We start from the raw sequence: 56,562 nt of genomic DNA on the forward strand, positions 1-56,562 counted from the left end.
GCACCATTCACGGCGTATCGCTTCCTCAACAAGCGGACCAATCCGCCGCATGCACGGGGGGCAGCCTCAAACGCGCTCGCCCTTCGCGTCCCGTGACCCTCCCCGTACATCGCGCGTACGTGCTCAAGCTTCCTGCGCTTCGCCGGATGCAACGCACAGACGTCCTCAGCAAAACGGACAACGGACGGCTGACCTGCGATGACCACGTCGTAGACGCGGCGGATTCCGAAGCCGCCGCCGCTCTCCCGCCCTTGCAGCCGGCTCACGATTCCCAGCCGCCTCAGCAGCTGTTGCAGCCGTACGGCCCGCTTTCGCTCGACCGTCGTCATCCGAAGACGCGCTGTGCGGGCGCCGGGCCTAAACACGCAGCAGCCGTCTCCATCGAAGTACCCTCGCAAGAAGGCGGCGATGAACGGCTCGGGGAGCCGGAAGATAGGCTTGAGATCGTCCTGCAACCCGAACCTCCTCGCCACCTGGACGAGGGCTCGGCTGTTGGCGCGTGCCATCCACACATTGTCCTGGTTTCTGTGCAGCTGCACTTGAAGGCCGGGGAACAACCCGTTGAGGGTATCGCGGAAGCGCTCGATGAGTTGCCGGTCGCAGTTTGTGAACGAGATGTAGTACGCCCCCTGCTTTTGGTTCTCGTACACGGTGCCGTCGGACGCAACCAGACCCAGGACGTAGAGCAGATCTTCGCTTACGGGATCGCCCCCGAGCGTCAGGCCCGAGTGCTTGCCGGAGGTGATCCGTTCGGCCTCTTCAGTGAAAACAGCCAGCCCTGTACCGACCGCGTCCGCGATCGTCCGCAAATCCCCGACGGTATACCGCCGCTTCCTGTACGAATCCGTGAGGCGCCCGTACGGGAGCCCCAGCTCTTGGGCCGCCCTGCGGACACTTCCGTACTTCTCGCGCAGCAGACCGTTGACCAGACCGTTCTTCATGTGAACGAAGAAGGATTCGTTCACCTCACGTTCGGCAAGCAATTCCAAGAAGGACGGGTGCCAGGGGTGAGGCACCGGAATCTTCCGCGCGGCGTAGATCTCGTCACCGGTCTTGAGGGCTTCTGCTGGAACCATCTCGGGGCCGCTAGCGGTATCAATGAGAATCTTGTGGTCAGGGGTGACCCGAACCTCGGCTCCAGACCGTGTCTTGATGCGGAGCAGCTTCTGTGGCCCGCGTAGCTTCCAGACCCGACTGATCCGTCCCGGCCGAATGCCTGCACCGTCCCAACTGGCGGCCGCGGTCGTCCGCGGGCTCTCCACGAAATCCTTGATGGTGACGATCTGCCCGTCACCCAGGATGATCTCCGTGTCGCCGTCCAGGCAGTAGTTGGTCATGTCCGTGAGGATGACCAGTACCTGCATGTCCAGATCGAAGGCCAGGAACTCGGCGGTGGTCAGCGCCATGCGCGGGGTCATCAGCCGCTCGATCGCCGGGTCGTCGGCCAGGTTGAGGAAGACCACGCTGCGGGCCAGCGCGCCCGTTGCCTCAAACTGCTCGATGAAGTAGGCCGCCTCACGCTGGGTGATACCCATTGCGGCGAAGACAACCGAGAACTCCTCGCCTCCCCCCAGCACCTTGGCCTGACGCGCGATCTGAGCGGCGATCTCGTTGTGGGGCAGCCCGGCGCCCGAGAAGATCGGGAGCTTCTGCCCGCGCACAAGCGTGTTGAGCCCGTCAATGGAGGAGATGCCGGTCTGTATGAACTCCTGGGGTCGCTCCCGGGCCACGGGGTTTATGGGCGTGCCGATGATCGGCAGCCGTTTCTCGGGGATGATCGGCGGGAGGCCGTCAATCGGCTCGCCCAGTCCGCTGAACCGCCGTCCTATCATGTCGCGCGAGCAGGCGATTCGCGCCACGTCCTCGCGCAGACTCACGGACGTGCGGGCCAAGTCCAGCCCGGCGGTCTCCTCGAAGACCTGTATCACCGCGTTCTTCTCTGAAACCTCGATCACCTGGCCTCCGCGCATGCCGCCTTCAGCCATGTGAATGTTCACGATGGCGCCGTAGGCAAGGTCGCGCGCGCCCTCGACGAAAAGCAGCGGGCCCGAGATGTAGGAGATGGACCGGTACTGCTTGGTAGCCAGTGACATGGCGCTACGCACCTCCTGCTGGAGCCTTCGCCCTGAAGACCTCGGGCAGCTTCGCAATCCAGGACTCGATGTAGGACCCGAACTCGTCCTTGGGCATTTCCTTCAGGCGGGCGATCTCCTCTACTTGCTTGAGGTTGAGAATCTCGTCCATCGGAACGTCGCTCCGAAGGGCCGCGCCCGCCATGTCGTAGAACATCAGGATCGCCCTCAACATCCCGCAGGCTTTGTCCATCGGACAGTGGGCGTCGGTCTCAGAGAACGAGGACTGCTGCAGGAAATCCTCGCGCAGCATCTTGCCGACCTCGATCACCAGCCGCTGGTCGTCCTGCAGCGCATCGGGACCAACAAGCTGCACGATCTCCTGCAACTCCGCCTCCCGCTGGAGCAGCGCCGAGGCCCTGTCGCGCAGCGTTTCGAAATCCTCAGGCATGTGCTCCCGGTACCATTCCTTGAACAACGGGGTGTAGAGGCTGTACGACCGCAGCCAGTGGATCGCCGGGAAGTGCCTCCGGTTGGCGAGCCCGGCGTCCAGCGACCAGAACGTCCCGGTGATGCGCAGCGTCGCCTGCGTCACCGGCTCGGAAAGGTCGCCGCCAGGCGGAGAGACCGCGCCCACAACCGTCACCGAGCCATCCCGCTCGGGTTGCCCCAGGCAGACCGCGCGGCCGGCCCGCTCGTAGAAGGCGGCCAGCCGGCTGGACAGGTATGGCGGGTAGCCCTCCTCGGCGGGCATCTCCTCCAGCCGCGAGGAGATCTCGCGCATCGCCTCGGCCCAGCGGCTGGTCGAGTCCGCCATCACCGCCACCTTGTACCCTTGGTCGCGCCAGTACTCGGCCATGGTGATGCCGGTGTAGACCGAGGCCTCACGCGCCGCCACCGGCATGTTGGAGGTGTTGGCGATGATCACGGTGCGCTCCATCAGGGGCCGTCCGGTGCGCGGATCCTCCAGCTCGGGGAATTCGTCCAGCACGTGGGTCATCTCGTTGCCACGCTCGCCGCAACCCACGTAGATGATGACGTCGGCGTTCGACCACTTGGCCAGCGTCTGCTGCATGACGGTCTTGCCGGAACCGAACGGGCCTGGGATCGAGGCCGCCCCGCCCATTGCCACAGGAAACAGCACGTCAATGATGCGCTGCCCCGAGATGAACGGCTCGCGTGGATCGCGCTTCCGTGCCACGGGCCGCGGCACCCGCACCGGCCAGCGGTGCATCAGGCGCAGCTCGGCGCCATCCGAGAGCCGTCCGATCACTTCGTCCACCGTGAACTCACCCGCCCGGATCTCGGTGACCTCGCCGCCAGGGAAAGACGGCGGCACCATGACGCGGTGCTCAAACCCGAACTCCGTCACGGTGCCGATCACGTCGCCTGGGCCCACCCGCTTCCCGGACGCGGCGTCCGGCGAGAAAGCCCACCGCCGCGAGCGATCGAGCGCTTCGGTGACGGCGCCGCGCGCGAGGAAGTCGCCCTTCTGGGCACGGAGGCTGGCGAGCGGCCGCTGGATCCCGTCGAAGATGCCGGTCAGCAACCCGGGGCCGAGCTCGACGGCCAGCGGTGTGCCGGTGCTCGTGACGGGCTCACCGACGGTCAGGCCCGAGGTGTCCTCGTATACCTGGATGAACGCGGTGTCCCCGTCGAGGCGGATGATCTCTCCCAGCAGGCCCTCCTGACCCACATGTACCAGATCGTACATGCGCGCTCCGGGAATCCCCCTGGCGATGACCGCCGGCCCGGCGATCTTTATGATGGTGCCCTGGGTGGTCATGGCAGTCCCTCCATACACTCCGGCCGTCCGCTAGCGCAGCTTCACGTAGAAACCGATGTGCTCTCTCACCAGGCGCGCCACGTACGCCTCGCCGCCCTCGATCTGGGCGTGGGGCGCCGGAAACGGGACGATGATGGGGAGATCGCGGTCACGCAGCAGACGCGCGCGCTCTTCCTTGGCGCCCTCCAGCAGCGTCTCGTTCACGGCGACCACCCCGTAGTCCAGCGTCACGAAGTGGCGCAGGTGCTCCAACGCTTCCGCGGGTGTGCCGGCCTCACGCACCTCGGCGCCCGCCAAACGGAAGCCGGTCGCCGTTTCGGGATCGGTGATCACCGCCAGCCTAAACACGGACCATCTCCCGCCGCACCGCCTCGCGCGGCAGCCCCAGGAACGCGCCCCGCGCCACCAGGCGGAGGTTGGCCACCTCGTAGGTCTTCAGCGCCAGGTACCCGATTACAATGTCCAGCCCGAGCGGGTCGCCACGATAGCGCCCGGCCAGCGCCTGCGCCGTCGCCAGATCCAGGGCGCGCTCAAACTCCATCGGGGTCTCCGGGAGGTCGCTGACCGGGAAGCCGCTGATCCGCAGCTTGCGCCAGGCGGACGCCTGCGTGCTCGAAGCGGACAGGGCCAGGAACAGGTCCGCGGGAAGTAGCACGCCGCCGGAGATGAAGAAGCGCAGCCGCTGCTCCTCGTCCATCCCGCCTGCCGACGCTAGCTTGAGCGCGGTCTTGGCGTTCGCAGCGTCAATCTCGGCTCGGATCACCTCGCGCAGCGCCGCCGCGTCGCCGCTGCGCCCACGGGTCTGCCGCAGGCCGCGCTCGACATAGGCGCGGTCCAGCAGCAGTTCGAACGCGAGGAGGTCCTCATCCGCGGCGTAACCGGCCGCGGCAGCGGCCATGACCGGCGCGAAGGGATGCCCTACCGCCTCCAACGTGCCGGCCACACCGGCGAGGTCAGGCGCGGTGATCATCTCTTTGAGGACGGCTTCGCCCAGCGTGCCCGCGGGCAGCAGCGCCGCCGTCACCTCGTCGGCCGGTCGGCCGGCGTACTTGCCGCGCACTATCACCCTGAGGTTTGCCATGTCCCACCGCAGCAGGACCACCTCAATCAGCGCCAAGGACCGGCCGTCGGCAAATCCCAGGATCTTCCGCGTGGTGCGCTGGAGGTTCCTGGCCAGGGCTTCGTCCACGGCCCGGACGCCCTCGAATCGCACGAGGGCCTCCTGGAGGTCGCCGGCGTAGGGCGTGGAGGCCAGGGCCTGCAGGAACGCCGGCAGCGCCGGGGACCCCAGCAGATCATCCAGCTGTGAGGTGGTCAGCAGCCGGCTGCGCATGGCGCGCACCCGCGCGTTGATGTACGGAAAGTCAGGCATCGCGCCGGACCGTCATCCCCACAACGTCCTGGCCACCTCGGCCGCCAGCGCCGGTCGCGCGCGCTCGAGCCGTGAGGCCAGGGTGTTTGTCACGACGAGGCGCCCGTCGGGCGAAGCGAGGCGTGCCCCGCCGTTGATTGCCGGATCGGCGCACACCGTCGCCTCCCACCCGTGCTCGCGGATCAGCGCCTCGGCAGTCGCCTGGTCCGCCTGGGCCACCATCACGACCCCCTGACCACCCAGGGTCGCCAGCCCCTCCTCGATGAACCGGCGCAGGACCTCCGGGTAGCGCCGGGCGTCGGCGGCCAGCGACTCCAGGGCTGAGTAGGCCTGCGCGAACACGCGGGAGATCTCGTCCTCCTTGGCCTGCAGTACCAGCGACGAGGCCCGCAGCATCGCTGTGCTCTTCGCCTTGACCAGCGCCGCGCGCGCATCGGCCTGAAGCCGCTCCCGCGTCGCGGCCAGCATCTCGTCGGCAGCGCGTTGTGCCTCGACCCGGATGGCCTCGGCCTGAGCCCTGGCCTCGGCCAGGAGCCGCTCGCGCTCAAAGGCGGCCTCGCGTTCGAGAAGTGCAATCAACTCAGAATCCGTTCCCGCCATTGCCCGGTCCTAGATCTTCTGAACGATGAAGAAAGCGATAACGAAGCCAAGGATGATCATGGTCTCTGGAAGGACCAGGAAGATCAGCATCTGGCCGCCGATCTCCGGGCGCTCGGCCATGGCGCCGGCAGCGGCCGCGCCGATGCGCGACTGTGCCCACGCGGTTCCAATCGCGCCGAACGCCACCGCCAGCGCCGCGGCCAGGCCCAGCAGCCCGTGAGCCAGCGTGAGCTGCTTGACCCCCGCAGCCGGGGCGGCCTCCGCGGCCAGCGCGACCGACGCGGCCGCGAGCAGTATCACACCTAGTGTAACAACGACGAACACCGCCTTCTTCAAGCTAGTCACCTCCTGTTTTGTGCAACGGCTGATATGAGTTGCCCGTCTCATCATGGTACTTCACCTTGGTCAGGAACTCGACCCAGTTCAACCGGGCGGGCTGGATGATGTGGCCGGCGAACGTAAACACGAAGAAGAACATCTGGATAAGTATACCGGCGACCACGCCGACCCACACCGGCCCCATTCCGCCGCCCAGCTCGTTGGACACGTTCGCAAGCACCGCCGCCGCCAGGCCCACGCCGAACAACCGGGCGTATGAGAGCACGTTGCCCATGCCCGAGATCACCTCGAGCAACCACATGAGCGAGAACGGCTTGAGCACGACCCCGATCAGAAGGAACGCAAGGAACCCTCCGGCCAGCACGACGCCGGGGCCCATCAGGCTCGGCGGGACGATGTCGCCCATGCCCCCAAGCAGCAGGAGCAGGGCAGCGACACCGCTCAGCATCGCCAGGGATTCGAACACCCCAACCAGGTGGCGGTGGCGCACCGCCAGCACCATGTGGAGGAAGTATCCCAGCGCCACCTGCACAGCGCCAACGGCCACGGTCATGTAGAAGAAGGGGGTCGCCAGGACCACGCGGTTGAAGGCCGGATGCCACCCGAAGTGGTGCTCGATGAGATTGCCGAAGATCTCCAGGTAGAGAACCCCGAAGAGGATCACCCACGTGGCCATAACCCGGATCACCCACGACATGTCGGCAAGCACTGTGGGAGCGATGCGCATCCCCATCTTGATGCTGCCCAGCGCAACTTCCCAGGCCTCTCGCCTGCGGGCCTTGCCGCGCATCCACCAGCCAAAGGCGAACAGCAGGGCACCGTATGCCACGTCGCCGATGACCATCCCGACGAACACCGGAAAGAAGATTGCTAGATAGATCGTGGGGTCCAGCGTGCCGTAGCGCGGGGGCTTGAACAGCCCCAGCATTCGCTGGAACGGCCTGATCACTGAGGGGTTGTCCAGCAGCACCGGCACCGCCGCGGCGTCGTGTGGATCGGCCGGCAGGTCGTGAACGAGAACGTCGCGGCCGAACCTGGCCTGCAGCGCGCCGCGGATCTCGACAATGCGATCGGCAGGCGCCCAGCCGTGCAGGATGAAGGCGTAGCGCGACTGTGCAAGGTGAACCATGGCGCGGAACTGCGCGAGCCGGTCGGAGATGAGCGCCAAGAGCGCGGTCACCCGGGGGCGGTGCCTGCGAGAGAGGTCGGCCAGCGACGTGGTGATACCGGCGATCTCGCCCGGCAGCTCGGCGCGCCGACGCTCCATCTGGCGCACCGCCTCGGCAGGCCCCTTACCGGAGAAGCGGGCGGGCAGGCGTAGCTCGCTGATCCCTGCCCTGGTGAGCCATCCACGGATCGTCTCGGCGTCGCGGTGTAGGAAGGCCACGACCACGCCGATCTTGCCCTCCTCGATCGTGCGGCTGACTACCTCGATGCGGCCGCCGGTCATCTCGCTGAGCTGGTTGCGCAGTGAGGTGACAACCGAGAGATCCTTGCCGCGCAGGATGAAGCCAACGGACTCCAGGGCCCGGCTGCCCGACAGCGCACCGAGCAGCGGGGAGAGCACACGGACCGCGCCCTCGTACGTCCGGATCATCTCGAACTCTTCCTCGGCTTCGAGCCGCCGCCGGGTGAGGACCGCCACCTCGGCCTCGATGCCGGCCAGCGCCGCGTCGAGCGGTTCGGGGTCCGCGAGCTCCTCCGGGCTGCCCGGTGCCGGGGGCACGGCCGGGAGCAGGCTGAGCAGACCGGAGGCGCGGAGGCGGGCGCGCTCAAGTGCCGCCTGAGCCGCCGAGGCCTCCTCGCCCATCTGCACGGCGCTGACAGATCCGTCCGGGGACTCGACCCGCTCGATGTGCAGAGATCCGATGCGCTGGACCTCTTCCACGACCCCGCCCAGCAGCCGCTTGGGGCCGAAGACCAGCACCCGGCGCATCTCGACGATCATGCGCCGCCCTTGACCACGTGCTCCACCACGCGTGCCACGGCCACCTCAAGCCGGTTCGCCGCCTGCCCGCGCAGGCTCTCGATCTCGCGCTCGGCACGGTCCTGGGCCTCGTGCTGAATCCGCTGGGCCTCGTCGGCGACTCGGGCCTCGGACTCGCGTGCCAGTCGGGCGGCCTCGGCGCGGGCGTCGCGGGCGATCTGCTCGGCCTCGGCGCGCGAGCGGGCGACGATGGCCGCGGCCTCGTCGCGGGCGGCCGCGGTCAGGGCCTCGAGCTCGCGCTCCCGGTCGGCGATGACCTTCAGGAAGTGCTCGCCTGTGCCGTGATCGCCTCTGCTCCCCGCTGGTTTGTGTCCGCCCATACTCCACCGGCCCTCGCCATTATGTCAGCAGAAACCCCCAGGACGCGGGGCCCCGGGGGGCTCAATCCACACTTCAGACTAGCGGCCCCTCCCTGACCCGTCAAGGCGGGGCAGGATCCGGCCACCGCGCGGGTTTCCGACGTTCGGTCGAGCCCTTCCTTCTGATCTACAGCCGCAGCAGCATCGCGGCCGCCCCAGCAAGGACGACAAACGGCTGTGGGAAGACCCCAATCACAAGGGTCCCCAGCGCCGCTATCCCCAGGGCCAGGCGCAGGGGCGCCGGTTCGGCCGCCAATCCACCCGAAGGCAAAGGGAGCAGGTACATGACACGGATCACGTTCACGTAGTAGTACAACGCCACCACGCTGTTGACCACCCCCACCACGGCCAGCCACAGCAGCCCGTTGTTGACCGCCGCGCCGAAGATGTAGAACTTGCCGAGGAACCCGCCCGTGGGCGGTATGCCGGTCAGCGACAGCATGAACAGCGCCATGACGGCGGCCAGGCCGGCCGAGCGCTGCGCAAGGCCGGCGTAGCTTGGTATCTCGTCCGAACCCAACCTTGCTCCGACCGCTATCGCGACAAAGAACGCGCCCAGGTTTGTGAACGTGTACGCCAGCAGGTATATCAGCAGGCCGGGGGCGCCGAAGTCGCCACGGTGGGCCGCGACCCCCATCAGCAGGAAGCCGGCGTGCGATATGCTGGAGTACGCCAGCATCCGCTTGATGTTGCGCTGCGGCAGGGCCAGCAGGTTGCCCAGTGTCATGCTCACCGCGGACAGGCCCGCGATCGGCGCGACCCAGTCCACCGGGCCCGGATTGATGGCGACCATCAGGAACCTAACCAGCGCCGCGAACCCAGCTGCCTTGGACGCCACGGCCAAAAATGCCGCCACCGGCGTCGGCGCGCCCTCGTAGACGTCCGGCGTCCACTGGTGGAACGGGACCATCGAGACCTTGAACCCCAGACCGGCTAGCGCCATGCCCACCGCGAGCACCAGGGCGGGTTGGGGCGCGGTCCGAACCCGATCGGCGATGGCGTAGAGGTTGGTCTCTCCGGTCAGGCCATAGAGGATCGAGAAGCCGTAGATCATCACGGCCGAGGAGGCGGCGCCGAACAGGAAGTACTTGATCCCGGCCTCGTTGCTCCGGACGTCGGACTTGAAGTACCCGGCCATGACGTACGAGGAGAGACTCACGAACTCGATCGAGAGCGCCAGCAGGATCAGGTCGGCGCTGGCCGCCATTAGGCACACGCCCAACGCCGCGAAGGTCAACAGCACGTACATCTCGCCCTCGAAGCCCGTGCGCCCCCGGAGCGCATCCATGGCGGACAGGATGACCAGGATTGTGGCAACCACGGCGATGAGCTTGAAGAAGATCGCGAAGCCGTCCACCGCGTAGGCGTTGAAGAAGACGGTGCGGGCGGGCGTGCCCAGCATCCCGAGAATGGGCATCAGGACGAGAAGCAGCCCCACGACGGCCGTCCAGCCCACCAGGCGCTTGCGGTCGCCCGGCAGCAACAAATCGAGCGCCACCAGCAACAGGCCCAATCCCGTGAGCCAGAACTCGGGGACGAGCGACCAGAGATCTTCAATCGGTATCGGCATCGGGAATCCCTACCGCAGCACAGCCACCAGGCTCGTCATGGCTACGTTGATCATGTCCAGCAGCGGCCGTGGGTAGACCCCGAATGCCAGCATGATCGCGGCCAGAGGCGCCAGGGAGATCACCTCGCGCCGGTCCAGATCGGGCAGATCGGCCCACCTCGGGTTGAGCGGGCCCAGGAAGATGCGCTGGATGGTCCACAGGAACATCGCGGCCGAGAAGATCACGCCGGTGACCGCCAGGGCGGTCAGTTCGGGAAACACGCCGAACGATCCCACGAAGATGAGGAACTCGGCCACGAACCCCATCAACCCAGGCAGGCCCAGCGAGGCCAGCATCGCCATCATGGTGACGCCGGTGTAGACAGGAAGTCTGGCGCCCAGGCCGCCGAACTCGGCCACGCCGCGGGTGTGCGCCCGGTAGTCGTAGATGACACCAACGATGAGGAACAGCGCGCCGGTGATGATGCCGTGGGCGACCATTTCGAACACCGCCCCGTTGAGCGCTATCGTGGCGGCGTGCGCCTTCTCGGGGATGCCCACCGCGGCCGCGGCGGCAGAGACGCCCAGCATCACGTACCCCATGTGGTTGACGCTGGAGTAGGCGACCAGTTTCTTGAGGTCGGGCTGCGCCATGGCCACGAGGGCTCCGTAGACGATCCCCAGCAGCGCCAGGATCGCGATCGGGTAGGCGAACAGCTTGAAGGTCTCCGGCAGCATCGGCAGGCTGATCCGGACGAAGCCGTACGTTCCCATCTTCAGCAGGACCGCCGCCAGGATGACGCTTCCGGCGGTGGGCGCCTCCACGTGCGCATCCGGAAGCCAGGTGTGGAACGGCCACATCGGCACCTTTATCGCAAACGACAGGAAGAAGCCCCAGAACGCCAGCGCCGCGAGCGCGGGCGCCCGGGCCAGCGGCTGCTGCTGGATCAGCTCGAGGATCCCAAACGTACGGGGTTCGGCGTTGAAGTAGAGAAGCATGATCGCCAGCAGCATCGCCAGCGAGCCCACAAGGGTGTACAGGAAGAACTTTATCGCCGCGTACTCCCGACGCGGGCCACCCCAGATGCCAATCAGCAGATACATCGGCACCAGCGTGATCTCCCAGAACACGAAGAACAGGAAGAAGTCCAGCGCCACGAAGACGCCCAGCGTCCCGGTCTCAAGCAGCAGGAACAGGAACAGGTACTCCTTGAGCCGCATCTCGATGCGCCAGGAGTAGGCGACCGACAGCAGGGACAGCAGCGCGGTCATGATCAGCAGCGGAAGGCTCAGCCCGTCCACGCCGAGGTGGTAGTTGATGCCGATCCCGGGGATCCACAGATAGCGCTCCTGGAGCTGCATGCCGGCGGTGCCGATCTCGAACGGCCCCAGGAGCCACAGCGATGCCAGGAAGGCGAGCCCGGCGGCGGCGGCGGCCACCCACTTCATCAGCTCGTCCCGGCCCTTCGGGATCAGCAGGATTATCAACCCGCCGAGCAGCGGCAGGAACACCGTGATTGTCAGCAGGTAGCGTTCCATTCGAGTCCCTTCCCCCTCTTCCCCAGGCGGCGCCGGACTTGCGCTACCGGAACAGCCCCGCTGCCACGATCACGACTACGCCCAGCGCGATCGCAAGCAGGTAGTTCTGTGCGCGGCCGGTCTGGACGTAGCGCAGCGTTCCACCGAGCGCCTTGGCCGTCCAGCCCACCAGGTTCACCACGCCGTCCACCACGTACAGATCGAACAACCGGTACAGCCGCGCCATGGCGACGACACCGAATCCGATCAGGTTCACCAGCAGGTCAATCACGTACACATCGAAGACCCGCAGCGAGCGGGCGATCCACAGAGTGGGGCGCACGAACGCCAGGGCATAGAACTCGTCGAAGTAGTACTTGCGGACCACCAGCGTGTGCAGCGGGCCGGCGGCGCGGCGCAGCGCCGGTGATGGTACCAGCCCCCAGCGGTACACGACCGCCGCCGCCAGGATTCCCGCGCCAGCGATGGCGGTCGAGACGAGGGCAAGCCCGGCGCTAAACGGCACTGCCGCAACGCCCTCGAAGTGCAGGAACTTGTGGACCGGGCTTCCCAGGAACGGCGCGCCGACCAGTCCGACCACCGCGGAGAAACCGGCCAGAACCCAGAGCGGCCGGGTCATGACAGGCGGGCTTTCGTGTGGGTGCGCGTCGTGGCTCCGTATCGTGCCAAAGAACGTGTAGAAGATGACCCGGAACATGTAGAACGCGGTCAGGAACGAGGTCAGGGCGGCCATCGCGAACAGGCCGGTGTTGTGGTGGAACGCCTCCAGCAGGATCTCGTCCTTGCTCCAGAAGCCCGCGAACGGCGGCACGCCGGCCAGCGCCAGGGCGCCGATCAGGAACGTCCAGTATGTGGACGGCATCGCGCGGGCGAGCCCGCCCATTGCTTTGATGTCGTTGGTGTGCATGGCGTGGATGACGCTGCCGGCGCCCAGGAACAGCAGGGCCTTGAAGAAAGCGTGCGTCATCAGGTGGAACATGCCGGCGGTGTAGCCCAGCACTCCCAGGCCGAGCATCATCAGGCCGAGCTGGCTTATCGTCGAGTACGCCAGCACGCGCTTGATGTCGTCCTGGACCACTGCGATCGTCGCGGCCATCAAGGCGGTGACCCCGCCCACGTATGCAACGGTCTGCAGCGCGGCGCTACCGTGGAGCGCGGCGGAGACCGGCCAGTCGAAGAACAGCGTGTATGCGCGCGCCACCAGGTAGACGCCTGCGGCAACCATGGTTGCGGCGTGTATCAGCGCGGAAACCGGGGTGGGGCCCTCCATCGCGTCGGGCAGCCAGGTGTGCAGCGGCACCTGCGCCGACTTGCCCACCGCCCCGCCAAAGATCAGCACCGCCGCCAGGGTCAGCAGGGGAATCCCGCCAATCGCGCCGCCTGCGAGTGCTCCCTCGCGCACGAGCCCGAATATCTCCTCGAACCGGAATGTCCCGAGCGTGAAGAAGACGATCATGATGCCCAGGAACATGAAGAAGTCGCCCACGCGCGTGGTCAGGAGTGCCTTGATCGAGGCGCGCGCGGCAGAGGGCTTCTCGAAGTAGAAGCCGATCAACAGGTACGAGCACAACCCCACCAGTTCCCACCCGGCGTAGAGGAAGAGCAGGTTGTCCGCCAGCACCAGAAGGAGCATGGAGGCCGCGAACAGCGACATGTAGGCGAAGAACCGCGGGAAGCGCGGGTCACCGTGCATGTAGCCGATCGAGTAGGTGAAGATCATCGAACCGACCACCGTGACCACCAGCAGCATGATGGTGGTGAGGTGGTCCACGCGGAAGCCGAGCTCCAGGGGGCTGCCGCCCAGGAGCATCCAGCGGACGGTCATCTCCACCGGCGGGGCGCCCAACAGCATCTCAACGAAGATCCCGATCGAAAGCAGGCCGGAGAGCCCGATGCCGCCAACCGCCACGTAGCTTCCCGCTCCGGGCAGGCGCCGGCCAAAGGCCGCGATCAACCCGCACGCTGCCAGGGGGAAGAGCGGAATCAGCCAGGCCAGGTCGCGCATCGCTACCACTTCAGCATGTTGATCCGGTCCACCTGGACCGTCTCAAGGTTCCTGTAGGCCGCCATGACCAGCGCCAGGCCAACGCCCACCTCACAGGCCGCCAGGGTAATCACCACGAGCGTGAACACCTGCCCGTTGAGCGCCGCGGGCGCCACGTACTTGTTGAAGGCAACCAGGTTGATGTTGGCGGCGTTGAGCATCAACTCGATGCCCATCAGGATCGCCACCGCATTCCGCCGTGTCAGCACCCCGTAGAGCCCCAGGCAGAAGAGCAGGGAGCTGACCACCAGGAAGTGAGTCAATCCGAGCGTCACGATGCTCCGGCCTCCCCGCGCTACCGCTCGCGCCGCGCGATGATGATGGCGCCGATCAGCGAGACCAACAGCACCAGGCTGGTGACCTCAAAGACCAGCACCATGGATGAGAGCAGGGTCGTGCCGATCTGGGTCGCGGTATACTCGGGAATAGTTCCGGGTCCTTTGGGCCAGGGCGTGCGCAGGAACACCCAGATCAACAACGCCGCGAGGGCGGCGCTTGCCAGCGCGCCCACGGGCACCTGCTCGTTGACCTGGCGGATCCTGATTCCGGTCCCGCCCTCCGTGAGCATGATGACGAATAGGATCAATACCGTGATCGCACCGGCGTATATCAGCACCTGGATGCCGGCAACGAACTCTGCCCGCAGCAGGACGTACAGGCCCGTGATCCCCAGGAAGGTCGGGATGAGCGCCAGAGCGCTGCGCACGATGTTCTTGGAGGTCACCACCACAACGGCGGGTATCAGCGTGACCGCGGACAGGATGAGAAATGCCGCCAGCGTACCCATGGGCTAGAAGGTGATCCTGTAGCCGGAGACCAGGATCCAGATGAGACCGGCCGGCAGCAGGATCTTCCAGCAGAGGTTGAGGAGCTGGTCCAGCCGGAAGCGTGGAAAAGTCCAGCGGACCCACATCATGAAGAACACCACCAGGTACATCTTGAGGAAGAACCACACGAGGGGAGGCAGCAACGGCCCCTTCCACCCGCCCAGGAACAGCGTCGTGGTCATGGCGGCCATCGCGAACATCTCGGCGTATTCGCCCAACATGAAAAGGGAGAAGCGCATGCCCGAGTATTCGGAGAAGTAGCCCGCGACCAGCTCGGACTCCGCCTCGGGCAGATCGAACGGGACCCGATTGACCTCCGCGGTGGCCGCGACCAGGAAGATGACGAACGCGGGAAACTGCCGGAAGATGAAGGACCCCATCCAGCCGTCCTGCGCGCGGACGATGCCCACCGTGGAGAGCGTCCCGGCCTCCATGGCCACGGCCACGAGCGCCATCCCCAGGGGAAGTTCGTAGCTGATCATCTGCGAGGCGCTCCGCAGCGCCCCGAGCAGCGAGTACTTGTTGTTGGACGCCCATCCTCCTGCCAGGATGCCGATCACGGTCATCGAGGCCATCGCCGCGAAGAACAAGATGCCGATGTTGAGGTCGCGGACGACCAGCACGGCCCCTCCGAGCGTGCCGAACGGAATAACCAGCCAGCCCATCAGTCCGGCGGTCGCGACCACCAGGGGGGCGGTGTTGAAGACCAGGGCATCCGCGGCCCGGGGGGTCACGTGCTCCTTCTGTAGGAGCTTGAGCGTGTCGGCAAGGGTCTGCAGCAGACCCTGCGGGCCGACGTGCTTGGGGCCCAGCCGGGACTGTATCCACCCGCCGATCTTGCGCTCGAGCAGCACGCCGAACATCGCGGCCACGATGGCCAGAAAGGTGAACATCCCCACCGCGGCCAGAACGGCCTTGGCGATCTCAGATCCCCAGTTCACCGCGAAACTCCTTGGGGGCGCTGCGCGGCGGGCTTCCTAGGTCCATTCGAGCGCGCCCTTCCGCCAGGCGTAGGCGAGGCCCAGCAGCAGCACAACCAGGAAGATCAGCATCTCGACGAATGCGAACTTGCCGAGCTGCCGGAACACGATCGCCCAGGGGTACAGGTAGATGACCTCTACCGCGAAGATCACGAAGACCAGTCCAAACAGGTAGTAGCGAATGTTGAACTGCGCCCAGGCCTGGCCGAAGGGCACCACGCCCGATTCGTAGGTCATGCGCTTCTGAGGGTACGCCGACCGGGGGGACAGCACCCAGACGATGGCCAGCGACAGGGCGGCCAACAGCAGGCCTATGACGGCAAACGCCGCGACGTACAGCCAGTCTAGAAGCAGCATACCCCTCTCCTGTACGCGGGTGGCCGCTGCGTGAGCCCAACACGAACGGGACGGACGTGCAGACCGGAGCAGTTCAGCATCGAACCTTCAGACCCACGCCAGCGTATCCGCTCAGCCACGGAGTGTCAAGAACCCCGCGCCGCGCGCGCTTCCCGGTCCCGGGGCAGATCCGAGACAGGCACCGGAGCGAAGTGCGCGGAGAAGTGTCGGAGCACAGGGGGTTCGTGCACAATACGCAGGCCGCCAATCTCCGCGCTGCGGGCCAGCGTGAGGCGGGCGGCTTGGACGACAACCGCCATGTGGGCATCGGTGTAGGCCCGGCGCGGCACCGTCAGCCGGACCATCTCGAGGCGGGGGAGGCGCTCCTGTCCGGTCTGCGGATCGCGCCCGGCCATGACGCTTCCCACCTCCACCCCGCGGACACCGCCGTCGGCGTAGAGCTCGCAGGCCAGCGACTGCGCGGGGTAGGCCGTCTGGGGAACGTGCGGCAGGAACCGCCGCGCGTCCAGGAACACAGCGTGTCCGCCTGGCGGCTCAATCAATGGAACGCCCGCCGCGCGCATGCCCTCGGCCAGCCGCGCCACCTGCCCGATGCGCCATTCCAGGTACGGCTGCTCCATCACTTCCCTCAGGCCCACCGCGATGGCCTCCAGGTCGCGGCCTGCCATTCCGCCGTAGGTTATGAACCCTTCGAAGAGGATCGCCCACGGAACCGCCTTCTGGTAGAGCGCTGCGTCCCGGAAAGCCAGGAAGCCGCCGATGTTGGCAAGCCCGTCCTTCTTGGCGCTGAACGTGCACCCGTCGGCCAGATCGCACATCTCACGCGCGATCGAGGCAGCCGTCCTCCCGGCGTATCCCGGCTCCCGCTGCTGGATGAAGTAGGCGTTCTCGGCGAACCGGCATGCGTCCAGGAAGAACGGTATTCCCCAACGGTCTGCCAGCGCCCGCACCTCGGTCAGGTTGGCCATGGAAACGGGCTGCCCGCCGCCGGAGTTGCAGGTGACCGTCACCAGGATAAGCGGCACCGCGTCCCGACCGGCCCGGCGGATGTACTCGTCGGCGCGCTCGACGTCCAGGTTGCCCTTGAACGGCGAGCGGTCCTGCGCGTCGTAGATCTCCTCCACTGCCAGGTCGAGGGCCACGGCCTGCCTGTGCTCGATGTGGGCACGCGTGGTGTCGAAGTGGACGTTGCCGATCACCTGCTGGCCCGGGGACACGAGCGCGGTGAAGAGGACGTGCTCGGCTCCCCGTCCCTGGTGAGCGGGTATCAGGTAGGGGAATCCCATTACCTCGGATGCGGACTCCGCCAGTCGGTCGAAGCTCCGGCTGCCAGCGTAGGCCTCGTCGCCGGCCATCATCGCCGCCCACTGCCGGTCGCTCATCGCCCCGGTCCCGCTGTCCGTCAGCAGGTCTATGTAGACGTCCTCGGACTTGAGCAGGAACAGATTGTGGTGGGCTGCCTCCAGCGCGCGCAGGCGCTGGTCGCGGGTCAACCGGCGGATTCCCTCCACGGCCTTGATCCGGTATGGCTCGGCAGGCGGTAGGGCGTCATCCATGGCGGCGCGCGAACCTCCCCGGCAGATCGCCAGCCATCTCCATCACGCGCAGGACGGCGGTCGCAAGGCGGAGCGGGTCGTGGCGGAGCAGCTCCTCCTCGCTCATCAGGGAAAACCCAACCGGATTCAAGCCCATCGCCTCCAGTTCGGACAGGGTCGGAGCCACCGGCACGCTGCCCTGGGCCGCGTAGCGGTCGAGCAGGGCCTGGTTCTGCGGGGCCTGGGTGTTGACGATCACGTGGGAAAACAGCCCCGGTACCGTGTGGGCGAAGACCGCGCGCACGTGATCGGCGGCGGAGTATCCATCGGTCTCGCCTGGCTGGGTCATCACGTTACAGATGTAGACCCTGGGCGCCTGGGACTCCAGCAACGCCTCGACCACCCCACGGACCAGCAGATTGGGGATGACGCTGGTGTAGAGACTGCCGGGGCCCAGCAGGATCAGGTCGGCCTCGGCAATTGCCTCCAGGACCTCGGGGAGAGGAAAGACCTCGGGAGGACGCAGGGAAACCCTGCGGATCCGGCCGCGCGCGGCCGTGATGACGGACTCGCCCTCAACAATGCGGCCGTCGGCGAGCTCGGCGACCAGCAGCACATCGTGGCCGGTGGTGGGCAGCACACGACCCCGGATCTTGAGGACCTTGCTGGTCTCCTTCACGGCCAGTTCAAGGTCACCCGTCACGCCGGTGAGACTGGCGATGAACAGGTTGCCGAAGGCATGACCGTCGAGCCCGCCGCCGCGAAACCGGTACTCAAACAGCCGCGTCATCAACGGCTCCACCTCGGCCAGCGCCACCAGGCAGTGGCGGATGTCCCCGGGCGGCAGAATACCCAGTTCCCGGCGCAGCCGGCCTGACGATCCGCCGTCGTCGAACACCGTTACCACAGCGGAGATATTGGACGTGTAGTGCTTGATGCCGCGCAGAAGCGTAGCAAGCCCGGTGCCGCCGCCGAGCGCTACCACGTTCAGTCCGCGGCGCTTCCGGCGGTGTTCGCGCAGGGCCTCTACCAGCGTGGGGCTACCGGTGGGGAAGAGGACCCGGTCAATCGAGCGCAGCATGCCCCGCAGGCCAATCAGAGCGATCAGAACGCCCAGCAGCACCCCGACCGTTCCCAGTGCCACCGGGGAAACGCTCCCCCGGCTGACCCGATCGAGCAGGCTGGCGAGCGAGAACACTGCGAAGTCGAACTCCGCCAGGAACCTGATGTTGACAATCAAAGAAACGCCCGCGCTGAAGAGCACGACCCCGACGCCTATGACCAGTCCCCACCGCTTGATGCCCAGGCCGGGCGCCAGCCAGCGCCGCCAGCGCTGCCACTGGCTGCGCGGTGGTGCGCTCATTGCGATTCCCCGAGGTCCCTGTCGTCCTTGCGAAGGTCGCGGTGGCTGACGCGGACCCGGTAGCCCCTGCGGCGCAGGTGTCGCGCCAGTTCCTCTCCCAGAACCACGGACCGATGGCGACCGCCCGTGCACCCCAAACCGATGGTCAGGTGGCTCTTGCCCTCGGCAACGAACTGCGGCAACAGGTAGTCGCCGAACTCGTTCAACCGGGCAAGGAAGTCGCGTGTCTGTGGCTGGCCGGCCACGAACTTCCGGACGTGGGCATGCGTGCCCGGAAGGGGACGGAGCGCCGGCTGGTAGTGGGGATTGGGCAGGAACCGCACGTCCAGGATGAGGTCGGCGTCAATGGGAATGCCGTACTTGTACCCGAAGGTGACGATGCTGACCTCGAGCGGGCGGCGGGGGGCACGGGCGCGCCTGTAGGCAGAGGCGATCTCGTCACGCAGCTCCCGGACCGTCAGGTTGGAAGTGTCAACGATCCGGTGTGCGCGCCCTTTCACCGCTTCCAGCCTGCGGCGCTCTGCGCGGATGCCGGTGAGCACACGTCCGGTCTGGGCGAGTGGATGCTTGCGGCGTGTCTCCTTGAATCGGCGCACCAGCACATCGTCGGCCGCGTCCAGGAAGAGGATGTCGGCACGCAGGCCCAGGCGGGCGACCTGGTGCAGGGCCGAAAACAGATCGTCGAAGAACTCCCCACCACGTATGTCAATGACTATCGCCACTCGTCGGACCTTTTCCTCGGAGTGCAGGCACAGATCGGCGAACTTCGGGAGGAGCGCAGGCGGGAGGTTGTCCACGCAGAAGAAACCGAGGTCTTCGAAGACCTTCATGACGGTGGACTTCCCGGCGCCCGAGAGGCCGGTGATGATCACAAACTGCACGCCACCGCGCCTGCGAGGGGCTGCTCGGGGGGGCGCGGCACGAGGAGGGCTGGGGCGCCGTTTCACCTGGCTAGCGACCGGAGAGGTGGCTGAGGAATGTGCTGATGATCGCAATTAGCAGTGCCCCCAGAAACGCCGACCCGAACGAGTCAATCTGCATCGGTGTGACCGCGGCGACCACGTACAGCATGAGCGCGTTCACTACCAGCGTGAACAACCCCAGGGTCAGAATGTTCAGCGGCAACGTAAGAACCAACAGGACCCAGCGGATCGAGGCGTTCACCAGGCCCAGCACCAGTGCCGCGATGAGGATGCTCTCGGTATTGGGCAAGCGGATGCCCGTTATGATCCTTGTCGTGATATAGATGGCGATGGCGTTGAATATCCAGCGCAGAAGGAACCCGCCGAGCATCGCACCCTCCCTAACCCGCCTGTAGGCCTCCCGCGGGCGAGATTCGCTTGTTTACTACTACAGCAACCCTCGCAGAACCTCTGGCACACGCCCTGGCAGCGAAACCACTGAGACGCCCGCGGCTTCCAGCGCCTCGATCTTGGCCTGCGCCCCTCCCTCGCTCCCGGAGATCACCGCGCCCGCGTGGCCCATGCGCTTGCCCGGCGGCGCGGTCTGGCCGGCTATGTACCCTACCACCGGCTTGCGGACCGAGGCCTGGATGAAGCGGGCGGCTTCTTCCTCGGCGCTGCCGCCGATCTCGCCCACCAGCACGATTGCCTGGGTCTCCGGGTCGTCCGCGAACAGCGCCACCGCCTCCTGGAACGTCAGTCCCACGACCGGATCGCCGCCCAGGCCCAGGGCTGTGCTCTGACCCAGGCCGGCCCGCGTCAGCCCGGCCACAATCTCGTAGGTCAGCGTGCCGCTGCGCGAGACCAGACCAACGCCGCCGGGCGAGAACAGGTGGTTCGGCATGATGCCGATCTTGCACCTGCCGGGCGAGGCCACGCCGGGCCCGTTCGGCCCCACGATACGCACGCCGGCCGCGCGCGCCTCTGCCACGATCTGTATCGAGTCGTGCACCGGGATGTGTTCCGTGATGATCACGATTGGGTCCAGCCGTGAGGCAATCGCCTCCAGCGCCGCATCCTTGGCCAGCCGAGCCGGCACGAATATGCACGAGGCAGTGGCGCCGGTCTGAGCCACGGCCTCGGCCACCGTATCGAAGACCGGCACACCGGCTACGGTCTGCCCGCCCTTGCCCGGCGTCATACCGGCTACAACCCTGGTGCCGAACTCCAGCATCCGGCGCGCGTGGAACTCGCCCTGATAGCCGGTGATGCCCTGGACCAGGACGCGGGTGTGCTCGTTCACAAGAATGGCCATCGTTCCCTCCGTGTTCCCCCAGGGCTACGCTCTCCCTGGGCTACGTTCTCCCAGGGCCAACCCCCCAGGCCTACGGACCCTGCAGCGCCTCCAGCACCGGCCGGCCCTGCCAGTCGCCCGGCATCGGAATGCCGAGCGCCGCCAGAGCGGTTGCGGCGGTATCGAACACCACGATGCGCCTGCCCACTGCCAGCCCACGCCGGGCCGTGCCTCCGAACGCCATCCACGGGATTGTCATGTCCTCCGGCCGGTTCGTCCCGTGGGTGATGCCGTGGCCGCCGTGGTCCGAGGTGACGATCAGCAGCGCCTGCGACGCCACGCCGGCGTCGTCGAAGGCCCGCAGCAGGCGCTCGATCAGGGCCGGGGCTGCGGCGATTACCCGGAGGTACTCCTCGCTCATCCAGCCGCGCCTGTGGCCTGTATCATCGGGGTCGGCAACGTGCACGAACAGCACGGCGGGCCGCTGCTCGCCGAAGAGCCGGGCCGCGGTCTCCACGACGTCGGCCTGGCGGAAGCGCGGATACAGCAGGTGCTGGGCGCTCGCGACCGATCCCGGCGGCATGAAGATCATCATCTTGGGCTTGGCGACGAGCGCCGCGGCCAGGCCGCCCGCGCGTGTAACCTCCGTGAAGATGGTGGTCCGCGCGAAGTACGGCTCGCCGACGCTCCAGTCGTTGAAGGTCACCCCGTGTACGGCCGGACCCACACCCGAGAGCATCGAGGCGTGGGCGGGCAGGGTCGAGCTTGGAAAGGTCGTCTGCGCCGTCCAGGACACGGTCCCGCGGGCGGCCAGCGCCCGGGGTATCGCCGTGGCCACCGCGTCGGCGCGTGCGCCGTCCAGACTGAGCACGATCACGTGCCGCGCAGGCGGCGCCGCGGGAGTAAGCCGGGCGGCGGCCTGAAGCAGCAGGGAGGCCTGGCCAGCCCATGCAAGCCAGACCAGAAGAACCGCCCAGGCCAGCGCGCGCACGCGCATACCGTGCCTCACCGTCTACTGCGCCCCGGCTACTGCGCCCCGGCCGCGAGGCGCACGGCCTCCTGCGCGGCGGACTCCGGGTCGGTCAGCGCGTGGATCCCCGCGGCCTGCAGGATCATCCTGCCTTCTTCCTCGTTGGTGCCGGTCAGGCGTACGACCATCGGCACCGCAGGCGGCTGCGCGGCTATCGCGCGGGCGATGTCGTCGCAGCGGGTTATCCCACCGAAGATGTTGACGAACAGCGCCCGCACGCCGCTCTTGCGCAGCACGATGCTCATCGCCTGCGACATGTTCTCGGTGGTGGCGCCGCCGCCCACGTCCAGGAAGTTGGCCGGGCGGCCTCCGAAGTGCGCGATCATGTCGAGCGTTGACATCACCAGCCCGGCGCCGTTGCCGATGATCGCAACATCGCCGTCCAGCTCGACGTACGACAGGTCCTGGCTCTGTGCCGCGGCCTCCAGCTCCGTGAGCTCCTCGTTGCGGGGCAGCCCCTCGTGCCGGAACGTCGCGTTGTCGTCAATGATGAGCTTGGCGTCTATGGCCAGGAGGGAGTCGTCCACCTTGGCCAGCGGGTTGATCTCCGCCAGCTCGGCGTCCATCTCGGCGCAGATCCGCCACAGGCCGTGCGCGATCGCGGCGAACTGAAGCAGGTGCTTGCCGCCGAAACCCAGGGCCCGGCCCATCTCGCGCGCATTGTAGGGATGAAACCCGGCAGTTGGGTCAACGTGATGCTTGACGATCTTCTCCGGGGTGGTGCGGGCCACGTCCTCGATGTCAACGCCGCCGGCGGCCGAGGCGATGGCCACCAGCCGCCGCGCCGCGCGGTCCACGGTGAACGCCAGGTAGTACTCGGCGCCGATCTCGGCCGCCTCGACCACCAGCAGGCGGCGGACCGCCTCGCCCTTGATGGTCATCCCCAGGATCTGGGCGGCTCTCTCCCGTGCCTCATCCGGCGTCCGGGCAACCTTGATCCCGCCTGCCTTTCCCCGGCCGCCTACCAGAACCTGGGCCTTCAGGACGACCGGGTAGGCCAGCGCCACGTCTTCAACCTGCTCGGGCCGCTCGACGACTGCGCCTTTCTGGATGGGGATGCCGTAAGCGGCGAAGATCTCCTTGGCCTGGTACTCGTGGAGCTTCATAGGGACCCCAGCCCCCCCAGCATCTCCCGAACCGCCCCGACCGAGGCCCGGAAGGCCGCCTGCTCCGCGGCATCAAGCGGGATCTCGATGATCCGCTCCACCCCGGCCGCGCCCAGCACCACCGGTACGCCAATGCAGACGTCGCGCTCGCCGTACTCGCCGTCCAGGTAGACGCTGGAGGGAATTACGCGCTTCCTGTCGCGCAGGATCGCATCGACCATCTCGCACACCGCGGCACCCGCCGCCGTGAAGCCGCTGGCCTTCATGAGCTCGGTGATCTCGGCCCCGCCGTGCCGTGTGCGCGCCACAACTGCCTCCACGCGCTCGGGCTCCATGAAGTGCGTGATCGGGACTCCACGCACGGTGGAGTACCTCGGCAGCGGCACCATGTCCTTGTCGGTGTGCGCGCCTATCACCATGCCGGTCGTGTCGTTCACCGAGACCCCCAGCTCCATGGACAGGAAGGTGCGGAACCGCGTCGAGTCCAGCGCGCCCGACTGCCCTACCACGCGCTCGCGCGGCAGGCCGGCGATCTTGTACGCCAGGTAGGTCATGGCGTCCAGCGGGTTGGTGAGCATGATGAGGATGGCGCCGGGCGAGGCCCCGATGACCGCCGGGACGATGTTGCGGATCAGCCCGGCGTTGGTGTCAATGAGCTGCTCCCGGGTCATCCCCGGCTTCCGCGGGATCCCCGCCGTGACGACCACGACGTCGGAACCCTCGGTGGCGGCGTAGTCGTTGCTGCCGGTCACGTGGATGTCAAACCCGGCAATCGCGCCCGCCTGCAGGATATCGAGCGCCTTTCCCTGGGGCAGGCCTTCCACGATGTCTGTCAGGACCACGTCGGCCAGCCCCTTGCTGGCGATCCAGTGAGCGGAGGCCGTGCCTACTGTACCTGCACCGATTATGGAAACCTTGGAACGCCTGACCATGGCTTCACGACTCCTTCCGGCGGTCGAGCGGCTGCCCGTGTGCGAAGTGTGCCTCAACTGTAACGAAAGCGCGGGGCCCCTTCAAGGACGGGCTGCGGTTCGCGCGGGTCCCGGCCGGGCCGCGGATCAAGGTCCGGCCGGGGCTCCAGACAACAGGAGGGGCGTTCCGTTGCGCCGAACTCCGGAGGCGCGTCCCCAGTGCACGCGAGGAGGGTGTTGTGTATGACGTCCGGCGAGAAGGCGATGCGCGTTGAGCGTGACTCGCTGGGAGCCATGGAGGTCCCTGCCGAGGCATACTACGGCGCGCAGACCGCCCGGGCCATCCAGAACTTCCCGATAAGCGATCAGCGGTTCCCGCGCGTCTTCATCCGCGCGATGGGCCTGATCAAGCGCGCGGCGGCCGAGGTGAACGCCGACCTGGGCCTGCTCGACCGCGCGCTCGCCGGGCCGATTGTCCGCGCGGCCCAGGAGGTCGCCGACGGCGCGTTCGATTCCGAGTTTCCGCTCGACATCTACCAGACCGGCTCGGGAACCTCCACCAACATGAACGCCAACGAGGTGATCGCAAACCGGGCCGCCGAGCTGATGGGCGCAGCGCGCGGCGCCAAGACTGTCCATCCCAACGACCACGTGAACATCTGCCAGTCGAGCAACGATGTCATCCCCACCGCGATCCATCTGGCCGCGCTGCTCGTGCTGCGCGAGGATCTACGCCCGGCGCTCGACGAGCTGGAGGCGGCGCTCCGCGCGAAGGCGGCGCAGTTCCACGGCATCATCAAGACCGGCAGGACGCACCTGATGGATGCCACGCCCGTACGGCTGGGCCAGGAGTTCGACGGGTACGCCGACCAGGTGGCCGGCGCCGGGCGCCGCCTTGGCTACGCCGAGGCCGAGCTCCGTGAAGTAGCGCTGGGCGGCACCGCGGTCGGGTCAGGGATCAACGCCCACCCCGAGTTTGCTGCGCGTGTCTGCGCCCGGCTCACCGAGCTGACGGACATCTCGCTGCGCGAGACCGCGGCGCACTTCCAGGCGCAGGCCTGTCTGGATGTGGTGGTCTTTGCGTCGGGAACGGTCCGAGCCTACGCCACGGCGCTGACCAAGATCGCCAACGACATCCGATGGATGGGATCAGGGCCGCGTGCAGGCCTGGCTGAACTCGTTCTCCCGGCGGTCCAGCCGGGATCCTCGATCATGCCGGGCAAGGTGAACCCGGTAATCGTCGAGTCCGTGATCCAGGCCTGCGCCCAGGCCCTCGGGAACGACGCCGTGGTTGCCCAGGGCAATCAATGGGGCAACTTTGAGCTGAACACGATGATGCCCGTGATGGCGCACAGCCTGCTCGGCGCGATCGCCCTGCTGGCCGCGGCCTCGCGCAACTTCGCCCGCCAGTGCGTCACCGGCCTGGAGGCGACCGGCCGCGGGCCTGAGTCGGTCGAGCGCGGCCTGATGCTGGCAACCGCGCTGGCACCGGTCATCGGGTACGACGCCGCGGCCGAGATTGCCAAAGAAGCCGCCCTGACCGGGAAGACCGTGCGCGAGATCGCACTGGCGCGCGGTGGGCTGACCGCCGAACAACTTCGGGAAATACTGAACCCTGAATCCATGACCGAGCCGGGCGTACGCGGCATCCTGGGCGGGGGCTAACAGGGCGTGGGGGTCCGGCAGGGCGTGGGGGGTCAGCCGGGCGTGGGGGACCAGCAGGGCTTGTTCGAACGTGTCTACGCGGCGGTCCGCAGAGTGCCGCGCGGGCGCGTAATAACATACGGCGAGATCGCCCGGCAGGTGGGGCTGCGCAACGGCGCCCGCACCGTGGGCTGGGCGCTGGCATCGCACCCAGACGGAGAGGCGGTACCATGGTGGCGGGTCGTGCGGAGTGACGGAACGATCGCCAACCGGCAGTTTGCCGCCGAGCAGAGGAAGCGGCTGCGTCGCGACGGCGTGCGGTTCGCGCTAGACGGGAGCGTAGATCTGGCCCGGTACGGATCGTGATCCGGCGTGTCTACCTCAGAAGGGGGCCGGATTGTAGTCCGCGCCGCCCGGCCAGCCACGCTGCCAGCGCGCCGGCTGAGCAAACCCCGGCGCCGGAAAGCACGGCGGCCGGTGCGCCCAAGGCCGAGGCCAGGGATCCCATGAGCAGGCCTCCGAGGGGCGCGGTTCCAAAGAAAGCAAGGATATAGATGCTCATCACCCTGCCCCGTAGCCCATCGGGCACAATGGACTGAATCGTGGTGTTGGTTGACGACAGGTAAGAGGTCATCGCGCCGCTCAACACGACCATGAGCACAAGCGACAGGGCGTAATAAGAGCTCAGGGCAAACGCGGCCAGCAGCACGACGAATGCGGCCTGCGTGCCCAGGATGACGTTCCCAGGGTTCCTGGGCCGCGACGATGCCAGGGCCAGCACCCCGATGGTGGCGCCGAGACCGCTGGCGGTCATAAGCATCCCGAACCCCTGCGCGGACACGTGCAACACATCGCGGGCAAAGACCGGCATCAGGACCGTGAACGGCAGCCCGAATACGCCGGTGACAGCCAGAAGCCCCAGGAACCTGCGCAGCGCCGGGTGCTGCCAGGCAAAGGCAACGCCCTCCCGGACCTCGCGCAGCACGCGCTGCCGCTCGCCGGTCGGCGGCCGGGAGTTCACGCGGATCGTCGCCAGCGCGCCCAGCACCGCCAGGTAGGTAATCGTGTTGATCGCAAAGCACGCCCCTGGACCCCCTCGCGGTCCGAGCTGGCCGATCACGAACCCGGCGATCGCGGGGCCTAGGATCCGCGACCCGTTGAACATCGCCGAGTTCAGCGCTATGGCGTTCAGCAGGTCGTCCCGCCCAACCAGGTGCGGGATCAGCGACTGCCTGGCAGGCATGTCAATCGCCGACGCGATTCCGCCGATCACGCTGACTGCCAGGATCTGCCAGACCTCGATCCGGCCCGCAAGTGTCAAGACCGCAAGGACCATGGAGATCGCCATGAACGTTCCCTGGCTGGCCAGAAGCAGGTGACGCTTCTCGGACCGATCGGCGATGACGCCTCCGACCAGGGCCAGGAGCATGGTGGGGATGGTGTTCACCATCATCACCGTCCCCAGCATCAGCGGCGATCCGGTGAGGTCGTAGACGAGCCAGGACAGGGCCGTGGTCTGGCCCCAGGAACCGGTGAGGGAGACCAGGCCGCCCCACCAGAACCGTCGGTAGTTCGGGTAGCGGAGAGCGCTGAAGGTGGTGGCGGCCCGGATGCCCCTAATGTCGGCGAGGATCATTTGCCTCCGGCGGAGCCGGAATCGAGCGGCTGCCGCATCGCGTCGAGGAACGCCTCGATGTCACGGCGGAAGAGACGGTACATCTTCCCCAGCTTAACGGCCGGCAGCAGGCCCTCGCGGATGTACCTGTAGAGCGTGATCTTGTGAACCTGGAGATACTCCGCCGCCTGCTCGACCGTCAGAATCTCCTGATCCAGCAGCGGCTCACGCTGACGCACCGTTCCACCACCCCCTACTGCTTGACGAACTCGATCCACTGGGCCGCCGCCTCCTGCGCCCGATCGGCCCGAAACCTGTAGTACTTGAGGTTGTCGCGCTCGACCACCTGTACCAGATGGGCCGCGCGCAGCATCGCCATGTGGTACAGGGCGGTCACATGCGACACGCCCAGCGCCTTGGCCAGTTCTTGGAGGTACATGTCGCGGCCGGCCAGCAACCGCAGGATTCTCAGGCGCGTCTCGTCGCCCAGCGCCTTGTAAAACCGCAGAAGCTCAGGCGGCACGCCCCCTGTGGTCGAGGACTCAATTGGGTATATGAAGACGCGGATGCCCTGGTAGGCGGTGAGCAAGTTGTAGGGACGGAAGAAGTACGTGGGCGCCAGCACCACTCCGGCGAACGAGGCACCGGGCTCCAGGACGAAGCCGCCGGTCGCCTGCTCCACCAGCTCGGTGCTGCCAGAAACCGTTGCCCGACGCGCGAGCGCGGCCGCGGACTGCTCAAGCAGGGGTACGACCCGCGCCTCCTCGTTGGCGTAGACCCTGGCGTAGCCTTCGCGCAGCAACCGGACCAACCGGGACTTTGCCTCAGAGGGTGAGAGCACCACCAGACGCCGCAGCGAGTCCACGTCGGCTTCCGAGTGGGTGGCCGCTAGAAACGCCTCGACCGCGTCCTGCGACCCACCGATCGCGGCGCGCAGGAGCGGCAGTTCCTGACGATCGGGCAACGCCCCGACCAGCATCAACTCGAGCAGGGCTTCCGCCGGTGTGGACTGGATGCGCTTGATGAACGCGCGCACCGACAGCCCGGGGGTGTGCTCGAGCACGCCTACCAGTCCGAGCGTCGGCCCAAGTCTGGGGAAGAACAAGGCGAGGTCGGCCCGCAGGTTGGCCCCCAGGGCACCGCGCGCGCGCTCGACCCAGTCGGACGAGACCTCGAACCCCCGGCCCTCCTCGCTGCGCTCCAGCAGGTAGAGGCATGCCAGGAAGTCATAGGCAGGCGAGGGATCAATTCGGACCCGCAGTTCATGGCGAGGCGCGGTCAGGTCTATGACCTTCAAGCCAGCCCACTCCTATGTAGATAGCTATCTACATAGGAGTAAACCACACCTTACCAGCGCGCGCAAGTGGCAGGCGGCGGCTTGCGGCGGTCACGAGCATTGCGAACAGGCCCAACCAGCGTCCATCGTGCTGTATCAGGGCTTCAGGGTGAAACTGCACCCCGACGATGAATGGATCGTCACCGGACGCTTCCACGGCTTCGATCACCCCGTCGTCGGCCCATGCCGCGGCCACGAGCCCGGCGCCGGGCGTCTCAACGGCCTGCAGGTGGCGCGAGTTGACCAGTACATGGTCCTCGCCCACCACGACCGAGAGGTGCGAGTGCGGAGCGATCCGGATCCGGTGTGCCCTGTGCTCTTCCGGATCCATCATGCGGTGCCCGAGCGCGCCCGGCCAATCCAGCGCCAGGTTGCGCACAAGCGTCCCTCCCAGGGCTTCGTTGATCGTCTGCATTCCGCGGCAGATGCCCAGCATCGGCACGCCCTGCTCAGCGGCGGCTAAGACTAGGGCGTGCTCGAACCGATAGCGCTCGGGGTCCGTCTCCTCGAGCGACGGCCGGGGGTGCTCGGCAAGGAAACCCGCGGACAAGGGCCGGCCTCCCGCGAGCAACAGGCCGTCCAACCTCTTGATGAGGTCTCCGGCCGCGGCCCGATCCCCCTCCACAGGCAGGAGTACGGGGAGGCCCCCGGCACGCGAGAGTGCCGCGGCGCATAGTCCGTCCCCCGCAGAACCGCGGTCAGCGCGCTCAAGCGCCAGAGGCACCGGAATCCCGATGGACGGCCGGCCCATCGCCTCACTCCATCCCCAGCCGCGGGTCCAGCACGTCCCGCAGCCCTTCTCCTACGAGGTTCACCGCCAGCACCAGCGCGACAATCGCAAGCCCGGGGAAGGTGGAAACCCACCAGGCGGTCAGCATGACGTCGCGGCCGTCCGCCACCATCGAGCCCCAGGCCGGCAGGCGCGGCGGCAGACCCATGCCCAGGAACGACAGCGACGCCTCCAGCACGATGAAGTGCCCCATGCGCAGCGTGCCGAGCACCACGCTCGTGTGGATCATGTTGGGGAGGATGTGCCGGCCGAGGATCCGGGTGCTGGAGGCCCCCAGCGCGCGGGCGGCGTCAACATACTCTCGGTTGCCCTGGCTGAGGGTGTCGCCGCGCGCCACCCGGTAGAACTCCACCCATCCCTTGAATGCCAGCGCCATCACGAGATTCCAGAATCCCGGCCCCAGCGCCGCCATGACCCCAATGGCAAAGATCAGATGCGGGAAGGCCATCAGTAACTCGGCGAACCGCGAGACGAGACCGTCCGTCGGCCCCCGGAAGAACCCGGCGGCCAGGCCGAGCACCAGGCCAGGAATCAGCGACATCACGGTGGCCGTCGCGCCGACGAGCAGCGAGATCCGGCCGCCGTAGATGATCCGCGACCACACGTCGCGGCCAAGGCCGTCGGTGCCCAACCAGTGGGCTGGTGCGCCGCCCGGCATCCAGGAAGGAGGGGCCAGTCGGTTCTCCAGCCGCGAGGCGCCCGGGTCGAACGGCGCGGCCTGCGGTGCGAACACCGCCAGGAGCGCAATGGCGACCATGACCACCGCCCCGGCAACTGCCGAAGGATGACGCGCCAATCGCAGCAGGGTGAGCGCGATGCCGCGGCGGCTGGGCCTTGGAGGGGAAACCACTCTGGCGGCTACCGCCATTGCCTCACCACTTCGGCGCTACAGCGAGATGCGCGGGTCCAGGTAGATGTAGCACAGGTCCACCGCCAGGTTGGCAAGCACGAACGTGAACGCGTAGAGCATGACCGCGCCCTGCACCACCGGGTAGTCGCGGCTGAAGATCGCGTCCACGACCATGCGGCCCATCCCAGGCCATCCGAAGACCGTCTCGACGATCATGTTACCGCCGAGCAGCACACCTACCTGCAGCCCGACAACGGTCACCGTCGGGATGAGCGCATTGCGCAACGCGTGGCGCCAGACGACCACCCGGCTGGCCAGGCCTTTGGAGCGCGCCGTGGTAACGTACTGCTCACGCATCACCTCGACCATGCTGGACCGTGTCACCCGGGCGACTATCGCCATCATGCTGGCGCCCAGCACGACGGCCGGGAGGGTAAGGTGCCTCAGGACGTCGCCTAAAGCCGCCCAGTTGCGCGTGAGCACGCTGTCCAGCAGATAGAACCCGGTCACAGGTGTCAGGAGGACCTCGTGGCTCACGCGGCCCGAGGTCGGGAACCAGCCGAGCCTGACCGCAAACACGATGATCCCCACGATGCCCAGCCAGAACGCCGGCATCGAGATACCCAGGAACGCGCCGCCCATCGCCATCCGGTCCAGCCACGAGCGCTGGTAGACCGCTGAGAGCACTCCTATCGGCAGGGCCACCAGCAATGCGACGACCGTGGCGGCCAGGGCCAGCTCGATCGTGGCCGGCAGCGCCTCGACCAGCATTCCAAACACAGGGCGACGCCGGGCGAACGAGGTGCCGAAATCGCCGCGGGCCGCGTCGGCGACGAACCGCACCAGTTGCCCGGTCAGCGGCTGGTCGAGGTGGAAATCCCGACGGAGGCGGTCGAGGTCCTGCTGTGAGACCGCCCCCGTCTGCCCGAGCATGATGTCCACGGGATCGCCCGGCAGCATCCGCATCACGATGAACACGATCACCGCCACCCCCAGCATGATCGGGATCGTGTTCAGGATGCGGCGCGCCAGAACGAGCGTGCGCACTCGGCTACCGCACCGTGTAACCCGCCTCGCGAAGCAGCGTACGGGCCCGCGTCAGATCGTACGTGTACGGCCGCAGGCGCGGGTTGTAGCCGAACCCGCTGGGCAGGAACGCGGTGGCCAGCCGTGTGCCGTAGCCCCTGTATATGGCCTTGAGGATCGCGTCCCAGTTGACCGCGTGGTTGAGCGCCTGGCGGACTTTCAGGTCGTTGAACGGTGGCTTGGCGTTGTTCAACTCGACCCCCGAGACGCGCGTCCCCTGTGTGGTCTTGACCTCAGTGCGGGGGTCACGATCAATCTCGGTTATCAGGTCCACGGGCATGTCCTCGATGATGTGCACCTCCCCGGCCTTCAGCGCGGCCACGCGGGTCGCGGGCTCGGGCATCATCCGGAAGACCACGCCCCGCAGCGGCGCCGGGCCGACCGGCGCCAGTTCGGGCGCGCCGCCGTAGTACTTGTCATAGCGCTCCAGCACTATCTGGCCATCCACGCGGCCGGCTAGGTACTTGAACGGTCCGGCGCCCACCGGGCGCTCGGCGAACGCGCGGTCGCCGACGGTCTGAATGTAGCGCTTGGGCACGATCTGGAAGTGCACCAGCGCCTGCATGAATGCCGGGAACGGGCGGGCGAGGGTAAAGCGCACCACGTTCTCGCCAACGCGCTCGACGCGGTCGAGCGGGCCCAGCAGCGCGCGGCGGGGACTGCTGGCGCCGGCGATGGCCCCGTCCTTGAGTATGCGCTCGAAGGTGAAGAGGACGTCCTCGGCGGTCAGCGGATCGCCGTTGTGGAACGTCACGCCCGAGCGGATCGTGAACTCATAGGTGGTCGGTGACGGCTGCCGCATGGCCGAGGCCAGTTCAAGCACCACTTGGTCCTTGGTCGTCCGAGTAACCAGGCCGTCGAAGATGTTGCGCAGCACCGTCTCGGTCTTCCGATCGCGAAACATCGCGGGGTCGAACGTCGCGATCGCGTTGGTGTTCATCCCAACCACGATGACCCCACCGCGGCTCAGGCGCACGTCGTGCAGGTTGATGCGGCTGTCCATCGAGGCTTCCCAGTTCTCAACCAGGCTGCTGGCGCCGTGGATATCCTGGCGGAAGTACGCGAAGATCCAGGGGGCCTCCCGGAAGATTATGTCCTGGACTTTGAAGTAGGCGTCGCGGCGGGCGGTGTTATCGGCCCCGGTAGAACCGACCACGAGCAGTTCGTCCACCTCTTTGTTGGAGTAGAACGAGTAGTTTCCGCGGCCGCCGGTGGTCAACTTGGGCTCGGCCAAGTCGAATGGCTCGAAGAACGCGCTCCCCCAGTCGGTCATGTAGGCCAGGCGCTCTCCGGCCTGCATGCGAGCGATCATGCTGGTGCGCTCCCAGACACGGACCTCTACCTGGGCGCCCAGCGTGCGGAGGTTGTCGGCGATCGCCTCGGCCTCGGGCCGGCGGAACGCCTCGGTGTCGAGGGCGAAGGCGAGCACGCGGTCCTGAGCACCGGCCGGTGCAAGCAGGCCGGCGGATACGGCAAGCAGGGCTACCGCGGTGAGCAGACGCGGGTATCCTCCCATGGTGCCTCCCTCCTCAGATCGAATACGCGCGGCGGATCGTGAACCGATAGCGATCGCCGCGGTAGTACGCGTTGTCGTGCGTAATCGGCTTTCCCGACGCGGTGAGCACGGTCCGGTCACTGGCCACTACGGCCGCGCCCTCACTGATCTGCAGTATGCGGGCGACCTCGTCCGGTGCAGGCGCGGCTTCGTAGGCCTGCACGACCTGAGCCGGCTCCAGCCCGGCAACGCGGCGCACGTGCTCCAGCACCAACCCGAAGGTCACGCGGCCCTCGGCCTCGGCGGCCAGCAGGGCACGCGCGGTTGGCTCGCCTGTCTCAGGCGGCAGATGAATCCGGTAGAACGCCAGGGGCGCACCGTCGGCCATGCTCACCATGTCCACGACGACCACCGTCTCACCCAGGGACAGCCCCAGAGCCTTTGCGATCTCGGCATGCGCCTGCGCGGTGCGAATGCCGAGAAGTCTTGCCGTGGGTCTGTATCCGGCAGCGGAGACGGCCTCTGAGAACCGCACCACGCGTGAGAGGTCCTGGTCTATCTTGGACCGCGCCACGAAGGTCCCCTTGGCCGGCACGCGCATCAGGAGTCCTGAGGCCACCAGGTCGTGGATGGTCTGCCGGACCGTTGTGCGGCTGACCCCGTAGGTCTCGCAGATCTCCCGTTCGGATGGGATGCGCTCGCCCGGGGGGATCTCCCCCGAACGGATGGCGCGGACGAGGGCGGCACCGAGCTGCCGGTGCAGAGGAATGGCGTGGTGGCGCTTCAGCTTCATCGTCGCCCCACTCATCGTCGCCCCACGGTCAACGCCCCACGCGTCGTCGCGCCGGACTGGTTACTACCAGTGGTGACCAATGCTACGACCCGAGGCTACGACCCGAACGCCCGTAACTCCTCCTGCCGGCCGGGTCACCTGCCAACCGGGTCCCCCACGGAGTCAGTGCGGCGCCTGCGAGAGGTACTTGTCGAACCAGGCCAGCAGCCGCTTGAGCCGCTCGATCCTCGGCTTGGGCCGGCCGTTGGAGCTCATCTGGTGGCTCTCTCCCAGGAACCGCAGGAACGCGGCCTCCTTGCCCATCTTCCGCAGCGCCATGTAGAACTGCTCCGACTGCTCGACCGGGCACCTGTGATCGGCCTCGTTGGCGATGATCAATACCGGGGTGGTGACGTTCTTCGCGTACATGAGTGGGGACTCCCTCAGCAGCTTGCCGGGATCGTCCCAGGGCGTGGCGCCCCACTCCAGCTCGGCCCAGGTGGCGCCTATGTCGCTTGTGCCGTAGAAGCTGATCAGGTTGCTGACGCACACCTCGGTTATCGCGCAGCGGAACCGATGCGTGTGCCCGATCAACCAGTTGGTCATGAAACCGCCGTACGAGCCACCGGTGACGGCCACGCGGCCGGCATCAATGAACCCCAGCGTGATCGCGTGGTCTATCCCGCGGAGGATGTCCTCGCTGTCCTTGCCGCCCCAATCGGTCACTACCGCCCGCGTGAACGCCTCACCGTAACCCTGGCTGCCGCGCGGGTTCGTCCACACCACGACGTACCCGCGCGCCGCGAGCAGGGCCACGTAGTGGTTGAATGCGTACCCGTAGGCCGCGTGCGGGCCGCCGTGTATACGCAAGATCGCCGGGTACTTCTTCCCGGGATCGAACCCCGGCGGGGTGAGCAGCCATCCCTCCATCGGCCAGCCGTCGGCTCCCGGGTACGAGAACGGCCGTGGCTCGCCCAGGTCGAGGCCGGCGAGCAGATCGTCGTTGAAGCCGGCGAGCCGGCGGGGCTCGCCTGATTCCGGAAGCAGCCACAGTTCGTCCAGCGACGCAGGGCCTATGCGCTGGTAGACCACCTGGCCTGCTGCCGCCGTCAGGTCGGCGACCACCTCGTCTCCGTCGGTGAGTTGCCGGACCGCGCGGTCGGCGACCTCCACGCAGTACAGGTGCGTGCGGCCTCCGGTGGTGGAGAGGAAGATGATCGCGCTGCTGTCCTGCGTCCAGGCCGGGACCGGGAACATGGGCGTCAGGCGCACGTCGCTGCCCACGGCATTCCCCACTGAACGGTCGAGGCCGGCGGTGAGGTTGACCGCCTCTCCTCCTTCAACAGGAACGATCCATACCCCGAAGTTCGTCGCGCTCTTGGCGTGGAAGTCGTGCCCGACGAAGGCCACGTAGCGGCCGTCGGGTGAGGGCACCGGCGAGACGCATGGACCGGAGTTGTGCGTCAACTGTCGCAGCGCGCGCGTCTGGACATCGGCGGCCCACACGTCGCGCACGAACGACAGGTCCGCTTCCGGAGTCCGGTTGGCGAGAAAGACGATCTCGCGGCCCCCTGGTAGCCAGGCCGGGGAGTCGTGGTCATAGTCACCATCGGTGATCCGGGACGGATCCCCGCCGCCCAGGGGCACGGTCCAGACGTGCGCGTAACCTTCAAGAAACCCCATCGCGTCGAACTTGTACTTGGGGCGGGTCACCTCCCGGACGATCACCTCTTCGTCGGCATCTCCGGTCTCGACTTCGCCGGAGGCGCCCCGTGACACGAAGGCCAGGGTTCGCCCGTCGGGCGACCAGGCCGGCTGGCTCACGCCTGCCTTGAAGAAGGTCAACTGGCGGGCCTCCCCGCCATCAGAGGGGATGACCCACAGCTGCATCGCCGCGCGCTTGCGGCCGCGGCGCCTGCCGCCGCGGTTGGACAGGAACGCGATCCACCGGCCGTCCGGAGACCAGACAGGATTCGTGTCCCGCGCCTCATCGGCGGTGAACGGCCGCGGCTCTCCGCCGGAAACCGGCGCCATCCACAGGTGCCCGCAGAACTCGTTGGCATCGTGGTCGAGCCGCGCCAGCGCGAACACCACGTGCCCACCGTCGGGTGAGATCGCGGCGTTGTGTGGAAACCGGATCTTCAGTAGATCGTCAATCTCGATCGGGCGCCTGTTCATTTGGGCCTCCATGGCGAGGTCTTTGGCAGAGCACCTGGGCCAGAGCAGGGAGATGGCGCACCGGGCTGGAATGACCCCCTGTCATCCCAAGGAGGTGACGGCCTGTGACCACGTACCGAACGGCCAGGGGCACGCTAATATTCTACTTCTTGCTGCTGGTCTTCACGACTGTAGTCGTCGGACCAGTGGTCATGGCCCAGCTCCCCGGGCTGTATGCGTTCCGTCTCCCTGTGGCGGTCTTCGCCGCCGCATGGATCATAGCCCTGCTATGGGCCTGGTACATCTACCTTTCGACCCCGTTCGAGATCACCTACCGGTTCGGGGAACCCATTGTCTTCCGCGCGCTGCTGAAGCGGACGGTGCTGGAACCGAAGGCCATCACCTCCATCACCACGGGGCCGTTCAGTCCTACGATAAGGCTGGTCCACTCCGGGGGGGCAATCAACCTGTTGGGCCAGATGGACGGTTTCCACGATTTCCTGGCGAGGATCAAGGCCGAGAACGGCAACGTGATGGTGCGGGGCCTCTAGGCCCCACCGTCCAGCACCAGCAGGTGGGCGACCCCGAACCCAATGGTCACGCCCACGTCTTCACCTTCGCGGAAGATCCCCTCCTCGAGGGGACTGCGGCCGATGGCCTGTAGCAGTGTCCCCCCAACCTTCACCTCGTACTCCACCTGCGAGCCCAGGTAGACCGCGCGGCGCACTACGCCCCTCAACGTGCCGTCCCGCGCCAGGTGCACCGTCTCGGGGCGGACCACCACGCCGACACGTGCGCCTACCGGGGGGGCCGCTGTGGCCGGCAGCGCCGCTGTCGCCTGCGGAACTGCTCTGTCGTGTGGAAACGGCACGAGCGCCTCGATCCCATCCATGGCCACCCGGCACTGCCCATCAAGGGTCTCGACCACCCGACCCTCCAGCAGGTTGACCTTTCCGACGAACTCGGCCACGAACGGGTTGGCCGGTCGCGCGTATAGCTCGGCGGGCGGGGCCAACTGCTGCATCCTTCCGCGGTCGAGCACGACGATACGGTCGGCCAGTGTCATCGCCTCGACCTGATCGTGGGTGACGTAGATCGCCGTGATTCCGACCTCGCGCTGGATGCGCCGCAGCTCGACGCGCATCTGCTCGCGCAGCTTGGCGTCGAGGTTGGACAGGGGCTCATCCAGCAGCAGCACCCGAGGCCGGGTGACCACGGCCCGCGCCACCGCGACCCGCTGCTGCTGCCCGCCGCTGAGCTGGTCGGGCGAGCGCCGGGCCAGGCCCTCGAGGCCCACCAGCGCCAGGGCATCGGCAACGCGATCCCTCGTTTCTGCCTCGCCGACCCCGCGCACCCGCAGCCCGAACGCCACGTTCTCGAAGACGTCCAGATGGGGGAAGAGCGCGTAGGATTGAAAGACCATGGCGGTTCCGCGCCCGTCCGGTGGCAGGTGCGTCACCCGCTGTCCTGCCAGCTCTATCTCGCCCGCGGTCGGGGTCTCGAACCCGGCGATGATGCGGAGCAGGGTGGTCTTGCCGCAACCGCTCGGCCCGAGCAGCGAGACGAACTCGCCGGCGTGGACCGCGAGCGACACGTCGTCCACCGCGGTCACCGGTGCGCCGGTTGGATCGGCGAATACCTTGGTGACGCGGTCCACGCGCAGGGATATCTCGCCCGCGGGTGGTGGAGTCTCATGCGCCGACATCAGAGAAACCTCCCCTGCACCGGGCTGTATCCTCGGCGGAGCATCAGCCCAATAATCCCGATGGCCACGATGACCAACGCCAGCAACACCAGGCTGTAGGCGGCGGCCGCGTTGTACCGCCCCGACCCCACCTCGCTGAGGATCTGAACGGTCATCAGGTTCCAGTTTGCCGAGACCAGGAAGACCGCGGCGCTGATCGCGGTCATCGCGCGCACGAACGCGAAGACCAGGGCCGAGAAGAATGCCGGCCGCACCAGCGGCAGCGTAACGCGCCTGAAGGTCACCGCGCTGGACGCCCCCAGGTTCGCCGCCGCCTCCTCGATCGAGGGATCTATCTGCCGGAGCACGGCGATGCCCGCCTGTATCCCCACGGGCACGTAGCGGAAGACGAAGCAGGCCACCAGGATCGCCATGGTGCCTGTCAACAGCAGCGGCCGCTGGTTGAACGCCAGGATGTAACCGATGCCGACCACGGTACCCGGCAGCGCGAAGTTGAGCAGAGAGGTCAGCTCGAGCCATCCACGCCCGGGGAACTTCCGGCGCACAACCAGGAACGCTATGGTCATGCCCAGCAGGCCGGAGATCGGGGTCGCGGTGACCGCTATTGCCAGCGTGTCCCTGATCGTCTCCTGTCCCACGCTCAGCACGTACAGGAGCGCCTCCAGCGACGGCGTGTTGTCCACGCCCCAGGTCCGCGCAAGCGCGCCGGCGGCGATTACCGCGTAGAACAAGACCACCACCCCGGCGGTGGCCGCGGTGACACCGAACAGCAGCCAGGTGGCCGCCGGGCTGGTGGCCTTGAGCGACGAACGACCCGGCTTGCCCGTGACGGTCACATACCGCCGGCTGCCCACGATGAGGCGGTAGAGGATGAACGCGGTGACAGACGGCACCAGCAGCAGCACCGACAGCGCGGCGCCTGCCTGCAGGTTGAACATGCCGGTGATCTGCAGGTAGGCCTGCACCGAGAGCACCGGAAACGCGCTTCCGGCCAGCAGCAGGGGGTTCCCGAAGTCGGCCAGCGATTCGATGAACACCACAAGGAACGCGCTGGTGATACCGGGGACAGCCAGCGGCAGGAGCACCCGTCGGAAGACCGTCCACCGCCGCGCCCCCAGGTTGAGCGCGGCGTCCTCCAGGGTGGGATCAATCCCCTCCAGCACTCCGCGGAGCACCAGGTAGGCCACCGGCGCAAAGGTCATCACCTGCGCCAGCAGCAGCCCCTTGAAGCCGTAGATGTTGAAGTCCCGCAGGCCCAGCAGGCCCGAGGTGACGATCCCGCCCCGGCCGAAGAGCAGGATGATCGCGATCGACGAGACGAAAGGGGGCGAAACGATCGGCAGGATTGCCAGCAGGTGAAACAGCCGCTTGAACGGCACGGCCGTGCGGACCAGCGTGTAGGCGTAGGCGAACCCGAGCGCCACGCTGACGGCGGCGGTCAGCCCGCCTATCATCAGACTGTTGACCACGGCCCGCTGCACGTACCACGACCGCAACTGGTCGCGGTATGCTTCGAGCGAAAGCACGCCGCCCGGCGTGAGACTGACCAACAGGACGCGCACGAGCGGCCAGATGATGAAGATCAGCAGCGCGGCCTGGATCAGCGCGGCCGCCAGCAGTATGACCGGATCTGCGAGAAGCCGGCGCAGGCCTCCCCTGCCCTGTGGGAGACCCGCGCCGGTAACTACGGCACGGCTCATGTCTTATCGGCCGCCCAGCACCTCGTTGATCCAGCGGTTGACAAGGCGCAGGCGGTTCTTGCCCGCGAAGTCCACGTCGTACTTGATGAGCGGAACCAGGCGCAGCGCCGGAAGTCCGGGCTGGCGCTTTGCCTTGTCGCTCACCGGGAAGAAGAAGGTCTCGTGCTCGGCCAGACTGTTCTGCCCCTCGGGCGAGATAATCCAGTCCACGAGCCGCCTCGCCTCGGCCTCACGCCGCGCTCCCTTGACGATCGAGATCGCCGGCGCCTCAAAGCCCACGCCCTCCTTGGGGAAGACCGTGATCAGGGGGTAGCCGCGGAAGTAGAGCTGGTATAGCGCTGGGGTGAACTGGATGCCTATCGCGACCTCGCCGAAGGCCACCGCGCGGGAGGGCGCTGTGCCGCTGGTGGTGTAGGTCTGAACGTTGGGATGGAGCTGCCTCATGTAGGCAAACGCCTTGTCCTCACCCATGATCTGCACCAGCGCAACCACCATGTTGTAGGCGGTGCCCGAGGTCTGCGGGCTCGGCATCTGGATTAGGCCCCGGAGCTGCGGGCTGAGCAGGTCCTGCCAGGAAACCGGCCGCTTGATCTTACGGTCGTCCAGTACCTTGGTGTTCAGGCCGAACCCCAGCGGGTTCATGTAGAAGCTTACCCAGTAGTTCTCCGGGTCGCGGAACCGGGCGTCGAGCGCAGCGGCGCCTGGTGAGGCGTAGGGCTGCGTGAGCCCGCGGATCTTGGCGTCCACGTGGTTCTCGCTGGGCGCGCCGAACCAGACGTCCGCCTGGGGATTCCCGCGCTCGGCCTCCAGGCGGGCCAGCGCCGGGCCGGTCGAGAGAAAGGTGATCCGTGCCTCGATGCCGGTGGCCCGGCTGAACGCGCCCAGGATCTTGCGCGCGTTCTCCTCGTCCACGCTTGAGTACACGGTCAGGGACGGCGCCTGCGCCCGCGCGGCGGATGCCGGCAGCAGCAGGGCAAACACAAGCAAAAACGCGAACCATCGTCGCATTGGACAGTTCCTCCTTGATCGTGGGTCGCTTGAGGAGTTCCGCGCGGACAGCGGAACTTCCTTCCACGAGGCAGTCCGGTTCGGCCCGGTCCCACGGCCCCAGGAACCCGCCCGTGATTGACGAACAGGTGATCGTTGTGGCCAAAGAAGAGCAGTCCGAGCAGCGCGGCGCGGCTATGCGGCGCGTGCAGTCGCACCTGGCGGCGGGCATCGCGGTCGGGCAGGAGTGCCTGCGTGCGGACGCGGAGACAATCGCGGCGGCGGCGTGCCTGGTCATCGAGACCGTCTTCCGCGGCGGCAGGATCTACCTTTTCGGCAACGGCGGATCGGCCGCCGACGCCCAGCACCTGGCGGCCGAGTTCGTCGGGAGGTTCGCGTGCCCCAGGACCCCGATCCCGGCGGTCGCTTTCACGACGGACACCTCGGTGCTGACCTCCATCGCCAACGACTTCGGCTACGACCACGTCTTTGCACGCCAGGCTGAGGCGCTTGTGCGCGAGGGTGACGTGGTGATAGCGATCTCCACCAGCGGCGGATCGGCCAGTGTGGTCAAGGGGGCCGAGGCCGCCCGGCGCGCGGGCGCGAGGATCATCGCGCTGACCGGCCAGGACGGCGGCGCGCTGGCGCCGCTGGCCGATGTGACGATCCGGGTGCCCTCGGAACAGACCGCATTGATCCAGGAAGCGCACATTGCCATGGGCCACGCCATCTGCGCGGCCGTGGAGGAGGCGTGGGTGGCGGGAGACCAAACCACCGCACCGCGCGAGGGTACCGCCGGCGCATGAAGCGGTGCGCGTGGACGAACACCAATCCGTTGATGGTCGCCTACCACGACACCGAGTGGGGTGTGCCGGTACACGACGACCGCAGGCTGTTTGAGTTCCTGGTGCTCGACGCGTTCCAGGCCGGGCTGAGCTGGGCGATCGTCCTGAAGAAACGCGAACAGTTCCGCCGCGCGCTGCACGGCTTCGACCCGGCACGGATAGCCCGGTACACCGCGCGCGACCTCACCCGGCTGCTGGCCGACCCCGGCATCATCCGCAACCGTCTGAAGGTCGAGGCCACTGTTCACAACGCGCGGCGGTTTCTGGAAGCCCAGGCCGAGTTCGGTTCGTTCGACCGCTACATTTGGCAGTTTGTAGACGGACGCACGATCGTGCACCGGTTCCGCACCGTCGGCCAGATCCCCGCAACGAGCAGTCAGTCCGACGCGATGAGCCGCGACCTGCGCTCGCGCGGCTTCAAGTTCGTGGGCTCGACGATCTGCTACGCTTTCATGCAGGCGGCCGGCCTGGTGAACGACCACGTGGTGGGGTGCTTCAGGTATCGCGAGGTGGATCGGCCCGGAGGACCACCATGAGCGACTGGTACAAGGATGCCATCATCTATCAGTTGCACGTACGGGCCTTCCGTGACTCAGACGGCAGCGGCACCGGAGACTTCCGCGGCCTCATGGAGAAACTGGACTACGTTCAGGAACTCGGCGTCAACTGCCTGTGGCTGATGCCGTTCTACCCCTCCCCGCTCAAGGACGATGGATACGACATCTCCGATTACTGCGCCGTTCATCCCGACTACGGCACGCTGGACGACTTCCAGGAGTTCCTGGACGAGGCCCACCGCCGGGGCATGCGGGTCATCACCGAGCTTGTGCTCAACCACACCTCAGACCAGCACCCGTGGTTCCTTGACTCTCGGCGATCGCCCGAGTCGCCCTATCGCGACTGGTACGTCTGGAGCACCACCCACAACCGATACCGGGATGCAAGGGTCATCTTCTCGGACACCGAGGTCTCCAACTGGACATGGGACCCCGCGGCAGATGCCTACTACTGGCACCGATTCTTCAGCCACCAGCCCGACCTGAACTACGCCAATCCCGCTGTGCAAGAAGCAATCCTGGGCGTGGCTGGGTTCTGGCTGGACCGCGGCGTAGATGGGCTTCGGTTCGATGCCGTTCCATATCTTTTCGAGCGCGAGGGCACCTCCTGCGAGAACCTCCCGGAGACGCATGCCTTCGTCCGGCGGCTACGGCGCTTCATGGACGAGCGCTACGGTGACAGGATGCTCCTGGCCGAGGCAAATCAGCGGCCCGAGGATCTCTGCGCATACTTCGGGGAAGGCGACGAGTTCCACGCGGCCTTTCATTTCACGCTGATGCCCAGGATGTTCATGGCAATCCGGCGCGAGGACAGGCAGCCGATCGTGGATGCCGTTATCCAAACACCACAGGCCCCTTTCACCTGTCAGTGGGTCATCTTCCTCCGCAACCACGACGAGCTCACCCTCGAGATGGTCACCCAGGAGGAGCGCACGTACATGCAGGCCGAGTATGCCCGAGAGCCGCGCATGCGGCTGCATCTGGGCATCCGGCGCCGGCTGGCCCCGCTGCTCGATAACAGCCGCCGGAGGATCGAGGTGTTGAACAGCCTGCTCCTCTCGCTGCCGGGCACCCCGAGCATCTACTACGGGGATGAGATCGGCATGGGGGACAACTTCTACCTGGGCGATCGCTCGGGCGTACGCACGCCCATGCAGTGGAACTCAGACCGCAACGCCGGGTTCTCGTCGGCGAACCGCCAACAACTCTATCTGCCGGTGGTCGTCGATCCGGAGTTCCACTACGAGGCCGTCAATGTCGAGGCACAGCAGCGCAATCCGGCCTCCCTTCTGAACTGGATGAGACGGGTGATCGGCATCCGACAGCGGTTCCCCGTATTGGGACGGGGCGCGCTCGAGTTCCTCGAGCCGGCCAACCCGAAGGTGCTCGCCTACCTGCGGACGGACTTCGAAACCACGATCCTCTGCGTCGTCAACCTCTCGCGCTACGCGCAGCCCTGCGAGCTGGATCTCCGGCGCTTCGTCGGGCTGGTGCCGGTCGAGCTCTTTGGCAACACACCGTTCCCGCCGATTGGCGATCTTCCCTACTTCCTCACCCTCGGACCCCACAGCTTCTACTGGTTCCGCCTGTCCGGGCCATGAGCGGCGGCGCAGGGATGAGCGGCGGCGCAGGGCGCGACCGTCTTGCGGTCCTGCTGGACTTCGATGGCACGCTCGCCGAGATCACCGACCGGCCCGACGAAGCGCGCCTGGATCCCGGGCTTCGCGAGCTGCTGGAACGCCTGAGCCACAACCCCCGGGTCCTCGTGGCGGTCATCAGCGGACGGGCACTCGGGGACATCCGCCGGCGCATCGGCCTGGAGCACATCCTGTACGCGGGAAACCACGGTTTGGAGCTCGCAGGGCCCGGGTGGACGCTGGCGCACGATGCCGCCATGGAGGCCCAGGGCCTCGTCGGCGCGTGTTGCGACCGGCTCTCTCTTCGTCTGCGCGACGTTCATGGCGCCCTCGTGGAGAACAAGGGTCTCTCCGCCAGCGTTCACTTCCGTCTGGTTGCCGGTGAACAGGTCGAAGCGGTGCGGCGGATCGTGCTCGAGGAGATCGAGCGGGTTTCGGCGGGTCGCCTTGAGGCCAGGGAAGGCAAGATGGTCCTGGAGATACTGCCGGCGCTGGACTGGGACAAGGGAAAGGCCGCGCGCTGGCTGCTTGAGCGCGCCCTTGGTAGCGGTTGGGAGGCGCGGTGCGCGGTCGTCTATGTCGGCGACGACAGCACCGACGAAGACGCGTTCGTGGCGCTCGCGGAAGATGGGATCACCATCCGGGTGTCCCCGCACCCGCAGCCGACCGCCGCCCGCCACCAGGTGAGAAACGTCGGGGACGTGCGCCGGCTACTCGAAGCGATCGCGGGCTGGATGACCGCTCCTGCCTAGCCCTCCCATGGCAGATCAGGCACCCCTCGGCGGTGATTGAGCAGCCGTGCCAGCACGAACAGGCAATCGGAAAGCCGGTTGAGGTAGCGCAGGATCTCAGGGTTGACCTCGGCCGAACGTGCCAGCGTCACCGCGCGTCGCTCAGCGCGGCGGACCAGCGCGCGGGCCAGGTGGCAGATCGCCGCCGGCGCGCTTCCCCCGGGCAGGATGAACGCGTGCTGGGGCGGTATCTCTGCTTCCCAGCCGTCTATCAGGGCTTCGAGGGCCAGGACGGCGACCGCGCCGAGACCGGGCACCGCGCCTGGACCCGGGGCGGCCGGCTTCGGAGTAGCCATCTCGGAGCCCACCTCGAAGAGCGTGCGCTGGAACCCCTGGATGACCTCTGCCAGGCCCGCGTCCACGTGCACGGCCAGCAGTCCCAGCGCGCTGCAGGCCTCGTCGAGCGCGCCGTAGGCCTCGACCCGGAGGTCGTCCTTGGGCACGCGGCTCCCCCCAATCAGGCCTGTCTCGCCGCGGTCACCGGTCCTGGTGTAGATCCTTGGCATCGGCCGTCACCGGGATGTGCTTCGCAAACCAGTCCGAGATCAGACGCAGCCGCTCGAGCCGGTGCTGCGGCTGGCCGTTGCGCGAGAGATCGTGGCTCTCGTTAGGGAAGCGCACGAAGGCAACCTCGCGACCCAGCTTCTTGAGCGCCGCGAAGAGCTGCTCACCCTCGCCGATGGGGCAGCGCAGGTCGTTCTCGCTGTGCAGGATCAGCAGCGGGGTGGTGATGTTCTTCACGTAGGCCAGCGGGGACCGCTCCCAGTAGAACAGGGGGCTGTCCCAGGGCTCGCCGGGGAACTCCCAGTAGCCCTTGAAGTACGCCAGGTCGCTCATCCCCCACTGGCTCAGGCAGTTGGAGATGGACCGCATCGTCACCGCCGCCTTGAACCGGCCGGTGTGGCCGATGACCCAGTTGGTCATGTATCCGCCGTAGGAGCCGCCCTCCACGCCGAGGCGGTCAGGATCAATGTATGGAAAGCGCGAAAGCGCGGCGTCGAGTCCGGTCATGATGTCGGCGTAGTCCTCCCCACCCCAGTCGTGCTTTGTCGCAGCGGTGAAGACCTGGCCGTATCCCTGGCTGCCGCGCGGGTTGGTCAGGATCACCGCGTAGCCAAGCGAGGCCAGCATCTGGAACTCGTGGAAGAACGCCTCCCCATAGGCACCGTGCGGCCCTCCGTGTATGGTCAGGATCGCGGGATACCGACCTGTGGGCTCCAGTCCTGCCGGAGGGAACACCCACCCCTCGATCGTCCAGTCGTCGGCGCCACGGTAAGCGAACCGTTCGGGATGGCTGAGCGCCGCCTGTCCGAGCAACGTCTTGTTGACTTCTGTCAGGCGGCGTTCTCCGGAGGAAGGGATCTCCGGTCGGCCCTCGTTCAGGCCTTCCACCTCTGCCACCCAGACGTCGCCAGGGGTGGCCGGATCGGAGACGGCCAGCGCGACGCGCCGGCAGGCGGCATCGTAGGACTCGCCGTAGACCTCGCGGCGCCCCGTGGTCATCAATCCCACGGCGCCTGTGGAGACCTCGACCGCTGCCAGCTGGGTGGTACCACCCTCCGCCACCATGACGAATATGAACCGGCCGTCGGGCGACCAGACCGGCTGCCCTGCGTGGGGGTGCGCCCGCATGTCGGTTATGACGTGGTGTGCCAGCGAGCGGTCGAAGTGACGGGTCAGGCAGCGAGGGTCGCCGCTGCCGTCGGCGGCCACCACCCATAGCATCGTGTTCGAGGCGCCCATGCACGCGTTCTCGTGTCCCAGGTACGCGATCATCGTACCGTCGGGCGACCAGGCCGGCATGAGAACCGGCCCAACGCCGCGGGTCAGCCGCCGCGCCTCGCCGGTGGAGAGCGCGATCGTCCAGACGTCGGCGATGTTGGTGTAGTCGGCGTCCTCGGACCGGTTGGCGACGAATGCCAGCCGCGTGCCATCAGGGCTCCACGCGGGTTCGCGATGGTCGAAATCGCCGTCGGTCACCTGCCTGGACGGCCCGCCGCCCGAGGGCACGACGAAGATGTGCTTGTACCGGTTGTCCCAGAAGCCCTCGCCATCGGCCTTGTGCTTCATGCGCGTGATCACCTTGACGTCGCCGGCAGGCTTCTCCTTCAGAGGCGGCTTGCCGGCGAAAGCGATCTGCCCGCCGTCAGGGGACCAGACGGCCTCGGAGGGGCCGTGCTCTTCCTGCGTGATCCGCGTGGCCTCACCCCCGCCGAGCGGGATCACCCACAGGTGCTTCGGGCGGGTAGCGCCGGCCTTGGGCGCAGGTCCCCGATCGGAGGTGAAGAGCAGCCGTCCCCCGTCCTGCGACCAGGCCGGCTGGCGGTCGCGGTGCTCGCCGGAGGTGAACTGGCGCGGCGCCGCGCCTCCGGTCTCGACCAACCACAGGTGCGCGTGGTACTCGTGCGACGGGCCGCCGTCGGCGCCGTTGCGCGCCGCGACGATCTCCTGCGAGTAGGCGACCGTGCGGCCGCCAGGCGAGAGCGCCACGCCGTTGATCCATCTCAGGGCCAACAGGTCTTCAGCGGTAATGCGGCGGGTCGTCATGAAGGAACCTCCGTCAGGGGTGCGCCGCTATCTCCCCAACGAAAGCCGCTCGATGAGCGGCACGGGGAGCCCTGCGGCGTCCATCTTGCGTTGTGTCTCCTCGATCGGGTAGGGAACGCGAAACAGCGTGGCGGTCGGACCTTGCGTGTCCAGAACCATGTAGGCCGCGCGTGGATCACCGTCGCGCGGCTGGCCCACGCTGCCGGGATTGATGATGTACCGGGCGCCCGGCGTCAGGGCCCGCGGGACCTCGGGCAACAGGCCCTGCGTGCTCACCCGCCGCTTCGCCTCCACGAAGATCGCGGGATGGTGGGTATGACCCACGAGCGCTATCTGGAACGGCGCCGCCAGGAAGCTCGCGCGGGCGGTTCGGCCGTCCAGGATGTACTCGTCCAGCGGCCGACGCAGGCTACCGTGCACGAGCACCAGCCCCGTGGGCAGCGTGGGGTCCTCCGTGGCGCCCTCCGCGGGGTCTGCCGTGAGGTCGGCGCGCGGGGAAAGCGCGCTCAGATAGGCCCGGGGACCGTCCTCCAACACCTGCCGGGTCCAGACGATGGCTTCCTGGGCGAAGAAGTTGAAGTTATCGGTCGGGGAATCCGACAGGGCCGCCTGGTCGTGGTTGCCCATCACCGCTGCCCACAGCAGCGGACGGAGCCGTTCGACGCACGCGTTGGGATCTGGGCCGTAGCCAACGAAGTCGCCCAGGCACACCAGCATGTCCGGCGGCTGACTGCCCTGATGCGCGAGGACTGCTTCAAGCGCCTCAAGGTTCGCGTGGACGTCTGATACGACCCCGATGCGCATCTGCGGCCCCTATTCAAACTCGCGCAGCTCGCGCTCGATCCGCTCGGCCTCTTCTGGGGTGGGAGGCCTGGGAGCGGAGCGGGCTGGCGCGGCGGACCCTCCGGTCGCGCTGCGACGCACGACCTTGAGAAGCACGAAGATGCCGATGCCCACGGCGATGGGAAGCGATAGCCAGAGAAGCAGGCCTAGGCCACGGCGCGGCGGCGCGGCAAGCACGCCTTCGCCGAACTGCGCCACGAAGTAGGCGATGATCTGCTCCCGGTTCTGTCCCTGCTGCAGCCGCTCGCGTATGATCGCGCGCATCTGCACGGCGAGCTGGGCCCCGGACTCGGCGACGGTCTGCCCGGCGCAGACCGGGCACATCAGCTCGTTCGCGATTGCCTGGATCTGGTCGTCCAGCGTCGGCCCGGCCTGCGCGGTGCCGGCAGCAAGCAGAAGCCCAACCAGGACGAACGCGGCCACCCCTGGCACGGCGCTTCTCATGCCATCACCGCCTGGGCCTGGGCGAGTTCCCATCTGCATCCCAGCGCCTTGAAGAGGGCCACCGACGCCGCGTGTTCCTCCAGCGCCTCTGTTCGGTCCAGCGCGAAGAGCACCCGGGCCAGGATCAGCCGGGCGGCTGCCTCGTGGTAGCGATCTCCACCGGCGGTGAACACGGCCAGCGCGCTCCGGATGATCCCTTCGGCCTCCCCGGCCCGGCCGTCGTACAGCAGCGCCTCCGCGAGCCCCAGGCATGCCTGGGCAGGGCCTTCGCGCTGCCCGGCCGGCCAGCGGCGGCGCGCTTCCTTGAACAGCGCGATCGCGCGACGGATTGCCCGGCGATCACGGGGACGCCCAACGCGCAGCACCAGATCACCCCGGCTGGCCGCGGCTGCGGCGATCCACTCATCGCGCCCGCCCCGCCGGGCCAGACGTAGCGTGCGGTCGGAGTAGTCCAGGCCGGCTTCGAGACACCCGTCGGCCGCGGCCGGGAGCACATCCGCCAGATCCCTGTACAAGGCCTCCACGTGGGTGCGGTACGGCACCGTGGCCTCTTCTCCCAGTATCCGGGCTGCCAGGTTGACCAGTTCGCGGGCCCGTGCCAGTCCCTCCTCCATCGGCTCGGGCCTCCGGGAATGCCGCAGCGCCGTAGAGAGGCCCAGGAGCCACAGGATCTGGAGTGACGGGTCGCCCGCTGCGCGGACCTCGCTCTCGGCGGTCTCGAACGCGATGGTTGCCCGCTCGAGCGCCGCGGCGCCCTCGGAGAAGAACGCCCGCAGCGCCACCCAGCCTGTTGAGACCGGATCGGCCGCCACGGTTTCTGCTCTCACGGGACGACGGACACCAGCGTGCCGGCGCGCAGCCGCGCCCTCCAGAGGTGGCCGAGCAGCCAGAGCGAGATCACCGCGGTCAACAGCACCCCGGTCGGGACCCCGCCGGCCAGCGGTAGCTTCGCTGCCAGGCCGAAGATCGTCTGCAGGGCCACGACGAACAGGAGCGCCAGGCCCAGTCCACCCCGCACGCCCGCGCGGATCAAGTAGGCCGTGGTTACGATGTGAGCGAGGGTTGGGAAGAACCACGCCACGACGGCAACGGCGGTCGAAAGCGGCGTTATGAACGGCGTTCCAACCAGACCGAGAGCCAGCGCGAGGAACTTCTGCCCTGCCACCAGCCCGAACCCGGCGCCCGATGCGGCGCCGTAGGCGAGAGCGGTCACGGCGTCCGTGGGCGCGAAGACGATCGCCATCAGCGGGACCGTGGCCTTGAGCAGCTCCCCGACCAGCGCCGCGATCAACAGGTTAGTCGTGAGGCCGGCCGGGCCGCGCTCCAGGCCTCCAATAGGGCCCACCCAGTCCCACGCCATCTTGGTGGCTTCCCTGGCGAAGAAACCGGCGGCGATGCCGCCGAGGAGGCACAGCCACAGCAGCGGCCTGCGGATGCTCCTGCCGGCAAGCGGGAGCAGACCCAGGAGCGCAAAGACCGCCGCGATGATTATGGACGCGTACTGCTGCATCATGCAAACCTCACAGGGAGTATGCCGGGGAAACGCACCGGGGTGCGACCGGGGGAATGCTCGGGCAGCTCACCTGGGTGCGACCTCGGCCCATTGTATGACAGGGGGCGCCGCGGGTCAATTTGGTGGGTCCGGAGGAACGCTCGACGGCAGGGACAGTGCGGCGCGCGCCCAGAGCTCGCGGACGAGTTCAAGCAGGTCCTGACGGCGGCGCTGAGTGGGTGCCAGGTCGCCGACCACGTAGCCCCCCATGTACCGATTGCGTACCGCGGAGGTGTAGAAGGGCGCCCAGAACGACTCCTCGCGGCCCTCATGCAGGACAACGACACGCCAGCCCACGCGGGCTTCGAGACGGCAGTGCCCGGGCGTGTGCACTACCCACGCATCGCTGGCATTGAACTCGCGGTGCAAGATCTCACGCAGACGGGACACCAGGAGCGGCCGGCCGGGCCAGCGCCCGGCCGGCCGCTCGGCGAATGTCGGCATCTGCGAGGAACTACCCATGCTCGAGACGGGCGTTCAGGTCGTCCATGAACGCCGCAAGGTACGCCGCGCCTATCTCCACCGGGCGCGCCCCCCGCCGGAGCACCGTTTCGGGGACCGGCATCGCGGCGGCGATCTCGTGAACAACCGGTCGCAGCGCCTTCAGGTACATCTGCAGGGACTTCTTGGCGGAACGGGTGTGGGGAACGGGCATGACGAATCCGTGCCTGCGCTCACCTGGCTCGAGCCTTCGGACACCTCTCATGCTCGCCACCTCCTCGCGGCCTCAGAGAGATCGCCTAGCGGTGCGGCGCGGCAAACTCGGTAACCGTGGGCGTGACCAGCCGCATGTAGTCCTGGACGGCCAGCGCTATCGTCTCACGGTGCGAGCAGGCGTTGAAGACGATCCTGGGTTGCGTGCTGAGGCTCTGGTCCATGTAGACCGGGACGTTGTAGAGGTGGCCGAACGGCGGCATCGCGCCCGTTTCGCAGTCCGGGAACAGCGACGCGAACTCCTCCTCGCGGGCCAGGCGGGCCGCCTTGGCTCCCAGCGCGCTCTTCAGCTTGACCAGGTCCACCCGTGCCGCGGCCGGCAGGATCAGCATTACCTGCCTGCCGTCCACGTCGGCGATCACAACCTTCGCGAACTGGCGTCCGGGAACGTGTTCTGCGGCGGCGACTTCTTGTGCGGTGTACGCTTCGGGGTGAGGTGTCAGTTCGTACCGGACACCGTGCTCGCGGAGGTAGGTCTCGAGTCGCTCTCGCCCTCGCATACCCTCTGCCTCCCTTCTGCGTGGGGGTTCCCTGCTTCCAGTGATGACGTTCCACGCCCCGGGGCAAGGCCCCTTCCACCCAACACCGTGCGGAGGTCAGGCCCTGGGCCGAGAAGAACTAGACCGAGCCTGACAACTTGCTTGAGAAGGACATCTCCTACAACGGCGTCGGGGGTCGAGCATGCTCTCACCATCCGCCATCTACCGAAACATGCCCTGGGTCTTGCTGCTGGTGTCGGTCATCTCAGCGGTGTTGCTGGGGTTCTTCATCCTGAGGGTGATCAGGTTGGTGAGGCAGGCGTACATCACCAGCGTTCCGCTCGTGGAGCAGCAGGACATCCAGTTCGACTCGGCGGGCCGTGTGGTTCTGTGCACTGAGGGGCCTCGATTCATCACCCGATTCTCAAACCTCACCTACGAGCTAGGCACTCGTGATGGCGCACGCATTGAGGGCAAAACGGTCTGGCTCGGCCGTGTATCGTCGGGCGTCTCGAAGGTGAGATTGGCGGTAGAAAGCTACGAGATCCCCAGGCCTGGACGTTACGTTCTGCGGATCCACGGGCTAGGACCCGGATGGATCGCCGATACAGAACACCTGGTCGTCTTCATGAAACCGTATCTCGCCCGGAGCATCGGGTACGTGGTCGGGGTAGCCCTGTCGGCCGTGCTTCTAATCGGAAGCACGATCCTGTTCCTGATCCGCCTGACCGAGGGAGGAGCGGGCGCATGAGCGAACCTCGCGGCGCAATACAGCTCGAACCGCTGCTCCAGGCCCTCTTCGTGGTCGCGATCTTCGCCGTCGCGCTGGTGTACGCCGTTCGGTGGGGCAGGGCGCATGCCAGGGCAGAGATGGAATTCGCGCGGACCCAGGGCTGGACCCACACCTTCGCGCACAACGATCGACAGGGGCTCCCAAAGAGGCTTGCGGACAGCCTCGAAAGAGTGGCGCCCGAGAAGAAGTTCGATCTGCAGTCCATCATGACGGTCGAGTCCGGGTGGAGGAAGGTGTTCTTGTTCCGTTGCCGCTACCGTCGCATGTATCGCATGGGGGAGTGGGAAAGGAAAGATAACCCTGGATCTGCCTGCCTGATTGAGTCGAACCGGTTCAAGTCGGTGGGATCGCACGTGGAGATCAGATGGATACGCGGAGCCGCCTCGGCCAAGGAAATCGTCAATGAGTCACTACAGGAAGTCCTCCTCGAGTACAAGAAGGCACCGCTTGCCGAGTCCGCCGAGGATGTCGTGATTACCATAGGCCGAGGGGGGGCCGTCGTATCAATGTGGGGCCCGGCGTCGCCCGAGCAATGGCTCCAACTCCTGGACCTTTGCCGGCAGATCGAATCGGCGCTGTAGCCACATGGTCCAATGTGCGCAATGCGGAAGAGAGCTCGGCCAACAAGGCGAGGACCAACGTGTGGCGTCCATCTCGGGCGGCATCATGGGGGATGAATACATCGAGTCGTATTTCCTGTGCAGTCGCTGCGGGGTCTACACGGTGGAGATCTACCATGACCGATTCCTGGGAGAGGACTCGGTCTCCGTGCGGGGTCCGGTGCCCAGAGCAGAGGGTGACGCGAAGGTCAAGCTGATCAAGCAGTGCTCCAGGCCCTGGGACAAGAGGTGCCGCTGCGAGGCACACAGATCATACTTCGGGGGCTGGTTGGATTAGTTAGCGGCCCCCCGCAGCTTCTCGAGGACTGCGCTGATCTTCTCCACATCCAAGGCGATTTCCATGAGCCCCAGGTGCTCTACGGCCAACGCGGGGTCAACTTGATCCTTGATGACCGGTTCCATGATGTGAAAGACGGGTAACCCGAGCGACACTCCGGCCAGTGCCCCCGCCCAACTTGGATCTCCCTTTGTGACGGTCTCGGCATAGAGTTCGGCGCTATCCGCATCGGGCGCACCCAGTACCACGATGACGTCGTCTTTGCCGTGCCGTTCTATGTAGTTCTTGATGCTCTCTTGACCCTCCAGGTCAAAGGCGCCGGCCGATGTTCAGACGAAACACTGGGTCTGCGTGATGACCGGCTCGGCGCCGGCGCTCCTCACGCAGGCTTCAATGGCCGGACCCTGCACTCCATCCCGTTCACCGATGATGATGACCTTCCTCGACTTCAGCAGCATTCTGGCTACACACCTCCTTTGTTCCGTTCCAACAGGAATGACATCCCGTCGGCGAGCTGGGTCATGCGCCCCAAAAAGAGGCTCCCCTTAGCCACAAACATGGTGTTGTTCATCTCACCCGACATCATCTTCCTGACCGCGTGCCCCAGCACAGGCACGGCGGAGGCGGTATGTCCCTGAGTGGAGGAGAATCCAAGCATTCCGTGTTCTTCAACGAAACGGTCAAGATCCGCGCGTTGGATCTCTCCGCGCAAGACCGCGAAGCTGCCGATGACCCGGTAGTTCGTCCTGGGCACATTGCCGCTTCCCTGCGGCTCGGTGATCTCGGGGTTGTGCATTTCCGTGGCGTACTTGTCGATCTGCGTTAGCTTGAGTCCCAGCCGGTCTAACGGTTGCACGATCAAGGTGTCGAAGATGGCCTGCTGGCTGGAACCTGAACCGATCTCGTGTTTTCCAATGGAATCGAGCCGAATGACCGGGCTCTTGCCGTCGTCCCGCCCTACCCGAACCGCGACCGCGGCGATCACGTCCTCCAGGATCGGCATGTCATGGCGGAGATGACCTTGAAACTTCATCCCGAGCTTGGCAAAGGAACCGCCGGCCACGACAACCACATCGCTGAAGATCCCCGACGCGACCAGGCCAGCGGCCACCACGATGGCATGGACCGTACCGGAGCAGAACGCCTTGATATCGGCGCCCCCTGCTCTCGAGCACCCGCACAGCTCTCCGATGGCCTTCGCCATGTTGCCGCCGCCCCGGTTATAGCGGTCTCCGACCGCCTCCTCGCCGCCCCCCAGGAGGAAGTCCACGGCCTCGGCCCTCCCCGTCGCGGCGACCTGGTGCCGCAACGCCAACGCACCGGAGGCCCTGACGGCCAGATTCTCCATCAGAATCTCCGCCGTGAGGTTGGGGTCTTCCTCATGCCCGGTTCGCACACACCCGACGAGCCGACCGCCTCGATCATACATGGGGAGGGTCACCCCGTCGGCGAGCTGCTGCTCGATGTCGGCCAGAGAGACGCCGTTGCCCAGTCTCAGAAGATCCGCGTCCGAGAAGAGGGGATGCTGCCTCAATTTGCCCGTGACGTCGCGTGCAAAGCCTTCTTCCAGCAAGACCAGTTGGAACTCATCGCAGATCTTCATCATGCCGTAGAACTCGTCTTCGGGCATGATCTCGCCAAAGGGCCCCCACCGAGAGCCGTCGCGCACAGGATGCTTGTACCAGGGAGACGGAACACGCGCCAGGTCATCAGGGTCAAGATTGCCAATGAATACCTGGTTCGGCGGGTAGGCGACGGCCTCTTCAAAGGTGCGCAGGTGGCTCCGGAACGACTCCAGCAAGGGAGGATTCTTCTTTATCTCCCGCGAGGGTTTGGAGCCGTGACGGATCAGTCCGGGCACATGGGCCAGAAAGTATGAAACTCCCCGCACGACGGGCTTCGTCGGTTGGTGTTGCGCTGAAGAGCTCACGATGGACTCCCAGCCAAACTGCACACCTTGTGCGCCGAGAGCGCGGCGGTCACGCCATCGCCGACGGCGGTAGCGATCTGTCTGTCCGAACCGTGCCGTATGTCGCCGGCTGCGAAGACCCCTGGGACAGACGTCTCCAGTCTCTCGCCCACCAACACGTATCCCTTGTCGTCCAACGACACCAGGCCATTGAGATAGCCCGTGTTGGGCTCGATCCCGATTCGGACCAAGACGCCGCCTGCGGGCAATGTTGTTCTCTCGCCTGTCAGGACATTGACGAGCTCCACCTCCCTCACGTGGTCGTCACCCCTGATGGCTTCAATCCTTGTACCGCAGCGGATTTGGATCTTGGGGTCGGCCAGGGCCCTGTCGTGAAGGATCTTCGTGGCCAGCACCTGAGGCATAATCTCAACCACGATGATCTCAGAGACGAGTCGCGACAGATACAGGGCTTCGGTCAGCCCGCTGTCGCCCCCGCCGGCTACCGCGACGACACTATCCTTGAACTGCGGGGCGTCGCATACGCCGCAGTAACTCACGCCCTTCCCCAAGAACTCGCTCTCTCCCGCCACACCCATCTTCCTCGGCGACGCACCACCGGCGAGGATCACGGTTCTCGCCCGATGGGTGACGTCTCCACCTCGGATGAGCGCAGCCCTGACGACCTTGTACTCGTCACGCGGCTCGATGCCCTCAACCCGAGCCAGCTTGAACTGCATGCCAAACTTCATCGCCTGCTTCATCATCTCCAGGCCGAGCTTGGCGCCGGAAACCCCGTCAGGGAACCCGGGGTAGTTCTCCACCAGCGGGATGCTTCGCATCCCGCCCCCGGCGGCTTCGTCCCCCAAGAGGAGGACTGTCAGGCCGCCCCGACTCGCATAGAGGCCCGCCGACAGTCCCGCGGGGCCGCACCCGACGATGATGACCTGGTAATCCTCGTTCATCCCCCGTTTCAACCTACCCGTCGAACACGGTCTGTTGCTCCACGTCGGTCTGCAGGGCGCGCAGCCCCTTCTCGACCAGTCGCAGACGCAACTCCCTCTCGTCGCGCTCCGGCAACGCGGGATTACCTAGGGGATGCGGGATCGCGACCGCCGGAACGATGCGGTTGGCTCCCACGGTCACTGAGATCGGCACGATCGACGCCACGTGGACGACGGGCAATCCTATCCGGTCAATCTCCTTTGCCAGCGTTGCGCCGCAACGCGTATCGGTCCCTCAGGTCGAGGTCAGGATCACGCCGTCAACGCCGGCCGCCAGAAGCCTTTCCCCGATCGCCTTGCCAAACCTCTGCGCGTTGGCCACCGAAGTGGCGTTGCCGACCGTGACGTAATACTCCCCGTGAAGACGGCCGATGATGCCACCCTTCTCCAGGGCGCGCGCCGCGTCCAACGGCAGTACTCTATCCGGATCTTCGTTCGCGTAGACTGGATCATAGCCGCCGTGACACGTCTGGTAGGCGTCCGCGGTCAGGTCATCTGTGCCGGCGATGCTGTACGCGGCGAACTTGGAAGCGCTGGCGGCCTCTATGCGGTCCGGGTTGCCTCGGGGGACAATGCCCCCTGTCGTTACCAGGGCGATGGTCGCCGCACTCAGTTCCTTGATCGCGGGGCTGGGGGGAATGCGCTCAAAGGTGGGCATCGGATACTCGGTCTGAAATGCCTCCCCCTTGAGTTTGGCCAGCAGCATGTCGACCGCTCGCTGCGCTCCGGTTCGCTCGACAAATGCGTGGACCCGTACGCCGCGGGGCAGGTATCCGTCCACCTGGGGAAGGCCAATCGGCTGTCCGAGGCCGAGCTTCCGCACGAAGCCGGCCAGCTTGGGAATCGTCTCTCTCATTCCTTGAACCGAGCGGGGCGCGGGGATCATGAAGACCTCCTTGCGGTAGAGCTCCACCCCAGGGTTCTCCTCGTACATGGCCGTAACCACCGGCACGCCCAGTCTCTTCATGACCGCAGTACACGCCGCTCCGCAGGCGATACCGTACCTGCCGGCATTGAATGCCGGGCCTGCCACGAAGACGTCCGGCCTGTGGGGCGCAACGAGATCCACGACCGCTTCTGCCGCGGCCTCTATGTTCTCGCCGAAGTAGTTGTCGCCGCAGACCACCGTAGCGACGATCTCCCCCTCGTCACCCAGCGCCTGCTGTAGGGGGATACCCGGGCCGACAGCACCCTTCTTGACCTGGGGTGGGATGCCGGCTTTCTCTTCGCCTCCTATTTGCGCGAAGAACTGGTTCAAGTAGTGGACCACTCTGTAGCGTCCCCGTACCATCCCTCTGCCCCCCGCTCCCCGATTGAGATCTCTAGTGCCCTTGCGCGGTCAACTTGCCAAGACCCAGTTGGCAGGTAGATCCCATGATGGCCTGTATCTCGACGCTCAGGACTCCATCGGCGGCAACGCTGCCAACGAATCCTCCAGCAATCACCTCCGCGGGCCTCAGG

General features: G+C 66.8%; 58 protein-coding genes (1 of these 58 only partly in view). 10 read left to right on the forward strand and 48 right to left on the reverse strand.

Annotated features, from left to right (window positions below):
- From FJX73_08355 to mdh, 23 genes are all read right to left on the reverse strand, one after another.
- On the reverse strand, window positions 1-2,093 hold a 2,093-nt coding region (locus FJX73_08355; protein MBM3470786.1), incomplete at its 3' end, for a V-type ATP synthase subunit B.
- A gap of 4 nt (window positions 2,094-2,097) precedes the next feature.
- Window positions 2,098-3,858, reverse strand: coding sequence for a V-type ATP synthase subunit A (locus tag FJX73_08360; GenBank protein MBM3470787.1), 1,761 nt, complete (start codon window positions 3,856-3,858; stop codon window positions 2,098-2,100).
- A gap of 30 nt (window positions 3,859-3,888) precedes the next feature.
- Entirely contained in the window at window positions 3,889-4,206 is a 318-nt protein-coding gene (locus FJX73_08365; protein MBM3470788.1) for a V-type ATP synthase subunit F, read from the reverse strand.
- On the reverse strand, window positions 4,199-5,230 hold the full coding sequence (locus tag FJX73_08370) for a V-type ATPase subunit (protein MBM3470789.1): 1,032 nt from the start codon (window positions 5,228-5,230) through the stop codon (window positions 4,199-4,201). The genes FJX73_08365 and FJX73_08370 overlap by 8 nt, the downstream gene beginning before the upstream one ends.
- Before the next feature lie 12 nt (window positions 5,231-5,242).
- Window positions 5,243-5,830 (reverse strand): hypothetical protein, encoded by a 588-nt coding sequence (locus FJX73_08375; protein MBM3470790.1) that lies wholly within the window; start codon window positions 5,828-5,830, stop codon window positions 5,243-5,245.
- A gap of 9 nt (window positions 5,831-5,839) precedes the next feature.
- Entirely contained in the window at window positions 5,840-6,055 is a 216-nt protein-coding gene (locus tag FJX73_08380) for an ATPase (GenBank protein ID MBM3470791.1), read from the reverse strand.
- A gap of 112 nt (window positions 6,056-6,167) precedes the next feature.
- Window positions 6,168-8,117: a hypothetical protein gene (locus FJX73_08385; GenBank protein ID MBM3470792.1), complete on the reverse strand. Its 1,950-nt coding sequence runs from the start codon at window positions 8,115-8,117 to the stop codon at window positions 6,168-6,170.
- Window positions 8,114-8,476 (reverse strand): hypothetical protein, encoded by a 363-nt coding sequence (locus FJX73_08390; GenBank protein MBM3470793.1) that lies wholly within the window; start codon window positions 8,474-8,476, stop codon window positions 8,114-8,116. Before FJX73_08390 ends, FJX73_08385 begins: the two co-directional genes overlap by 4 nt.
- Window positions 8,477-8,642: 166 nt before the next feature.
- Window positions 8,643-10,085 (reverse strand): NADH-quinone oxidoreductase subunit N, encoded by a 1,443-nt coding sequence (locus FJX73_08395; GenBank protein ID MBM3470794.1) that lies wholly within the window; start codon window positions 10,083-10,085, stop codon window positions 8,643-8,645.
- A 9-nt stretch (window positions 10,086-10,094) separates the two neighbouring features.
- Window positions 10,095-11,603, reverse strand: a complete 1,509-nt coding sequence (locus FJX73_08400; protein MBM3470795.1) for an NADH-quinone oxidoreductase subunit M — start codon at window positions 11,601-11,603, stop codon at window positions 10,095-10,097.
- A 43-nt stretch (window positions 11,604-11,646) separates the two neighbouring features.
- Window positions 11,647-13,608 (reverse strand): NADH-quinone oxidoreductase subunit L, encoded by a 1,962-nt coding sequence (gene nuoL / locus FJX73_08405; GenBank protein ID MBM3470796.1) that lies wholly within the window; start codon window positions 13,606-13,608, stop codon window positions 11,647-11,649.
- Between the two features lie 2 nt (window positions 13,609-13,610).
- On the reverse strand, window positions 13,611-13,922 hold the full coding sequence (gene nuoK, locus FJX73_08410) for an NADH-quinone oxidoreductase subunit NuoK (protein ID MBM3470797.1): 312 nt from the start codon (window positions 13,920-13,922) through the stop codon (window positions 13,611-13,613).
- Window positions 13,923-13,942: 20 nt separating this feature from the next.
- Window positions 13,943-14,434 carry an NADH-quinone oxidoreductase subunit J gene (locus FJX73_08415; protein MBM3470798.1) on the reverse strand — a complete coding sequence of 164 codons (492 nt, stop codon included), beginning with the start codon at window positions 14,432-14,434 and terminating at the stop codon, window positions 13,943-13,945.
- 3 nt (window positions 14,435-14,437) lie between these two features.
- On the reverse strand, window positions 14,438-15,367 hold the full coding sequence (nuoH, locus tag FJX73_08420; protein MBM3470799.1) for an NADH-quinone oxidoreductase subunit NuoH: 930 nt from the start codon (window positions 15,365-15,367) through the stop codon (window positions 14,438-14,440).
- 84 nt (window positions 15,368-15,451) lie between these two features.
- The gene (locus FJX73_08425; protein ID MBM3470800.1) at window positions 15,452-15,811 is read right to left on the reverse strand and encodes an NADH-quinone oxidoreductase subunit A; all 360 of its coding nucleotides are present in this window, start codon (window positions 15,809-15,811) and stop codon (window positions 15,452-15,454) included.
- A gap of 125 nt (window positions 15,812-15,936) precedes the next feature.
- A complete protein-coding gene (locus tag FJX73_08430; protein MBM3470801.1) occupies window positions 15,937-17,367 on the reverse strand; it encodes a tryptophanase in 1,431 nt (476 codons plus the stop codon).
- Window positions 17,360-18,709: a YvcK family protein gene (locus FJX73_08435; protein ID MBM3470802.1), complete on the reverse strand. Its 1,350-nt coding sequence runs from the start codon at window positions 18,707-18,709 to the stop codon at window positions 17,360-17,362. The genes FJX73_08430 and FJX73_08435 overlap by 8 nt, the downstream gene beginning before the upstream one ends.
- The gene (rapZ, locus tag FJX73_08440) at window positions 18,706-19,590 is read right to left on the reverse strand and encodes an RNase adapter RapZ (GenBank protein ID MBM3470803.1); all 885 of its coding nucleotides are present in this window, start codon (window positions 19,588-19,590) and stop codon (window positions 18,706-18,708) included. The genes FJX73_08435 and rapZ overlap by 4 nt, the downstream gene beginning before the upstream one ends.
- A gap of 70 nt (window positions 19,591-19,660) precedes the next feature.
- Entirely contained in the window at window positions 19,661-20,002 is a 342-nt protein-coding gene (locus tag FJX73_08445; GenBank protein ID MBM3470804.1) for a phage holin family protein, read from the reverse strand.
- 57 nt (window positions 20,003-20,059) lie between these two features.
- On the reverse strand, window positions 20,060-20,926 hold the full coding sequence (gene sucD / locus FJX73_08450; GenBank protein ID MBM3470805.1) for a succinate--CoA ligase subunit alpha: 867 nt from the start codon (window positions 20,924-20,926) through the stop codon (window positions 20,060-20,062).
- A 70-nt stretch (window positions 20,927-20,996) separates the two neighbouring features.
- Window positions 20,997-21,902, reverse strand: a complete 906-nt coding sequence (locus FJX73_08455) for a hypothetical protein (GenBank protein ID MBM3470806.1) — start codon at window positions 21,900-21,902, stop codon at window positions 20,997-20,999.
- A gap of 29 nt (window positions 21,903-21,931) precedes the next feature.
- Window positions 21,932-23,041: an ADP-forming succinate--CoA ligase subunit beta gene (sucC, locus tag FJX73_08460; GenBank protein MBM3470807.1), complete on the reverse strand. Its 1,110-nt coding sequence runs from the start codon at window positions 23,039-23,041 to the stop codon at window positions 21,932-21,934.
- On the reverse strand, window positions 23,038-23,973 hold the full coding sequence (mdh, locus tag FJX73_08465; GenBank protein ID MBM3470808.1) for a malate dehydrogenase: 936 nt from the start codon (window positions 23,971-23,973) through the stop codon (window positions 23,038-23,040). Before mdh ends, sucC begins: the two co-directional genes overlap by 4 nt.
- 222 nt (window positions 23,974-24,195) lie before the next feature.
- On the opposite strand from mdh, the gene FJX73_08470 reads away from it, so the two are divergent.
- On the forward strand, window positions 24,196-25,617 hold the full coding sequence (locus FJX73_08470) for a class II fumarate hydratase (protein MBM3470809.1): 1,422 nt from the start codon (window positions 24,196-24,198) through the stop codon (window positions 25,615-25,617).
- A gap of 60 nt (window positions 25,618-25,677) precedes the next feature.
- Entirely contained in the window at window positions 25,678-25,962 is a 285-nt protein-coding gene (locus FJX73_08475) for a methylated-DNA--[protein]-cysteine S-methyltransferase (GenBank protein MBM3470810.1), read from the forward strand.
- Between the two features lie 10 nt (window positions 25,963-25,972).
- On the opposite strand, the gene FJX73_08480 is transcribed toward FJX73_08475, so the two are convergent.
- The 9 genes from FJX73_08480 to FJX73_08520 form a co-directional block, all read right to left on the reverse strand.
- The gene (locus FJX73_08480) at window positions 25,973-27,232 is read right to left on the reverse strand and encodes an MFS transporter (protein MBM3470811.1); all 1,260 of its coding nucleotides are present in this window, start codon (window positions 27,230-27,232) and stop codon (window positions 25,973-25,975) included.
- Window positions 27,229-27,489: a helix-turn-helix domain-containing protein gene (locus FJX73_08485; GenBank protein MBM3470812.1), complete on the reverse strand. Its 261-nt coding sequence runs from the start codon at window positions 27,487-27,489 to the stop codon at window positions 27,229-27,231. Before FJX73_08485 ends, FJX73_08480 begins: the two co-directional genes overlap by 4 nt.
- A complete protein-coding gene (locus tag FJX73_08490) occupies window positions 27,465-28,508 on the reverse strand; it encodes a winged helix-turn-helix transcriptional regulator (GenBank protein ID MBM3470813.1) in 1,044 nt (347 codons plus the stop codon). Before FJX73_08490 ends, FJX73_08485 begins: the two co-directional genes overlap by 25 nt.
- Window positions 28,509-28,536: 28 nt before the next feature.
- A complete protein-coding gene (locus FJX73_08495; GenBank protein ID MBM3470814.1) occupies window positions 28,537-29,298 on the reverse strand; it encodes a gamma-glutamyl-gamma-aminobutyrate hydrolase family protein in 762 nt (253 codons plus the stop codon).
- Between the two features lie 4 nt (window positions 29,299-29,302).
- Window positions 29,303-30,205 carry an ABC transporter permease gene (locus FJX73_08500; GenBank protein MBM3470815.1) on the reverse strand — a complete coding sequence of 301 codons (903 nt, stop codon included), beginning with the start codon at window positions 30,203-30,205 and terminating at the stop codon, window positions 29,303-29,305.
- An 18-nt stretch (window positions 30,206-30,223) separates the two neighbouring features.
- Window positions 30,224-31,234, reverse strand: coding sequence for an ABC transporter permease (locus FJX73_08505; protein ID MBM3470816.1), 1,011 nt, complete (start codon window positions 31,232-31,234; stop codon window positions 30,224-30,226).
- A 4-nt stretch (window positions 31,235-31,238) separates the two neighbouring features.
- Entirely contained in the window at window positions 31,239-32,789 is a 1,551-nt protein-coding gene (locus FJX73_08510) for a peptide ABC transporter substrate-binding protein (protein MBM3470817.1), read from the reverse strand.
- Between the two features lie 13 nt (window positions 32,790-32,802).
- Window positions 32,803-33,576: a GntR family transcriptional regulator gene (locus FJX73_08515; protein ID MBM3470818.1), complete on the reverse strand. Its 774-nt coding sequence runs from the start codon at window positions 33,574-33,576 to the stop codon at window positions 32,803-32,805.
- 147 nt (window positions 33,577-33,723) lie between these two features.
- On the reverse strand, window positions 33,724-35,730 hold the full coding sequence (locus tag FJX73_08520) for a S9 family peptidase (protein MBM3470819.1): 2,007 nt from the start codon (window positions 35,728-35,730) through the stop codon (window positions 33,724-33,726).
- Between the two features lie 92 nt (window positions 35,731-35,822).
- On the opposite strand from FJX73_08520, the gene FJX73_08525 reads away from it, so the two are divergent.
- Complete coding sequence (locus FJX73_08525) at window positions 35,823-36,248, forward strand: hypothetical protein (GenBank protein MBM3470820.1); 426 nt, start codon at window positions 35,823-35,825, stop codon at window positions 36,246-36,248.
- Here the strand turns inward: FJX73_08525 and FJX73_08530 are convergent.
- Genes FJX73_08530 through FJX73_08540 form a run of 3 tightly spaced genes read right to left on the reverse strand, consistent with a single transcriptional unit; the run spans window position 36,245 to window position 40,110 of the window.
- On the reverse strand, window positions 36,245-37,402 hold the full coding sequence (locus tag FJX73_08530; GenBank protein ID MBM3470821.1) for an ABC transporter ATP-binding protein: 1,158 nt from the start codon (window positions 37,400-37,402) through the stop codon (window positions 36,245-36,247). The two genes, FJX73_08525 and FJX73_08530, sit on opposite strands and share 4 nt — an antisense overlap.
- Window positions 37,402-39,102 (reverse strand): iron ABC transporter permease, encoded by a 1,701-nt coding sequence (locus FJX73_08535; GenBank protein ID MBM3470822.1) that lies wholly within the window; start codon window positions 39,100-39,102, stop codon window positions 37,402-37,404. Before FJX73_08535 ends, FJX73_08530 begins: the two co-directional genes overlap by 1 nt.
- A 3-nt stretch (window positions 39,103-39,105) precedes the next feature.
- Window positions 39,106-40,110, reverse strand: a complete 1,005-nt coding sequence (locus FJX73_08540) for an ABC transporter substrate-binding protein (GenBank protein ID MBM3470823.1) — start codon at window positions 40,108-40,110, stop codon at window positions 39,106-39,108.
- A 176-nt stretch (window positions 40,111-40,286) separates the two neighbouring features.
- On the opposite strand from FJX73_08540, the gene FJX73_08545 reads away from it, so the two are divergent.
- From FJX73_08545 to otsB, 4 genes are read left to right on the forward strand one after another with little or no spacing between them, the layout of a single operon-like run.
- A complete protein-coding gene (locus tag FJX73_08545) occupies window positions 40,287-40,895 on the forward strand; it encodes an SIS domain-containing protein (protein ID MBM3470824.1) in 609 nt (202 codons plus the stop codon).
- The gene (locus FJX73_08550; GenBank protein ID MBM3470825.1) at window positions 40,892-41,470 is read left to right on the forward strand and encodes a DNA-3-methyladenine glycosylase I; all 579 of its coding nucleotides are present in this window, start codon (window positions 40,892-40,894) and stop codon (window positions 41,468-41,470) included. Before FJX73_08545 ends, FJX73_08550 begins: the two co-directional genes overlap by 4 nt.
- Window positions 41,467-43,092: a maltose alpha-D-glucosyltransferase gene (treS, locus tag FJX73_08555; protein ID MBM3470826.1), complete on the forward strand. Its 1,626-nt coding sequence runs from the start codon at window positions 41,467-41,469 to the stop codon at window positions 43,090-43,092. The genes FJX73_08550 and treS overlap by 4 nt, the downstream gene beginning before the upstream one ends.
- Complete coding sequence (gene otsB, locus FJX73_08560) at window positions 43,089-43,880, forward strand: trehalose-phosphatase (GenBank protein ID MBM3470827.1); 792 nt, start codon at window positions 43,089-43,091, stop codon at window positions 43,878-43,880. The genes treS and otsB overlap by 4 nt, the downstream gene beginning before the upstream one ends.
- Here the strand turns inward: otsB and FJX73_08565 are convergent.
- The 8 genes from FJX73_08565 to FJX73_08600 form a co-directional block, all read right to left on the reverse strand.
- Window positions 43,877-44,425, reverse strand: coding sequence for a cob(I)yrinic acid a,c-diamide adenosyltransferase (locus tag FJX73_08565; GenBank protein MBM3470828.1), 549 nt, complete (start codon window positions 44,423-44,425; stop codon window positions 43,877-43,879). The two genes, otsB and FJX73_08565, sit on opposite strands and share 4 nt — an antisense overlap.
- A complete protein-coding gene (locus tag FJX73_08570; GenBank protein ID MBM3470829.1) occupies window positions 44,397-46,466 on the reverse strand; it encodes a S9 family peptidase in 2,070 nt (689 codons plus the stop codon). Before FJX73_08570 ends, FJX73_08565 begins: the two co-directional genes overlap by 29 nt.
- A gap of 27 nt (window positions 46,467-46,493) precedes the next feature.
- On the reverse strand, window positions 46,494-47,270 hold the full coding sequence (locus tag FJX73_08575; protein ID MBM3470830.1) for a metallophosphoesterase family protein: 777 nt from the start codon (window positions 47,268-47,270) through the stop codon (window positions 46,494-46,496).
- 9 nt (window positions 47,271-47,279) lie between these two features.
- A complete protein-coding gene (locus FJX73_08580; GenBank protein MBM3470831.1) occupies window positions 47,280-48,005 on the reverse strand; it encodes a hypothetical protein in 726 nt (241 codons plus the stop codon).
- Window positions 48,006-48,576: 571 nt separating this feature from the next.
- On the reverse strand, window positions 48,577-49,266 hold the full coding sequence (locus FJX73_08585; GenBank protein ID MBM3470832.1) for a hypothetical protein: 690 nt from the start codon (window positions 49,264-49,266) through the stop codon (window positions 48,577-48,579).
- A 114-nt stretch (window positions 49,267-49,380) separates the two neighbouring features.
- On the reverse strand, window positions 49,381-49,749 hold the full coding sequence (locus tag FJX73_08590; protein MBM3470833.1) for a hypothetical protein: 369 nt from the start codon (window positions 49,747-49,749) through the stop codon (window positions 49,381-49,383).
- Window positions 49,750-49,759: 10 nt separating this feature from the next.
- A complete protein-coding gene (locus FJX73_08595; protein ID MBM3470834.1) occupies window positions 49,760-50,011 on the reverse strand; it encodes a hypothetical protein in 252 nt (83 codons plus the stop codon).
- 34 nt (window positions 50,012-50,045) lie between these two features.
- Window positions 50,046-50,519: a YbaK/EbsC family protein gene (locus FJX73_08600; protein ID MBM3470835.1), complete on the reverse strand. Its 474-nt coding sequence runs from the start codon at window positions 50,517-50,519 to the stop codon at window positions 50,046-50,048.
- Window positions 50,520-50,700: 181 nt separating this feature from the next.
- On the opposite strand from FJX73_08600, the gene FJX73_08605 reads away from it, so the two are divergent.
- From FJX73_08605 to FJX73_08615, 3 genes are all read left to right on the forward strand, one after another.
- Complete coding sequence (locus FJX73_08605; protein ID MBM3470836.1) at window positions 50,701-51,249, forward strand: hypothetical protein; 549 nt, start codon at window positions 50,701-50,703, stop codon at window positions 51,247-51,249.
- Window positions 51,246-51,872, forward strand: coding sequence for a hypothetical protein (locus FJX73_08610; protein ID MBM3470837.1), 627 nt, complete (start codon window positions 51,246-51,248; stop codon window positions 51,870-51,872). Before FJX73_08605 ends, FJX73_08610 begins: the two co-directional genes overlap by 4 nt.
- 61 nt (window positions 51,873-51,933) lie before the next feature.
- On the forward strand, window positions 51,934-52,188 hold the full coding sequence (locus tag FJX73_08615) for a hypothetical protein (GenBank protein MBM3470838.1): 255 nt from the start codon (window positions 51,934-51,936) through the stop codon (window positions 52,186-52,188).
- Here FJX73_08615 and FJX73_08620 read toward each other — a convergent pair.
- The 5 genes in view from FJX73_08620 to FJX73_08640 are tightly spaced (at most 31 nt apart) and all read right to left on the reverse strand, a layout consistent with a single transcriptional unit that may run on beyond the window.
- Window positions 52,185-52,646, reverse strand: a complete 462-nt coding sequence (locus FJX73_08620; GenBank protein MBM3470839.1) for a glycine/sarcosine/betaine reductase complex selenoprotein A — start codon at window positions 52,644-52,646, stop codon at window positions 52,185-52,187. The two genes, FJX73_08615 and FJX73_08620, sit on opposite strands and share 4 nt — an antisense overlap.
- A gap of 5 nt (window positions 52,647-52,651) precedes the next feature.
- Window positions 52,652-54,118 (reverse strand): glycine reductase, encoded by a 1,467-nt coding sequence (locus FJX73_08625; protein ID MBM3470840.1) that lies wholly within the window; start codon window positions 54,116-54,118, stop codon window positions 52,652-52,654.
- Entirely contained in the window at window positions 54,115-55,062 is a 948-nt protein-coding gene (locus FJX73_08630; protein MBM3470841.1) for a thioredoxin-disulfide reductase, read from the reverse strand. Before FJX73_08630 ends, FJX73_08625 begins: the two co-directional genes overlap by 4 nt.
- 13 nt (window positions 55,063-55,075) lie before the next feature.
- Window positions 55,076-56,392, reverse strand: coding sequence for a glycine reductase complex selenoprotein B (gene grdB, locus FJX73_08635; protein MBM3470842.1), 1,317 nt, complete (start codon window positions 56,390-56,392; stop codon window positions 55,076-55,078).
- Window positions 56,393-56,423: 31 nt separating this feature from the next.
- Window positions 56,424-56,562, reverse strand: partial view of a beta-aspartyl-peptidase gene (locus FJX73_08640; protein ID MBM3470843.1) — the final stretch only. 1,133 nt of this gene lie beyond the right edge of the window; the window shows 139 of its 1,272 coding nt (coding positions 1,134-1,272); its start codon lies beyond the right edge, outside the window; it ends in the stop codon at window positions 56,424-56,426.

This window comes from Armatimonadota bacterium (assembly GCA_016869025.1).
Taxonomy (GTDB): domain Bacteria; phylum Sysuimicrobiota; class Sysuimicrobiia; order Sysuimicrobiales; family Humicultoraceae; genus VGFA01.

Coding starts and splice junctions, on each gene's coding strand:
- FJX73_08360 (MBM3470787.1), bottom strand. CDS start 3,858: ATGACCACCCAGGGCACCATCATAAAGATCGCCGGGCCGGCGGTCATC.
- FJX73_08370 (MBM3470789.1), bottom strand. CDS start 5,230: ATGCCTGACTTTCCGTACATCAACGCGCGGGTGCGCGCCATGCGCAGC.
- FJX73_08375 (MBM3470790.1), bottom strand. CDS start 5,830: ATGGCGGGAACGGATTCTGAGTTGATTGCACTTCTCGAACGCGAGGCC.
- FJX73_08385 (MBM3470792.1), bottom strand. CDS start 8,117: ATGATCGTCGAGATGCGCCGGGTGCTGGTCTTCGGCCCCAAGCGGCTG.
- FJX73_08390 (MBM3470793.1), bottom strand. CDS start 8,476: ATGGGCGGACACAAACCAGCGGGGAGCAGAGGCGATCACGGCACAGGC.
- FJX73_08395 (MBM3470794.1), bottom strand. CDS start 10,085: ATGCCGATACCGATTGAAGATCTCTGGTCGCTCGTCCCCGAGTTCTGG.
- FJX73_08400 (MBM3470795.1), bottom strand. CDS start 11,603: ATGGAACGCTACCTGCTGACAATCACGGTGTTCCTGCCGCTGCTCGGC.
- nuoL (MBM3470796.1), bottom strand. CDS start 13,608: ATGCGCGACCTGGCCTGGCTGATTCCGCTCTTCCCCCTGGCAGCGTGC.
- FJX73_08415 (MBM3470798.1), bottom strand. CDS start 14,434: ATGGGTACGCTGGCGGCATTTCTCATCCTGTCCGCGGTCACGCTGATA.
- nuoH (MBM3470799.1), bottom strand. CDS start 15,367: ATGTTCACCTTTCTGGCCATCGTGGCCGCGATGTTCGGCGTGCTGCTC.
- FJX73_08425 (MBM3470800.1), bottom strand. CDS start 15,811: ATGCTGCTTCTAGACTGGCTGTACGTCGCGGCGTTTGCCGTCATAGGC.
- FJX73_08430 (MBM3470801.1), bottom strand. CDS start 17,367: ATGGATGACGCCCTACCGCCTGCCGAGCCATACCGGATCAAGGCCGTG.
- FJX73_08435 (MBM3470802.1), bottom strand. CDS start 18,709: ATGAGCGCACCACCGCGCAGCCAGTGGCAGCGCTGGCGGCGCTGGCTG.
- FJX73_08445 (MBM3470804.1), bottom strand. CDS start 20,002: ATGCTCGGCGGGTTCCTTCTGCGCTGGATATTCAACGCCATCGCCATC.
- sucD (MBM3470805.1), bottom strand. CDS start 20,926: ATGGCCATTCTTGTGAACGAGCACACCCGCGTCCTGGTCCAGGGCATC.
- FJX73_08455 (MBM3470806.1), bottom strand. CDS start 21,902: ATGCGCGTGCGCGCGCTGGCCTGGGCGGTTCTTCTGGTCTGGCTTGCA.
- sucC (MBM3470807.1), bottom strand. CDS start 23,041: ATGAAGCTCCACGAGTACCAGGCCAAGGAGATCTTCGCCGCTTACGGC.
- mdh (MBM3470808.1), bottom strand. CDS start 23,973: ATGGTCAGGCGTTCCAAGGTTTCCATAATCGGTGCAGGTACAGTAGGC.
- FJX73_08470 (MBM3470809.1), top strand. CDS start 24,196: ATGACGTCCGGCGAGAAGGCGATGCGCGTTGAGCGTGACTCGCTGGGA.
- FJX73_08480 (MBM3470811.1), bottom strand. CDS start 27,232: ATGATCCTCGCCGACATTAGGGGCATCCGGGCCGCCACCACCTTCAGC.
- FJX73_08495 (MBM3470814.1), bottom strand. CDS start 29,298: ATGGGCCGGCCGTCCATCGGGATTCCGGTGCCTCTGGCGCTTGAGCGC.
- FJX73_08500 (MBM3470815.1), bottom strand. CDS start 30,205: ATGGCGGTAGCCGCCAGAGTGGTTTCCCCTCCAAGGCCCAGCCGCCGC.
- FJX73_08510 (MBM3470817.1), bottom strand. CDS start 32,789: ATGGGAGGATACCCGCGTCTGCTCACCGCGGTAGCCCTGCTTGCCGTA.
- FJX73_08515 (MBM3470818.1), bottom strand. CDS start 33,576: ATGAGTGGGGCGACGATGAAGCTGAAGCGCCACCACGCCATTCCTCTG.
- FJX73_08520 (MBM3470819.1), bottom strand. CDS start 35,730: ATGGAGGCCCAAATGAACAGGCGCCCGATCGAGATTGACGATCTACTG.
- FJX73_08530 (MBM3470821.1), bottom strand. CDS start 37,402: ATGTCGGCGCATGAGACTCCACCACCCGCGGGCGAGATATCCCTGCGC.
- FJX73_08535 (MBM3470822.1), bottom strand. CDS start 39,102: ATGAGCCGTGCCGTAGTTACCGGCGCGGGTCTCCCACAGGGCAGGGGA.
- FJX73_08540 (MBM3470823.1), bottom strand. CDS start 40,110: ATGCGACGATGGTTCGCGTTTTTGCTTGTGTTTGCCCTGCTGCTGCCG.
- FJX73_08545 (MBM3470824.1), top strand. CDS start 40,287: ATGCGGCGCGTGCAGTCGCACCTGGCGGCGGGCATCGCGGTCGGGCAG.
- FJX73_08550 (MBM3470825.1), top strand. CDS start 40,892: ATGAAGCGGTGCGCGTGGACGAACACCAATCCGTTGATGGTCGCCTAC.
- treS (MBM3470826.1), top strand. CDS start 41,467: ATGAGCGACTGGTACAAGGATGCCATCATCTATCAGTTGCACGTACGG.
- otsB (MBM3470827.1), top strand. CDS start 43,089: ATGAGCGGCGGCGCAGGGATGAGCGGCGGCGCAGGGCGCGACCGTCTT.
- FJX73_08565 (MBM3470828.1), bottom strand. CDS start 44,425: ATGCCAAGGATCTACACCAGGACCGGTGACCGCGGCGAGACAGGCCTG.
- FJX73_08570 (MBM3470829.1), bottom strand. CDS start 46,466: ATGACGACCCGCCGCATTACCGCTGAAGACCTGTTGGCCCTGAGATGG.
- FJX73_08575 (MBM3470830.1), bottom strand. CDS start 47,270: ATGCGCATCGGGGTCGTATCAGACGTCCACGCGAACCTTGAGGCGCTT.
- FJX73_08580 (MBM3470831.1), bottom strand. CDS start 48,005: ATGCCTGGGGCTCGCGGAGGCGCTGCTGTACGACGGCCGGGCCGGGGA.
- FJX73_08585 (MBM3470832.1), bottom strand. CDS start 49,266: ATGATGCAGCAGTACGCGTCCATAATCATCGCGGCGGTCTTTGCGCTC.
- FJX73_08590 (MBM3470833.1), bottom strand. CDS start 49,749: ATGCCGACATTCGCCGAGCGGCCGGCCGGGCGCTGGCCCGGCCGGCCG.
- FJX73_08595 (MBM3470834.1), bottom strand. CDS start 50,011: ATGAGAGGTGTCCGAAGGCTCGAGCCAGGTGAGCGCAGGCACGGATTC.
- FJX73_08600 (MBM3470835.1), bottom strand. CDS start 50,519: ATGCGAGGGCGAGAGCGACTCGAGACCTACCTCCGCGAGCACGGTGTC.
- FJX73_08605 (MBM3470836.1), top strand. CDS start 50,701: ATGCTCTCACCATCCGCCATCTACCGAAACATGCCCTGGGTCTTGCTG.
- FJX73_08610 (MBM3470837.1), top strand. CDS start 51,246: ATGAGCGAACCTCGCGGCGCAATACAGCTCGAACCGCTGCTCCAGGCC.
- FJX73_08630 (MBM3470841.1), bottom strand. CDS start 55,062: ATGAACGAGGATTACCAGGTCATCATCGTCGGGTGCGGCCCCGCGGGA.